Origin of the sequence: Embleya sp. NPDC020630 (assembly GCF_044334985.1) — a bacterium.
Classification (GTDB): Bacteria; Actinomycetota; Actinomycetes; order Streptomycetales; family Streptomycetaceae; genus Embleya.
In genome coordinates, this window is sequence record NZ_JBIRUB010000027.1 from 1 (window position 1) to 57,671 (window position 57,671).

38 protein-coding genes (1 of these 38 running past the window's edge) are annotated in these 57,671 nt (G+C 71.3%); 24 read left to right on the forward strand and 14 right to left on the reverse strand.

The window, feature by feature from the left end; all coding sequences use genetic code 11:
• A partial coding sequence (locus ACH4XV_RS42780; RefSeq protein WP_395799021.1) for an IS5 family transposase occupies nt 1–648 on the forward strand: 648 nt, incomplete at its 5' end.
• A 19-nt stretch (nt 649–667) separates the two neighbouring features.
• Here ACH4XV_RS42780 and ACH4XV_RS42785 read toward each other — a convergent pair.
• Both ACH4XV_RS42785 and ACH4XV_RS42790 read right to left on the reverse strand, forming a co-directional pair.
• Entirely contained in the window at nt 668–1,723 is a 1,056-nt protein-coding gene (locus tag ACH4XV_RS42785; protein WP_395799023.1) for a cupin, read from the reverse strand.
• The gene (locus ACH4XV_RS42790) at nt 1,707–2,483 is read right to left on the reverse strand and encodes a TetR/AcrR family transcriptional regulator (RefSeq protein WP_395799025.1); all 777 of its coding nucleotides are present in this window, start codon (nt 2,481–2,483) and stop codon (nt 1,707–1,709) included. Before ACH4XV_RS42790 ends, ACH4XV_RS42785 begins: the two co-directional genes overlap by 17 nt.
• A 78-nt stretch (nt 2,484–2,561) precedes the next feature.
• Here ACH4XV_RS42790 and ACH4XV_RS42795 point away from each other — a divergent pair, with 78 nt between their 5' ends.
• The 5 genes from ACH4XV_RS42795 to ACH4XV_RS42815 all read left to right on the forward strand — a co-directional run bounded on the left by ACH4XV_RS42795 (nt 2,562) and on the right by ACH4XV_RS42815 (nt 7,708).
• On the forward strand, nt 2,562–4,094 hold the full coding sequence (locus ACH4XV_RS42795; protein ID WP_395799026.1) for an MFS transporter: 1,533 nt from the start codon (nt 2,562–2,564) through the stop codon (nt 4,092–4,094).
• A gap of 113 nt (nt 4,095–4,207) precedes the next feature.
• A complete protein-coding gene (locus tag ACH4XV_RS42800; RefSeq protein WP_395799028.1) occupies nt 4,208–5,092 on the forward strand; it encodes an ABC transporter ATP-binding protein in 885 nt (294 codons plus the stop codon).
• Between the two features lie 5 nt (nt 5,093–5,097).
• Entirely contained in the window at nt 5,098–5,886 is a 789-nt protein-coding gene (locus tag ACH4XV_RS42805) for an ABC transporter permease (protein ID WP_395799030.1), read from the forward strand.
• Nucleotides 5,865–7,079 carry a sensor histidine kinase gene (locus ACH4XV_RS42810; RefSeq protein ID WP_395799032.1) on the forward strand — a complete coding sequence of 405 codons (1,215 nt, stop codon included), beginning with the start codon at nt 5,865–5,867 and terminating at the stop codon, nt 7,077–7,079. The genes ACH4XV_RS42805 and ACH4XV_RS42810 overlap by 22 nt, the downstream gene beginning before the upstream one ends.
• On the forward strand, nt 7,076–7,708 hold the full coding sequence (locus tag ACH4XV_RS42815) for a response regulator (RefSeq protein ID WP_380034574.1): 633 nt from the start codon (nt 7,076–7,078) through the stop codon (nt 7,706–7,708). Before ACH4XV_RS42810 ends, ACH4XV_RS42815 begins: the two co-directional genes overlap by 4 nt.
• 22 nt (nt 7,709–7,730) lie before the next feature.
• Here ACH4XV_RS42815 and ACH4XV_RS42820 read toward each other — a convergent pair whose 3' ends face one another.
• Nucleotides 7,731–8,231, reverse strand: coding sequence for a flavin reductase family protein (locus tag ACH4XV_RS42820; RefSeq protein ID WP_395799034.1), 501 nt, complete (start codon nt 8,229–8,231; stop codon nt 7,731–7,733).
• 252 nt (nt 8,232–8,483) lie between these two features.
• Here ACH4XV_RS42820 and ACH4XV_RS42825 point away from each other — a divergent pair, with 252 nt between their 5' ends.
• The gene (locus ACH4XV_RS42825; protein ID WP_395799036.1) at nt 8,484–9,059 is read left to right on the forward strand and encodes a TerD family protein; all 576 of its coding nucleotides are present in this window, start codon (nt 8,484–8,486) and stop codon (nt 9,057–9,059) included.
• Between the two features lie 131 nt (nt 9,060–9,190).
• Here the strand turns inward: ACH4XV_RS42825 and ACH4XV_RS42830 are convergent, their stop codons facing one another.
• On the reverse strand, nt 9,191–9,385 hold the full coding sequence (locus ACH4XV_RS42830) for a DUF397 domain-containing protein (protein WP_395799038.1): 195 nt from the start codon (nt 9,383–9,385) through the stop codon (nt 9,191–9,193).
• A complete protein-coding gene (locus ACH4XV_RS42835) occupies nt 9,370–10,215 on the reverse strand; it encodes a helix-turn-helix domain-containing protein (protein WP_395799040.1) in 846 nt (281 codons plus the stop codon). Before ACH4XV_RS42835 ends, ACH4XV_RS42830 begins: the two co-directional genes overlap by 16 nt.
• A gap of 739 nt (nt 10,216–10,954) precedes the next feature.
• Here ACH4XV_RS42835 and ACH4XV_RS42840 point away from each other — a divergent pair.
• The 3 genes from ACH4XV_RS42840 (at nt 10,955) to ACH4XV_RS42850 (ending at nt 13,069) form a co-directional block, all read left to right on the forward strand.
• Complete coding sequence (locus tag ACH4XV_RS42840; protein WP_395799042.1) at nt 10,955–11,584, forward strand: phosphotransferase; 630 nt, start codon at nt 10,955–10,957, stop codon at nt 11,582–11,584.
• Nucleotides 11,585–11,796: 212 nt separating this feature from the next.
• The gene (locus ACH4XV_RS42845) at nt 11,797–12,561 is read left to right on the forward strand and encodes an SDR family oxidoreductase (protein ID WP_395799044.1); all 765 of its coding nucleotides are present in this window, start codon (nt 11,797–11,799) and stop codon (nt 12,559–12,561) included.
• A gap of 115 nt (nt 12,562–12,676) precedes the next feature.
• A complete protein-coding gene (locus ACH4XV_RS42850; protein ID WP_380009036.1) occupies nt 12,677–13,069 on the forward strand; it encodes a helix-turn-helix domain-containing protein in 393 nt (130 codons plus the stop codon).
• Nucleotides 13,070–13,114: 45 nt separating this feature from the next.
• On the opposite strand, the gene ACH4XV_RS42855 is transcribed toward ACH4XV_RS42850, so the two are convergent.
• Nucleotides 13,115–13,525, reverse strand: coding sequence for a VOC family protein (locus ACH4XV_RS42855; RefSeq protein WP_395799046.1), 411 nt, complete (start codon nt 13,523–13,525; stop codon nt 13,115–13,117).
• Nucleotides 13,526–13,702: 177 nt separating this feature from the next.
• Between ACH4XV_RS42855 and ACH4XV_RS42860 the strand changes: the two genes are divergently transcribed.
• The 4 genes from ACH4XV_RS42860 (at nt 13,703) to ACH4XV_RS42875 (ending at nt 18,247) form a co-directional block, all read left to right on the forward strand.
• A complete protein-coding gene (locus ACH4XV_RS42860; protein WP_395799048.1) occupies nt 13,703–14,698 on the forward strand; it encodes a Zn-ribbon domain-containing OB-fold protein in 996 nt (331 codons plus the stop codon).
• 88 nt (nt 14,699–14,786) lie between these two features.
• Complete coding sequence (locus ACH4XV_RS42865) at nt 14,787–15,854, forward strand: lipid-transfer protein (RefSeq protein WP_395799050.1); 1,068 nt, start codon at nt 14,787–14,789, stop codon at nt 15,852–15,854.
• On the forward strand, nt 15,851–17,008 hold the full coding sequence (locus ACH4XV_RS42870; RefSeq protein WP_395799052.1) for a thiolase domain-containing protein: 1,158 nt from the start codon (nt 15,851–15,853) through the stop codon (nt 17,006–17,008). Before ACH4XV_RS42865 ends, ACH4XV_RS42870 begins: the two co-directional genes overlap by 4 nt.
• Before the next feature lie 114 nt (nt 17,009–17,122).
• Nucleotides 17,123–18,247, forward strand: coding sequence for an NAD(P)H-dependent flavin oxidoreductase (locus ACH4XV_RS42875; protein ID WP_395799054.1), 1,125 nt, complete (start codon nt 17,123–17,125; stop codon nt 18,245–18,247).
• 217 nt (nt 18,248–18,464) lie between these two features.
• Here the strand turns inward: ACH4XV_RS42875 and ACH4XV_RS42880 are convergent, their stop codons facing one another.
• The 4 genes from ACH4XV_RS42880 to ACH4XV_RS42895 all read right to left on the reverse strand — a co-directional run bounded on the left by ACH4XV_RS42880 (nt 18,465) and on the right by ACH4XV_RS42895 (nt 22,675).
• The gene (locus tag ACH4XV_RS42880; protein WP_395799056.1) at nt 18,465–19,595 is read right to left on the reverse strand and encodes a hypothetical protein; all 1,131 of its coding nucleotides are present in this window, start codon (nt 19,593–19,595) and stop codon (nt 18,465–18,467) included.
• A 152-nt stretch (nt 19,596–19,747) separates the two neighbouring features.
• On the reverse strand, nt 19,748–20,617 hold the full coding sequence (locus ACH4XV_RS42885) for an MHYT domain-containing protein (protein ID WP_395799058.1): 870 nt from the start codon (nt 20,615–20,617) through the stop codon (nt 19,748–19,750).
• Nucleotides 20,618–20,748: 131 nt separating this feature from the next.
• On the reverse strand, nt 20,749–21,846 hold the full coding sequence (locus ACH4XV_RS42890) for a P1 family peptidase (RefSeq protein WP_395799060.1): 1,098 nt from the start codon (nt 21,844–21,846) through the stop codon (nt 20,749–20,751).
• 106 nt (nt 21,847–21,952) lie between these two features.
• Nucleotides 21,953–22,675: a TetR/AcrR family transcriptional regulator gene (locus ACH4XV_RS42895; RefSeq protein WP_395799062.1), complete on the reverse strand. Its 723-nt coding sequence runs from the start codon at nt 22,673–22,675 to the stop codon at nt 21,953–21,955.
• 166 nt (nt 22,676–22,841) lie between these two features.
• Here ACH4XV_RS42895 and ACH4XV_RS42900 point away from each other — a divergent pair, with 166 nt between their 5' ends.
• Nucleotides 22,842–24,359 carry an MFS transporter gene (locus ACH4XV_RS42900; RefSeq protein WP_395799064.1) on the forward strand — a complete coding sequence of 506 codons (1,518 nt, stop codon included), beginning with the start codon at nt 22,842–22,844 and terminating at the stop codon, nt 24,357–24,359.
• An 86-nt stretch (nt 24,360–24,445) separates the two neighbouring features.
• Here the strand turns inward: ACH4XV_RS42900 and ACH4XV_RS42905 are convergent, their stop codons facing one another.
• The 3 genes from ACH4XV_RS42905 to ACH4XV_RS42915 all read right to left on the reverse strand — a co-directional run bounded on the left by ACH4XV_RS42905 (nt 24,446) and on the right by ACH4XV_RS42915 (nt 27,063).
• Complete coding sequence (locus ACH4XV_RS42905) at nt 24,446–25,021, reverse strand: DUF4383 domain-containing protein (protein ID WP_395799066.1); 576 nt, start codon at nt 25,019–25,021, stop codon at nt 24,446–24,448.
• A gap of 124 nt (nt 25,022–25,145) precedes the next feature.
• Nucleotides 25,146–25,619, reverse strand: coding sequence for a Rieske (2Fe-2S) protein (locus tag ACH4XV_RS42910; RefSeq protein ID WP_395799068.1), 474 nt, complete (start codon nt 25,617–25,619; stop codon nt 25,146–25,148).
• On the reverse strand, nt 25,552–27,063 hold the full coding sequence (locus ACH4XV_RS42915; protein ID WP_395799070.1) for an ATP-binding protein: 1,512 nt from the start codon (nt 27,061–27,063) through the stop codon (nt 25,552–25,554). The genes ACH4XV_RS42910 and ACH4XV_RS42915 overlap by 68 nt, the downstream gene beginning before the upstream one ends.
• Nucleotides 27,064–27,583: 520 nt before the next feature.
• Between ACH4XV_RS42915 and ACH4XV_RS42920 the strand changes: the two genes are divergently transcribed.
• The 5 genes from ACH4XV_RS42920 (at nt 27,584) to ACH4XV_RS42940 (ending at nt 33,515) form a co-directional block, all read left to right on the forward strand.
• Nucleotides 27,584–28,492, forward strand: a complete 909-nt coding sequence (locus ACH4XV_RS42920; protein ID WP_395799072.1) for a trypsin-like serine peptidase — start codon at nt 27,584–27,586, stop codon at nt 28,490–28,492.
• Nucleotides 28,493–28,912: 420 nt separating this feature from the next.
• Nucleotides 28,913–29,707, forward strand: a complete 795-nt coding sequence (locus tag ACH4XV_RS42925) for a 4'-phosphopantetheinyl transferase family protein (RefSeq protein ID WP_395799074.1) — start codon at nt 28,913–28,915, stop codon at nt 29,705–29,707.
• A gap of 161 nt (nt 29,708–29,868) precedes the next feature.
• Complete coding sequence (locus ACH4XV_RS42930) at nt 29,869–32,064, forward strand: MMPL family transporter (RefSeq protein ID WP_395799076.1); 2,196 nt, start codon at nt 29,869–29,871, stop codon at nt 32,062–32,064.
• 266 nt (nt 32,065–32,330) lie between these two features.
• On the forward strand, nt 32,331–32,621 hold the full coding sequence (locus tag ACH4XV_RS42935; RefSeq protein WP_078975919.1) for a helix-turn-helix transcriptional regulator: 291 nt from the start codon (nt 32,331–32,333) through the stop codon (nt 32,619–32,621).
• Nucleotides 32,622–32,756: 135 nt separating this feature from the next.
• Nucleotides 32,757–33,515 carry a BTAD domain-containing putative transcriptional regulator gene (locus ACH4XV_RS42940; protein ID WP_395799078.1) on the forward strand — a complete coding sequence of 253 codons (759 nt, stop codon included), beginning with the start codon at nt 32,757–32,759 and terminating at the stop codon, nt 33,513–33,515.
• Nucleotides 33,516–33,606: 91 nt separating this feature from the next.
• On the opposite strand, the gene ACH4XV_RS42945 is transcribed toward ACH4XV_RS42940, so the two are convergent.
• A complete protein-coding gene (locus ACH4XV_RS42945; RefSeq protein ID WP_395799080.1) occupies nt 33,607–40,833 on the reverse strand; it encodes an amino acid adenylation domain-containing protein in 7,227 nt (2,408 codons plus the stop codon).
• A gap of 221 nt (nt 40,834–41,054) precedes the next feature.
• On the opposite strand from ACH4XV_RS42945, the gene sbnA reads away from it, so the two are divergent.
• The 4 genes from sbnA to ACH4XV_RS42965 all read left to right on the forward strand — a co-directional run.
• Nucleotides 41,055–42,089: a 2,3-diaminopropionate biosynthesis protein SbnA gene (gene sbnA, locus ACH4XV_RS42950; RefSeq protein ID WP_395799082.1), complete on the forward strand. Its 1,035-nt coding sequence runs from the start codon at nt 41,055–41,057 to the stop codon at nt 42,087–42,089.
• Nucleotides 42,090–42,161: 72 nt separating this feature from the next.
• The gene (locus ACH4XV_RS42955; RefSeq protein WP_395799084.1) at nt 42,162–50,159 is read left to right on the forward strand and encodes an amino acid adenylation domain-containing protein; all 7,998 of its coding nucleotides are present in this window, start codon (nt 42,162–42,164) and stop codon (nt 50,157–50,159) included.
• Entirely contained in the window at nt 50,156–57,484 is a 7,329-nt protein-coding gene (locus ACH4XV_RS42960; RefSeq protein WP_395799085.1) for an amino acid adenylation domain-containing protein, read from the forward strand. The genes ACH4XV_RS42955 and ACH4XV_RS42960 overlap by 4 nt, the downstream gene beginning before the upstream one ends.
• Nucleotides 57,485–57,552: 68 nt before the next feature.
• Nucleotides 57,553–57,671 carry the 5' portion of an MbtH family protein gene (locus tag ACH4XV_RS42965; protein WP_395799087.1) on the forward strand. It continues 88 nt past the right edge of the window, so 119 of the gene's 207 nt are visible here — the first part of the coding sequence; the start codon lies at nt 57,553–57,555; the stop codon falls past the right edge of the window.

Sequence of the window (57,671 nt, forward strand, 5' to 3'; positions counted from 1 at the left end):
GGACGACCTGGCGAAAGCCGTGACCGAGGAAAGGGGGATCCGCGAAAGGGACGAAACGACGCCGCGCCCGAGCCGCCCGAGGAACCGGCCGACCCCGAGCGGGAACGGCGGCGGGCGGAACGCCGGCGCCGCAAAGCCCGCCTGAAAGCAGCCGGCCTGGGCCGGTCCCGTGGCGGGCTGACCAGCAAGGTCCACCTCGCCGCCGACCGGCGGTGCCGCCCGCTGTCCATCGTGCTGACGCCCGGGCAGGCCGCCGACAGCCCGCAGTTCGTCCCGGTCATGGACAAGATCAAGGTCCGAGGGCCCGTCGGGCGCCCGCGCACCCGGCCGGACGCGGCGGCCGGCGACAAGGCGTACTCCTCTCGCGCCAACCGCGCCTACCTGCGCCGGCGCGGCATCAAGGCGGTGATCCCGGAGAAGGCCGACCAGGCCGCCAACCGCAAGCGCAAAGGCCGCCGCGGCGGCCGCCCGGTCAGCCACGACCCCGAGCTCTACAAGCAGCGCAACACCGCCGAACGCTGCATCAACCGGATGAAGGACTGGCGTGGCATCGCCTTCCGGACCGACAAGACCCCGGACAGCTACCTCGCCGGACTCCACCTACGCGGCGCCATCCTCTGGCTCCGCAGCCTCCCCACACGACCGTGATCCGAACTCAGAACAGGCCCTAGCGCCGGTCGCTGAAGCGGATGTCCAGGCTGCGCAGATACGTCTGGAGTCCCGCGTCCTGAATCGGGATCAGGTGCGCCGGGCTGCCCGACTCGTTGTGGTGGGCGTGCCACTTCCCGGGCGGGGTGACGAACGCGCCGCCCGGCTCCCAGTCCACCCGCAGGGGGTCGACGATGTCGCCGCGCTCGTCCAGCCGGTCGCCGAGCAGCGTGTAGCAGCCCGGTTCGCAGTCCAGGATCAGATCGAGCGCGACCGACTGGTGGCGGTGCGGGCGCTGGATCTGATCCACCGGCAGCAGGCCGAACATCGCCCACAGGGTGTGGGTGACGGTCAGCGTCCGGTCCTGGTCGACGGTGTTGAGCAGCACGCTGACCCGGTTCTTGGCGTTGGCGCCGGGCGCCTCGGCGATCCGGGTCAGCTCCTCGACCGCACGATGCCGGGCGAACTTGGTCGGCCGGAACCGGGCCTTGCTCGGCACCACCCCGAGGTAGCGCAACAAGGGTTCGTCGTGCACCCAATAGAGCACGGCGTCCTGGGTCGCGTGGTGGGTGATCTCGCCCAGGTCGGGCAGGACCAGGAAGTCGCCCTTCTCCCACTCCACGGCCTGGCCGCCGACCAGCGACAGGCCCCGCCCGTACAGCACGTAGTACAGCTGCGAGGTGGCGTTGGGCCGCACCGCGAGCCGGTCGCCCGCGTTGATCCGGACGAAGTTGGCCAGCAGCGCCGGACTGGTCGCCGGGCCGCCCTCGATCCGCAGCGGCTCGGCGAGGTCGAGCGGGACCACCCGGGTGTTGCCGCCGGTGTGCAGTTCGGCCGGAAAACGCCGCACCGGGACGGGCGTGGTGTGGCCCGAGCCGATCGGGTTGGCCGCCTTCGTGTATTCCCAGTACACCGCGTCCTCGGCCCACGCGGCGGCGCTCGCCGCCAGCGGGCCCTCGAACCCCAGGCGCGCCACGTCGACCAGGGGCGGCGCCGCGACGGTCGGATCGAAGAGCGTGGATTCCCTTGCTCCGGACGGGTTCCGATCGGCCGTCACCTCAGCCTGCGCAGTCATCCGAGATCCCTTCGCGAACGATTCCCCCCGACCCGGCCATGCTCCCACCGAACCGGTTGCGGCAAACTGCGGAATCGGTCACATTCCGCGCGGTTCGCCCCCGGTCGCCCGGCACACCGTCGCGCGGACAGAAACCGCCGAGCCCGTCGGCGAGTTGCGTGAACGCCTCCTCGGCCTCGGCGACCGCCACCGGGTACACCTCGTCGGCACTTGCCCCGGCGGCCAGCCGTTCGATGGTCCGGGCGATCAGGATCTGCCGCACATTGAGGATCTGGTTCGCGGCCAGGCGGCAGGCCAGGTCCCCCGGGCGGGCGAGCTCCCGCTCGAACTCCGCGGCCAGCAAGTGCTCGTTGCGTTCGCGTACGGCCATCGCGCCGTGCCGCAGCGACGGCGTGTCGAGGATCAACCGGTGCACGCCGAGGATCTGCGGGTCGTCGTTCAGCCCGGCCACCGGGTTCCGCTCGCGCAGCGCGTCCAGGAAGTGCCGACGCAGCGCGTCGACCGGGGTCTCGCCCGCGCCCCGCTCCCGAACCACCTCGGCGGGCTCCCCGACGTGCGCCGTCATCGGGCCCAGAACCAGTTCTTCCTTCGCCTGGAAGTAGTTGAAGACGGTCATCTTGGACACATTCGCGCCCGCCGCGATCTCGGCCACGGACACATTGTCGAACCCGCGTTCGAGGAACAGTCGCATGGCCGTGCGCCACAGCGCGATCCGCGTCTCCATCTTCTTGCGCTCGCGAAGGCCGAGTTCCTGGGTCATGGCATGACTGTACCAGGATGAAAAATTGGTCGGGATTAAAGATTGACCGGATATAAAAATCGCCTCTATGGTCCTGCCATGACGACGACACGGGCATCGGCGCCGAACCCGCCGAAGAAGCCGCCGCAAGCCCTGCCGACGAACCCGCCCGCCTCTGCCATGACCGAGTTCCAACGCCGCGCCGGCACCGTGCTGTGCCTGTTGACGATGGTGTTGGCGATCCTCGACCAGAACATCGTTTCCGCCGCGATCGTCCCGATCGTCCGGGATCTCGACCCGGTGCACGGCGTGGACCATGTCGCCTGGCTGGTCGCGGCGTTCTCGCTGGCCGCGAGCGTGGTGCTGCCGCTGTACGGGCGGTTGTGCGACGCGTTCGGCGCCAAGCGGGTCTACTTCGCCGCGATCGTGTTCTTCCTGGTCGGCTCGGTCCTGTGCGGCATGGCGCGGACGATGACCCAGCTGATCGCCTTCCGCGCGGTCCAGGGCATCGGCGCCGGCGGGCTGATGAGCGTGACCATGGTGGTCATGGCGCACCTGCGCAAGCCGGGCGACAAGGCCGGGCCGAGCGCGCTCGCGGGCATCCTGGGCGGCAGCGGGATGGCGCTCGGGCCGTTCGTCGGCGGGCTGTTCGCCGACCACGGCAACTGGCGGATGATCTTCTTCGTCAACGTCCCGCTCGGCGTGCTGATCATCGCCGGCGCGTTGTGGGCACTGCGGCTGCCCCGCGTCACCGCCGCCGAGACCCGGATCGACTTCGTCGGCGCGGCGCTGGTCGCGGTGTTCGCGAGCGCGCTCCTGCTGGCCTGCCAGTGGGGCGGCACCGAATACGCCTGGGACTCGGCCACCATCCTCGGCCTGCTGGTCGCGGCGGCCGTGGGGCTCGCGCTGTTCGTGTACCGCCAGGCGACCGTCGCGGTGCCGATCCTGCCGCTGTCGCTGTTCCGCGACACCTACATCCGCAACGGGTTCCTGCTCCAGGGGCTGACCGGTGCGGGGATGCTGGGCACGATGGTCTACCTGATGATGTACCTCCAACTGGCGCGCGGCGTGGACGCCACCCACGCGGGCTCCTACCTGGCCTTCATGGCCATCGGGATGATGGTCGCGGGCATCGTCGGGACCAGGCTCCCGTGGCGGACCCGGACCGGCCTGATGGTCGGCACCGCGCTCACCGCCGTCGCGTTCGCCGGACTGGCGCTGCTCGGCACGGACACCTCGTGGTGGGTGCTGCGCGGCGAACTCCTGGTGCTCGGGCTGGGGTTCGGGCAGCTGGTGGGGCGGGCGATCGCGGCCGTACAGCAGGCCGCGCCGCCGGAGCACCTGGGTGTCGCGACCACCGGCATCCGGTTCTTCCAGTCGCTCACCGGCACGCTGAGCGTGGCGCTGTTCGGCACGCTCCTGGGCCGCGCGTTCGCGGCGAAGAGCGACGTCGGCGACATCTCCGCGATCCCGCGCCTGGAGCCGGGCCGTCACGCCGACGCGGTCGCGGCGTTCGTCGACAGTGTCGACCTGGTGTTCGCGGGCGCGGCCGGGCTGATGGTGGTCGCGGTGGTGTGCGCGTGGCGGATGCGCGACCGGGAGCCGGCGGCCGAGCCGGCACCGGTCGGCTGACCGGGCCTTCGTCCGTCGAGCCGCTCCCGCACCGCTGTCCGTCGTTCGGTGGACACCCGGCGTCCGTCGTTCGTACGTCCCGGCGCCCGAGCCCGCTGCGCCATCGTCGAGGCATGACAGCGGAACGGACACTCGCCCCGGCGGGCGAGGCGGGCGGCGCCGAAACGGCGATCAGGGTACGCGGGTTGCGGCGCGCGTACGGCGGACATCGAGCGGTGGACGGACTGGACCTGGACGTGCGCCGGGGTGAGATCTTCGCACTGCTCGGCCCGAACGGGGCGGGCAAGACCACCACGACCGAGATCCTGGAGGGCTACCGCTCGCGCGACGCGGGCGAGGTCGCCGTCCTGGGCGTGGATCCGGCGCGCGCCGGGTCGCGGTGGCGGGCCCGGATCGGCATCGTGCTCCAGGAGTCGGCGGACGTGTCCGGGCTCACCGTGCGCGAGAGTGTGCGGCACTTCGCGCACTATTACCCCAGGCCCCGCGATCCCGACGAGGTGATCGAGGCGGTCGGGCTGACCGACAGGCGGGACACGCGCGCCGGCGCCCTCTCCGGTGGGCAGCGGCGCCGCCTCGACGTCGCGCTCGGCATCCTGGGCGGCCCGGAACTGCTCTTCCTGGACGAGCCGACCACCGGGTTCGACCCCGAGGTGCGCCGCCGGTTCTGGGCCTTGATCGCGGGCCTGCGGGCGGCCGGGACGACGATCCTGCTCACCACGCACTACCTGGACGAGGCCGAACACCTCGCGGACCGGGTCGGGGTGATCCGGGCCGGGCGGGTCGTGGACGTGGACACCCCCGAGCGGCTCGGCGGCCGGCACCTGGCCCGATCGGTACTGCGCTGGCGCGACGCCGAGGGCACGCACGAACTCGACACCGCCGAACCGACCGTTGACGTGGCCCGGCTCGCGGCCAGGTTCGGCGGCGAGGTACCCGAACTGACCGTCACCCGACCGTCCCTGGAAGACGTCTATCTCGACCTGATCGGAGCCCGGTGATGTCGATGTCGATGGGAACCGTCGTGGCGGCACGGACCCGCCTCGAACTGAAGATGTTCGCCCGACACCGCGAGCAGATGGCGGTGACCTTCGCGATGCCGGTGCTGCTCCTGGTACTGCTCGCGCTGATCAGCGGCGGCACGGTGGACGGCACCGGTGTGGCCCAGAGCCAGGTGCACGCGGCGGGCATGATCGCGGTCGGCATCGTCTCCGCCGGATTCCAGGGCCTGGCGCTCGCGGTGGCCGCCGAACGCCAGGACGGCACGCTCAAGCGGTTGCGCGGCACGCCGATGCCGCCGGCGGCGTACCTCCTGGGCAAGATCGCCCAGGTGATCGTGGTCAGCCTGGCCCAGGTCGCGCTGCTGCTCGTGGTCGGGGTGGTGGGCCTGGACCTGACCCTTCCGCACGACCCGACGCGGTGGCTGACCTTCGCCTGGGTGTTCGTCCTGGGCGTGACCGTGGCCACACTGCTGGGCCTGGCCGCAAGCGGGCTGATGCGCAAGGGCGCCAACGGGGCGCTGATCATCCTGCCCTTCACGGTGCTTCAGTTCGTCTCGGGAGTGTTCGTCGAGCCGAGCCAACTGCCGCGGGGTGTCCAACAGTTCGCGGCGCTGTTTCCGCTGAAGTGGCTGACCCAGGGGATGCGCTCGGTCTTCCTGCCGGACACATTCCAGGCGGTGGAGCCGGCGGGCTCGTGGGAGCTCGGTCGGGTGGCGCTGGTGCTCGCCGCGTGGGGTGTGGTCGCCTTGGTCGTGTGGATCAGGACATTCAGGTGGATCGAGAACGAGCGGTGACCATGGCGACCGCCGACGCGCAGGACGCGGAGGAGTTGGCCTTCGGGGCCAAACTGGCCACCGTCTACCGCGGCGCCTACTTCCTGCTCGCGGCGATCACCGCGGTCGAGTTCGCCGGACGTGACGCGCCGCCGTGGTGCTACGTCGTGCTGCTCGTCATGCCCGTGTCGTTTTGGGTGATGGTGCCGCCGGGCGTGGACCCGACCCAGTGGGACCGGCGCGGCCGGGCCCACCTCGCGATCGCCTACGCCGCGGTGACCGCGCTCAGCCTCCACGATCCCGAGGGAATCGTGCTGATGTACGTGCTGATGCCGCTGACCTTCACCTTCGTCGAGGCGACGATCCCCGCGATGTTGCTGAGCACCTACGTCTTCGGGATGAACGGCGCGCTGCGCGCCCGCAAGGCGCACTGGGAGCACGGTGCGGTGGCGGGCATCGTGGTGGAAGTCGTCGTCGTGCTCGGCTTCAGCTTCCTGATGGCCCGGCTGGTCCAGTGGCTGGCCGACCGGGTGGAGGAGCGCGGCCGGCTGCTGCGCGAGTTGGAGGCCACCCGGGCGGAGCTGGCCGAGACACACCACCAGGCGGGGGTACGGGTCGAGCGCGAGCGTATGGCGCGCGAGATCCACGACACCCTGGCCCAGGGCTTCACCAGCATCCTGATGCTGATCCAGGCGGCCGGGATCACCGTGGACTCCGACTCCGAGGCCACCCGCAAACGGCTGGACCTGGCCGAGCGGGTGGCCCGGGACAACCTCGCCGAGGCCCGTGCGCTGGTCGCCGCCCAGGGCCCGGCCGAGGGGGCCGAGCCGGCCGAACCGCTCGCCGAGGTGCTCGGCCGCACCGTCGCCGCGCTCGGCGAGGAGTTGGAGGTGGCCGCCTCCTTCGCGGTCGCCGGCACCGAGTACGAGCTGTCCTCGTCCGTGCAGGTGGTGCTGGTTCGGGTGCTCCAGGAGTCGCTGGCCAACATCCGCAAGCACGCCGAGGCGAAGTCCGTGGCGGTGGAACTGGCCTATCGGCCGTTCGCCACCAGGCTGACCGTGGTGGACGACGGACGGGGCTTCGAACCGGGGCCGGGGAAGGGGGGATACGGTCTTCCCGGTATGCGAGCCCGCCTCGCACAGGTCGGCGGAGAGGCCGAGGTGGTCTCGGCTCCCGGCCGGGGCACGACCGTACGCGTGGAGGTACCGCAGTGATTCGGCTGCTCATCGCCGACGACCATCCCGTGGTGCGGGAGGGTCTCGCGGGCATGCTCGCGGCCGAGCCCGATTTCGAGGTGGTCGCCTCGGTCGAGGACGGCGCACAGGCCGTGGACGGGGCCGCCGAACTGCGGCCCGACGTGGTGTTGATGGACCTGCGGATGCCCGGCACCGACGGTGTCGCCGCGACCCGGCGGATCGTGCGCGAGCTGCCCGGGGTCCATGTGCTGATCCTGACCACGTACGACACCGACGCCGACATCGTGCGCGCGGTCGAGGCGGGCGCGACCGGCTACCTGCTCAAGGACACCCCGAGGGTGGAACTGGCCGCCGCGATCCGCGCGGCGGCGCGCGGCGAGACGGTGCTGGCGCCGCCGGTGGCGGCCAAGCTGGTCACCCGGATGAAGGCACCGGTGCGCGACGCGCTGAGCCCGCGCGAGACGCAGGTGCTCGGTCTGGTCGCGCGCGGGATGACCAACGCCGAGATCGGCCGCGAGTTGTACATCAGCGAGGCCACGGTCAAGACGCACCTGCTGCGCACGTTCAACAAGCTCGGCGTCGACGACCGCACCGCCGCGGTCACGGTGGCGATGGCGGACGGGTTGTTGCCGGGCGCCGGCGGCTGAGGCCGAGGTCGCGTCCGGCGGGCTATGCGGCCAGGCGGGCGTAGCGGCCCTTGTGGAACATCAGCGGGGCGGTGTCCCGGGGCAGGTCCAGGGCGGTCACCGCGCCGATCACGATCACGTGGTCGCCGCCGGGCAACTCGTGCGCGATGTCGCACTCGATCCAGGCCACCGCGCCGGCCAGCCGCGGCGCGCCGTTGCCGGCGGGCGACCAGTCGACGCCGGCGAACTTGTCGCCGCCGCTGCGGCCCATCGCCCGGCACACGTCCTGCTGGTCCTCGGCCAGGATGTTGACCACGAAGCGGCCGGCGGTGCGCACCTTCGGGTAGGTCGTCGAGGTGAGCGCCGGGGCGATGGAGATGTAGGCCGGCTCCAGCGAGAGCGACGTGAACGACTGGCAGGCCATGCCCACCGGCGCGCCGTCGTGGACCGCCGTGACCACGGTGACACCGGTCGCGAAGTGCCCCATGACCTGGCGCATCCGCGCCTGATCGATCCCGGCCGACGGCGTCGTTGCGCTGGACATGGCTGCCCCCAGGGGTGCGAAGCTGGATGTGAGCCGGATATGACTAATAGTCGTATCCCTTTTTGGTCCAGCCATTGAACGGCTGATCTGACGAACCGTCAATAACCTGGCGCCGGGTCGCACCCCGTGATCACCGCCACCTTGACGGCCCCTTTCGGGGTGTTCGGGAACTTACGCGTGCCTGCTGCACGTCCGGATCAGTAGCAGTAGCGTCGTCCGCGACGTCAGACATCCTCTGGAAGGACACCATCCATGGCCGTGAGCCTGAGCAAGGGCGGAAACGTCTCCCTCACCAAGGAGGCCCCTGGCCTGACCGCCGTCGTCGTCGGCCTCGGCTGGGACCTGCGCACGACCACGGGCGAGGACTTCGACCTCGACGCGAGCGCGATCGTCGTGAACGCCACCGGCAAGGTCTACTCCGACCAGCACTTCGTGTTCTTCAACAACATGAAGACCCCGGACGGCTCCGTCGAGCACACCGGCGACAACCGCACCGGTGAGGGCGAGGGCGACGACGAGCAGATCAAGGTCAACCTCGCCGGCCTGCCCGCCGACGTGGACAAGGTCGTCTTCCCGGTCTCGGTCTACGACGCGGAGAACCGCAAGCAGTCGTTCGGCCAGGTTCGCAACGCGTTCATCCGCGTGCTGAACGCCGCGGACAACGTCGAGCTGGCCCGCTACGACCTCTCCGAGGACGCCTCCACCGAGACCGCGATGCTGTTCGGCGAGCTGTACCGCGCCGGCACCGACTGGAAGTTCCGTGCCCTCGGCCAGGGCTACGCCTCCGGCCTCGCGGGCATCGCCAAGGACTTCGGCGTCAGCGTCTGACCCGAAAGCACCCCTCGAACGCCGGCCGGGCAGCCGATCACCCCGGCCGGCGTTCGCCGTTTCACCCCGGCCCCCGTCGATGACACCGGGTCGGCCTTCAGCGCCCGACGCCTGGGCACCTTTGGCGTAGGTCAGCGCTTGAGCGCCCGCAACAGGTCGAGCCATGCGGTGGGGCCGACTTCGAGGTGGCCTCGGGCTCGGGCCTTTGTATCCCGGACTGCGGTGGTTGTTGGAAGTGGGGCTATCTCGACGCAATCCTGGTTGTGTTGCGACCACGACGACGTGCGCCACGAGTAGGTCGGCTCTGTGCTCATAGCTCTTCCCATCTACTTGTGATCATTGCCCTTGACGCGACCTCATCCTGCGCGGTCGCACGGTAGTAGTCGAGATCTCGTCGGTAGCGTTTGACCAGTCGTGCGTCTCTCAGGAGTTGCGATCCGGCTTCGTACGCAACGTGCACCACCGCGTCAGGCGCGTCGGGTAGTTCGAGAATGGTGACCGAGCCGAGGAAGGCTGCGGTCGGCGTGTCGAAGGGCACGATTCTCAGCTGAACGTTTCCCATTTCGCTCAGCTTCAACAGGTGCGCGAGCTGCTGTCGCAGCGCCTCGCGTCCACAGAATGCACTGGCCAGCGCGGATTGGGACAGCGTGGCGACGAGCTTCACCTGTCCCGATGTGACCACGTGTTGCCTACGCTGCCGCACCTTCAACAAAGCTTCGGCGTCGTCGGGGTCGGGAACGAAAGGCGATTGCAGGAGAGTTGCGCGAGCGTATAGCGGTGCCTGAAGCAGCCCCGGCACCATCGTGGATGCGGTGTCGATCACGCGCGCATGGGTCTCGAGAAAGATGAGATCTTCATACTCCGGGGTGAGTGCGGATTCGTAGCCGGCCCACCATGGAGCGGCCTTCCCGTCTTCCAGGCCAAGGAGACGCATCACTCGACGCTTGTCTGCCGGTGAGAGGGAGAGCACGTTCGCGAACGCGTCGACGTGATGTCCGTCGATGATCATCCTGCCGGTCTCCAGCCGCGACACCTTGCTTTTGTCCCAGCCCACCAGCTCGGCAACTGACGTGAGGGTCATCTGCCTTGCGATGCGCAGGCGACGAATCTCTTCGCCGGCTTGGCGTTGTGCAGTACCGGATCGTGACGAAGGCATCGAGACCCCACCTCATCGCGCGTCGATGACGAAATGCTGCGAATGACCGTTGAAACGGTTGCGGCAACGAGTGTTGCATGTCACGTTGAGGCAAGCAACGCTCACATCGCGTGATGAGGGTGTCGTAAATCGTGCTTCTCGCAGGCGAGTTGGGCTTCGGGGCGCCCCGGTTGCACATGAACCGGACGGGCGGTGGCACGACGTCGCCGCTTTTTCAAGCGACAGCGGTCGGGCGTCTCGATTCGAGGCGGGCGCCCGGCCGCTGTCTTCCATCTATCCACCGTGAGGCAGGGATGGAGATTCAAGAGTATCGATCCGAGAGTGGGCTGCCGGTTGTTGTCGGGGCTCGGGTGCGACATGCCGAGTTGCCGGAGGGGACCGTCGTTGCGCTGCCCGCCGCTTCCGAGCGGGTGGCTGTCGTGCAGCCGTGCGAGGGTGGGCGGTCGCCGTATCTGTGTCCGGTCGAGCACCTGGTGGTGCTCGATCTCGGGCATGAATTGGCGCGCGCTGTGAGGGAGTTGTGGCGTCTGGATGCGCTTGGACGGCAGGTCGGGGTGGTTGCTCTGCCCCTCCTCGCGGAGCGGAGGGCATCGTGAGTGCGGGGGTGGGATGGGGCCAACTTCCCTGGGGCGTATGCGATTTCGTGGAGAAGGCGGTTGGGGCTGTTGGCACGGTGCAAGCCGTGGCCGGGCCGCATAGCAGTTCCTTTGCGGCTGTTGTCGGCACTGCCGATGGGGCCGTGTTCGTCAAGGCTGCCGAGGAGGCCACCGCGCCGCTTTCGGCTCGGGCGCAGACGAGTGAGATTGCGGCGAGTGCGGTGACGGGGGTGTTGTCGCCTCGGCTGCTGCATTACGGGGCCGTCGATGGGTGGCGGGTGTTGGTGTTCGAGTACGTGGAGGGTCGGGCCGTTCGGTTGTGTCTCGATTCGCCGGATCTGGTGCAGGTGGTCGGTGCGATGGATCGAATCGGGCGGATCCGGCCCGGGCGTAGCGCCGGATTGCCGACCCTGGTCGGGCGGTTGCGGCAGCATCTGCCGCCGGGGCGGTCGGGGCCGCTGTGTGGGGATCGGCTTCTGCATACCGATCTGACCTCGGCCAACATGATCATTCGGCCCGACGGTCGGTTGTCCGTCGTCGATTGGGGCCAGGTGGCGCTCGGGCCGCGGTGGGCGGAGGTTGCCTTCGTCGGGTCGCACCTGGTGGACGAGGGGCACAACCTCGGCGAGGTACGGCGTTGGATGTGGCGCTTTCCCGAGTGGCGCCGTACCCCGCACACGACGCGACGCCTCCTCGCCGAGGCGATGGTCGGTCACACCAACGGCCGGTCGACGTGGTGGCTCAGCATGATCGAGGCCCCGATCGCGGGCTGACGGGTGGCTCCCTGCACCTATCGGAGTCGGGCCGGAGCCGGGCCGGGCGGTCATCCGTGGGATGGCCGCCCCCTCGGTCCGGCCGCTTGTCGCGCGCCCCCGAGCCGGTGTCGAGACCCGTTCGAAAATTCGTAGTCACACTTTTCGCGGGGGCTCCGTCAAGGAAGCAGAGGCCCCGGAAACGAGCCGGGGCGGCTTTCGAAGGAGTCGTCATGAGCGCATCGATCCTGGTCACCGGCGGTACCGGCACCCTCGGCAGCCTGATCGTCCCGCAGCTGCGCGAGGCCGGTCGCGAGGTTCGCGTGCTCAGCCGGCGCGGCGGCACCTCGGCCGACGGTGTCGAGCAGGTGCGCGCCGATCTGCTGAAGAACGAGGGGATCGACGACGCGATGAAGGGCGTCGACACCGTGCTGCACCTGGCCGGCGGCGCCAAGGGCGACGACGAGGCGACCCGCAACCTGGTGCGCGCCGCGAAGGACGCCGATGTGCGGCACCTCGTGTACATCTCGGTGATCGGCGCGAACACCATGCCGATCGGCTACTTCCGCGCCAAGCTCGGCGCCGAGCAGGCGGTGACCGGGTCGGGGCTGCCCTGGACCACCCTGCGCGCCGCCCAGTTCAACGAACTCGTGTTGAAGATGATGGGCTCGATGACCAAGTTCCCGGTGGTGCCCAACCCGGGCGGCCTGCGCTTCCAGCCCGTCGACGGCCGCGATGTCGCGAAGCGCATGGTCGAACTCACCCTCGGCGCCCCGTCGGGCCTGGTCGCCGACCTGACCGGCCCCAAGGTCTACACGATGGGCGAACTCGCGCGCGGCTACCTCGCCGCGGCCGGCAAGCGCCGCCTCCACCTCCCGGTCCGCATCCCCGGCAAGATCGGCCGCGCCTACCGCGCGGGCGTCAACCTGTCGCTCGACAAGGCCACCGTCGGCACCCGCACCTGGGAGGACTTCCTGGCCGAGCACGTCGGCCGCTGACGCCCGACCGGCACACCGACGAGCGCGCCGCCCCGGCGGGAGCCGGAGCGGGCTCGCCGGCGGAGTGTGTCGACCACGCGGCCGGCCATCGACAAAACCGTGATGGGATGGCCCCGTGAGCCGTGCCACCGAGGACACCAACCGCCGCATGTTGCGGGCCCGCGACGCGATGGACCGCGCGTACGCGCAGCCGCTGGACGTCCCGGCCCTGGCCCGCATCGCGCACGTGTCCGAGGCGCACTTCACCCGCACCTTCCGGGCCACCTTCGGTGAGACGCCGCATCGCTATCTCCAGCGGCGCCGGGTCGAACGGGCGATGTTCCTGCTCCGAGAGAGCGACCGCAGCGTGACCGACATCTGCTTCGAGGTCGGCTTCGCCAGCCCCGGCACGTTCAGCCGTACCTTCCACGACATCGTCGGCCGATCACCGCGCGCCTATCGCAAGGAGGCGGTGGCCGCCCGGGTGCCGACCTGCTTCACGATGGCCTGGTCCCGCCCGAGCGGCTGACCGCCCGCGCCCGACCGCCCGCGGCGGAACCGGGCACCGGCGTCGTCAGGTGTTCGGCTGGGTGAACCGGATCCGGTTCCCGAACGGGTCGCGCAGCCCACAGTCGACCCCGTACGGCCGCTCGGTGGGCTCCTCGGTGAACTCGACGCCCTTGGCCAGCAGCGTCTCGTAGGTCTTGCGGCAGTCCGCGGTGATGAAGATGAGCCAGCCGCCCATCGCCCCCTTGGTCACCAGGTCGCGCACCTGCTCGGCCGTCTCGGCGGACATCGACGGCGGTCCGGGCTTTTCGAGCAGGATCTCGCGGCCGGCCTCGCCGGGGATGCCGACGGTCAGCCAGCGCATGAAGCCCATGTCGACGTCGGCCTTGACCTCCAGGCCGAGCTTGCCCACGTAGAAGTCGAGTGCCTCGTTCTGGTCGAGGACGAAGATCTGTGATTGGAAGATCGAGGTGAACATGTCCCCAACGCTAGTTCGCCGCCCGGCCGAAAACTTATCCAAAACTGCTGAGTCGGCCCGTCGCTCCCGGGCTCTCGAACAGGCCCGGAGAGAACATGTTTTCGCTATCCATTGACCTCGTCAAGGAACCTTACCTATCGTTCGGCCGGTGGCCGACCTCGTTCCAAGGCCGAGAGGATGACCGTGTCGACACAGACCGTCAGTACCATCCAGTTCCCCTACAAGCGCACACTCGGGCCGGTCATGGGCCGCTTCTTCTCCGAGTTGACCGCCCGCCGGATCGTCGGCATCCGCTCCGGCGAGCGGGTGATCGTGCCGCCGATGGAGTACGACCCGGAGACCGGGAACGAGCTCGCGCGCGACTTCGTCGAGGTGGGCCCCGCCGGCGCCGTCCGGTCCTGGACCTGGGTCGCCGAACCGATCGCGTCGCACCCGCTGGACCGCCCGTTCGCCTTCGTCCTGATCCGCCTGGACGGCGCCGACACCGACCTGGTGCACGTGCTCGACGCGGGCGCCGAGGACGCCGTGTACACCGGCATGCGGGTCGCGCCGCGCTGGCGGGACGAGCCCGTGGGCCGGATCGACGACATCGTCTGCTTCGTCCCCGGCGAGCGGGTCGAGGCCCCGGAGGGCGAGCCCGGCGAGGCGCAGGAGGTGACCACGATGGAGTACTTCTCCACGATCACCTACACCGACGTGCTCTCGCCCACCCTGGTCCGCTACGCGAGCAACCTGCGCGCGGGCAAGCTGACCGGCCAGCGCTGCCCGCAGTGCAACCGGGTGTTCCTGGGCCGGGGCTACTGCTCCGTGGACGCCATCCGGCTGGGTCCCGAACTGGACGAGGACCTGCCCGACCGGGGCGTGGTGTCCAACTACACCATCGTCACCCCCACCCCGTACCCCGGGCAGAAGGAGACCGAGCCGTTCGCGCGCGCCTCGGTCGTGCTCGAAGGCGACGAGATGGTGATCGCCCAGCAGCAGATCCTGGACCTCCCCGTGTCCGAGATCCGGGTCGGCATGCGGGTGCAAGCGGAGTGGATGCCCGAGGCCGAACGCGACGCCGCGGAGATCACCAGCAAGGGCTGGGGCACCGTCGCGGGCTTCATCAAGGGCTGGCGGCCCACCGGCGAGCCGGACGAGCCCGCCGAGCAATACATGAACCGGGTGTTCTGATGACGACACGTCACATGACGGCAGGTCACATGACGGCGGGTCAAAAATGACGACACGTCAAAAGGCGGGCGAGACAAGGGAGACGGCAGTGCGGCAGGACAGCGACATCGCGATCGTCGCGACCGCGCAGCTCCCGGCGGTACGCCGGCAGGAGCTCACCGAGACCGAGATGTTGCTCATCGTCGTCGACGAGGCGCTGGGCAAGGTCGGGCTGCGGCGCTCCGACATCGGCTTCAGCTGCCAGGGGTCGTGCGACTACATCTCCGGCGGCACGTTCTCGTTCGTGCCGAACCTGGACGCGATGGGCGCCTGGCCGCCGATCCACGAGTCGCACGTGGAGATGGACGGCGCCTGGGCGATGTACGAGGCGTGGGTGCGGCTGCGGCACGGCGACATCGACATCGCGGTGGCGATGGGCTCGGGCAAGTCCTCCACCGGCGACCCGGCCGCCATCTACCCGCTCGAACTCGACCCGTACTACCTCGCGCCGCTCGGCCTGGACCCGGTCTCGCTGGCCGCGCTCCAGGCCCGGCAGCTGATCGAGTCCGGCAAGAGCACCGAACGCGAACTCGCCGAGATCGCCGCGCGCTCGCGCCGGGACGCGGCCGGCAACCCGAACCAGCAGGTACGCACCGCCGAGCAGGACGTGGACAAGCTGCTCGCCGAGGGCTACCTGCGCAACCCGCTGCGCAGGAGCGACCTGCCGCCGATCTCGGACGGTGCCTGCGCGGTGGTCCTGGTGCGCGGCCCGCGGGCCGCCGAACTGACCGAGCGCCCAGCCTGGATCACCGGGATCGACCACCGCAGCGAGGTGCACAACCCGGCCCTGCGCGACCTGACCGACTCCGCCTCCACCCGGCTCGCCGCGGCGCGCGCCGGCGGCGTGGCCGGTGTCGAAGTGGCCGAGCTGATGGCGCCGTTCACCGCGCAGGAGGTGATCCTGCGGCAGTCGCTCGGCCTGGCCGACGACGTCCTGATCAACCCCTCCGGCGGCGCGCTCACCGGCAACCCGCTGATGGCCACCGGCCTGGTCCGGATCGCCGACGCGGCCGAGGCGATCCTCGTCGACGGACGCTCGCGCACGCTCGGGCACGCCACCTCGGGCCCGGCACTCCAGCAGAACCTCGTCTGTGTCCTGGAAGGTGACAACCGATGACCCATGAGCGCGTTGCCGTCGTCGGCATCGGCCAGACCAAGCACAAGAAGCGGCGCGACGACCTGTCGATCGCCGGGCTCGTCCGCGAGGCCGCCCAGCGTGCGCTCGACGACGCACGGATGACCTGGAGCGACATCGACGCGGTGGTGATCGGGAAGGCGCCCGACATCTTCGAGGGCGTGATGAAGCCCGAGCTCTACCTCTCGGACGCGCTCGGCGGCGCCGGCAAGCCGGTGTTCCGGGTACACACCGCCGGCAGCGTGGGCGGATCCACCGCGATCGTGGCCTCCCACCTGATCAGCAGCCGCGTCCACATGCGGGTGCTGGCGGTGGCGTGGGAGAAGCAGTCCGAGGGGAACGCGCAATTCGGCCTGGGCGGCGGCAAGTCCGGCTCGATCGGCGCGGGCGGCGCGTTCGCGCCGTGGATTCGCGCCTACATCCGCAAGTCCGGCGCGCCCGAGCACATCGGCTGGCAGGTGGCGGTCAAGGACCGGCAGAACGCGCTGCGCAACGAGTACGCGCATCTCCAGCTCAAGGACATCTCGATCGACAAGGTCCGCGAGTCGCCGATGATGTGGGACCCGCTGCACTTCCTGGAGTCGTGCCCGTCCTCCGACGGCGCCGGTGCGATCGTGCTGACCGACGAGGCGGGCGGCGACGCGGCGGCGGCCGACGGGCGGGCGCCGGCCTGGGTACTGGGCACCTCGATGCGCTCCGAGCCGTCGTCCTTCAACGGCCGCGACCCGATCCGCCCGCAGGCCGGCGTCGACTGCGCGTGGGACGTGTACCGCCAGGCCGGCATCACCGACCCGCGCCGGCAGATCGACGTGGCCGAGTTGTACGTGCCGTTCTCCTGGTACGAGCCGATGTGGCTGGAGGGCCACGACATCGCGCCGGTGGGCGAGGGCTGGAAGATGGTCGACCGGGGCGAGACCGCCTTCGACGGCGACTTCCCGGTCAACCCGTCCGGCGGCGTGTTGTCCTCGAACCCGATCGGCGCCTCCGGCATGCTCCGCTTCCTGGAGGCGGCGCTCCAGGTCCGGGGTACGGCCGGGGAGCATCAGGTGGACGGCGCGAAGGTCGCCCTCGCCCAGGCGTACGGCGCGGCGGCGCAGTACTTCGCGATGTGGGCGGTCGGCACCGACAAGCCGTAGCGGGGCGGGTGCCGCCCCGGCGCCCCGGCGCAAATGGTAAGGCTCCTTGACCTTGATTTGGTCAAGGAGCCTTCCTATTCTGGGGCCTTCACCCGGTGACCGGAGGTTGTGCCGATGAAGCCCCCCATCTGCGCGAAGCTAGGGATCGAGTTCCCGATCTTCGCGTTCTCCCACTGCCGCGACGTGGTCGCGGCGGTCAGCCGAGCCGGAGGCTTCGGGGTCCTGGGCGCGCTCGCGTTCGACCCCGAGCAGCTGGAGGTCGAGCTGGCCTGGCTCGACGAGCACACCGACGGCAAGCCGTACGGCGTCGACCTGGCGATCCCGATGGCCTACATCGGCAAGGGCGGCGGCGAGGCGGCGTTGCCCGCCAACCTGGAGAAGCTGATCCCGGAGCGGCACTGGAAGTTCGTCGACGAACTCCTGGAGACGCACAACATCCCGCCGCTGCCCCCCGAGTTGGCGGACCGACCGGTCAAGGCGGCCGGGCTGAACGTGGACCTGGAGTCGCGCGCGCAGATCGAGGTCTCGCTGAAGCACCCGCTGGTGAAGATGTTCGTCAACGCGCTCGGCCCGCCGCCGGCCGACATCATCGACGCCTGCCACGCGGCGGGGGTCCTGGTCGGCGCCCTGTGCGGCAGCCCCCGACACGCGCAGAAGCAGGTCGAGGCGGGCGTGGACGTGGTGGTCGCGCAGGGCACCGAGGCCGGCGGGCACTGCGGCGAGATCTCCACGATGGTGCTCATCCCGCAGGTGGTGGACACGGTCGGCCCCGACATCCCGGTGCTCGCCGCCGGTGGCATCGGCGGCGGCCGGCAGATGGCCGCCGCGCTGGCGCTCGGCGCGCAGGGGGTGTGGACCGGCAGCCTGTGGCTCACCGTCGCCGAGGCGGACACCCACGAGGTCTCGGTACAAAACCTCCTGGAGGCCAAGTCCACCGACACCGTGCGCTCGCGCGCGATGACCGGCAAGCCCGCTCGCCAGCTCAGGAGCGCGTGGACCGAGGCGTGGGAGGACCCGGCCAACCCCGACCCGCTGCCGATGCCGCTCCAGGGCATCATCTTCAACGCGGCGTCCCGGCGGTTCACCCGGACGAAGAACAAGGAGCTCAACGGCTGGCCGGTCGGCCAGGTGGTCGGCATGCTCGACCGGGTCCGGCCGACGCAGGAGGTCGTGATGTCGCTGGTCGAGGAGTGGATCGAGACCACGGAGCGGCTGAACGCGTTCCTGGCCGACGACTGAGCCGGACCGCTCCGGCCGAGACCTGCCGGGCCGGGCGCGCGGGAGGACTCGCGTGCACGGCCCGGCGGTCGGCGGGTCACGGGAGTGAGTGACACCGGTCCCGCGCCTATGAATACCGCGAACTGTCCCGGTATTTCAGCAATCTGTGCGTTTTGCGGGCATCAACGGCGCATGTCCGGTAAGGTGCGCCGGTTGCGCCGGAAGCGGGCCCCGGCCGCTACGACGCCACCGAGTCCCACCCCGTGAACCCCGACGGGTCGTGCCGCCCGAACGTGCCGTGCTCGAAGATGCCCAGACCCTCCGCGATCAGGGCGCCGTCCGGACCGAGCAGCCGAGCGGTGGCCACATGGTCGATCACACCGAACGGGATGCGCTTGGCCACCCCGGGATCCTTCTGCTCGTACACCGCGCCGTCGAGGTAGTCCCCGCCCCTCCACTGCCCGTGCCCCCAATCGGGGTCGCCGCCATAGCCCGCGCCGACGTTGAGCGCGATGTACCCGTGGTTCTCCAGACGCAGCGTGAGCGCGTTGCGTTTGCGGTCGGTCAGGTGGATGTCGGCGCCCTCGGGGTGCCGGGTGCCGGGCGTGTACCGCACGTCGAACTCGGGCCAGCCCAACTGCTCGGGCGCCTTCCCGGAGGCGATCGGGTACATCCGGATCGCCTCGGTCAGGAAGCGGTGCCCGTCGGCGGACTCCTGCGCGATGATCATCAGCGCCTGATCGCCCAGGTGCAGCGGGATCCAGTTCCACCAGAACCCGGCGGTCTGCGCGGGCCGTCCGGCCGGCGGCGCCTCGCCCGACGGGCGGATGCCCCACGAGCGGTCGCGCGAGCCGGACCAGGTCCGCGGGGTGACCGTGATCTCCTCGCCGTCCAGGGTCACCGTGCCGGTCCAGTCGCCGATCTGGACGAAGCGCGACGCGTCCAGCATCGGCTTGAAGTCGCTGCGCTGCACGTGTCGAGGTTCCGGCAGCGGTGCGAACGGCGAGGTGAAGGTGAGGTCGATCGTGATGCCCTGCTCCGGCGCGTCGCACACCACGCGCACGCTGGACAGCGGCTCCAACACCTCGATGCGGTACGGACCGACCTCCTGCCGCATCCGGTCCGGGCCGAGCGCGCCCGACATCCGCACCGCGTGCTGGCGACCGTCCCTGCGGACCACCACGTACGCGTCGATCACGCCCAGGTTGGGGTAGACGCCCAGGCCGGTGGCGATCTGTACGCCGCCCGTGCGGTCGTAGGCGTGCATGATGCAGCGGTCGTAGAAGTTCCGGTCGGTCGAGCCGACCTCGCTGTGGAACAGCGGGACCTGGTGGACCGGATATTCGTCCAGGGGCACGGGAGTCGGCATCGGGTTCCTCCTGACCACGCGCCGACGGTGCGCCGACGCGTCGGGCTGGTTGAGACGTCGTGCGAGTCTGCGCCAAATCATTGACGCAATCAAGCGTTATCTCGGGGCCGCCTCGGCCGCTCCGGCCCGCCCCGCCCGACCCGAAGCCCGGATCAGCGTCCGCCGCGGAAGTAATCCCGGGGATCGTTCTCGGTGCGCCGTCGATGCGATACCCGTCCGCCGCCGGCATTCCCGGCCGCGAACGGGGTGCCTGGATTGTCTTGCAACCGGGCCAGCCGGGCGCTGAGTTCGGCTTCTTCCCTGATCTCGTCGGCGGACGGCGACAGGGCCACCATGAACAACGTGATCACCGTGAAAAGACTGATTCCCGTGATCAACGGCGCGAGGAATTGTGTCGCCTCCACACCGTGTGCCAACCCGTGCGCGCCCTCGGTACGCACACTCATCGCCGACATTCCCGTGTAGTGCATTCCGCCGACCGCCAGGCCCATGATCAACGCGGCGCCCCCGGTCGCCGCGAATCCGCTCACGTGCAGCGCGGCCCACAACGCGGCGGTGGCCGCGACCACCGCGATCACGATCGACAACGTCACGCGCAGCGTGTCGTAGTGGATCCTGCCGTCCAGGCTCAGCGCGGCCATGCCCATGTAGTGCATGCTCGCCACGCCGCCGCCGGTGACCACGCCGCCCAGCACCAGACCGACCCATCCCGCGTTGCGTCGACCCGCGATGGCCATGCCGATGCCGACCACGATCACCGCGAGCACGAGCGAGGCGATCGTCTTGGACACGTCGTAGCGGATGGGCGTGCCCAGGACCGAGAAACCGAGCATGCCGATGAAATGCATGACCCAGATTCCGGTACCGCCGATCGACGCCGCGCCCAGGACCAACCAGCGTGCCCTCACCCAACCGCGCACCGCGCGGGCCCGCGTCGTGCACAACAACCCCAGCGCCGAGCCGAGACACGACATCAGGTAGGCGATGACCGGGGTCAACGCTCCGTACTGGAAATGATCCACGTGACCCACGTCGGCGACCGCTCCGTCAGTTTTCGAGCCCCTTCGGAAACGGGAAAACTCGTCCTCGAATCGAAGATGATAGGCCGGCGCCGACGCCGGGCCGCGACCGGGTTTGGGAATTCGCCGAAACGTCACCCGTCGTATCGACAGGTGGAATTCGGATAAAGATCGCGGTACGCCGGCACCGACCCGCCGCGCTTCGCCGCGAGCACCCCGTGCAGGACGGCCCGGCCGAACACGTCCGCCGCCGCGGCGTGCAGCAGGGTCAGCGCGGCGGCCTCCTCGTTGACCCCGTACGGCGTGGTCGGGTCGAGCGCGGGCAGCGGGACGCGGGCCGTGGACACCGCGAAGATCGTGTCGCCGTCGTAGAGGGTGTGTACGGGACGGATCGCCCGGGCCAGCCCGTCGTGCGCGACGCCCGCCACCTTCTGCGCCTGGGACCTGGTCAGCGTCGCGTCGGTGGCGACGATCCCGATCGTGGTGTTGAGCGAGGGCGGGGTCTGCGCCGCGGCCGCCGCGCGGGTCAACGCGGCGGCGTGCTCGGCGTGTTCGGGCGGGGTGAGCGGGAACTCGCCGGGCAGGCCGAGGCCGACCGCGTAGGGCAGCCCGCCGATCGGGTCGACCGGCGACCCGGCAGCGTTGACCACCGCGAGCGCGGCGACCGTGACGCCGCCGGGCAGCACCACGCTCGCGGTACCCACCCCGCCGCGCAGCCCGCCGACCATCGCCCCCGTGCCCGCGCCCACGCTGCCCGTCGGCACCGGCGCGTGCTCCGGTTCGGCGTCCGCCGCCGCGATCGCCGCCCGCCCGAGCGCCGCGTCGGGCCGGCGCTGCCAGTCGCCGCCGCGCCCGAGGTCGAACAGCGAGGCCGCGGGCACCACCGGCACCACCTGGTGCGGCTCGGCGCCGACCGGGAACCCCCGCCCGCGCTCGGCCAGCCACGCCACCGCCCCGCCGGCCGCGTCCAGCCCGAACGCACTGCCCCCGCTGAGCACGATCGCCTCGATCCGCGGCACCAGGTTGCGCGGATCGAGCGCGTCCAACTCGCGTGTGCCCGGTGCGCCGCCGCGCACGTCCACCCCCGCCACGAAGCCGCCGACCGGGCCGAGCAGGACGGTGGTCCCGGTCATCGCTCCCGCGTCGGTGTACGCCGCGTGCCCGACCCGCAGCCCGGCCACGTCGGTGATCGCGTTGCGCGGTCCGGCCTTGAATTCCCCGATGTCGAACATGCAGCCTCCCGAGAACGTCGGACCGTGCCGTGGTCCCTGTTCCCCATGCTGCTCCACACCTACCGACGGGGAGCCGGCGCGACGGGGTGTCGACGCCGGGTCCGGGTCAGGACTCCCGTTCGGAGTACGCGATCAGGCCGAGCAGCAGTACGTCGATCCCGAACGCGAAGCGCTCGTCGCCGTCGCCGCTGGTCAACTCGGCGCCCAGCGAGGCGAGCGTGGGGAAGCGGGACGCGGGCAGGGACAGGAAGTACTCCTGGATCCGCGCGTAGTAGGCGCCGCGCTCGGCGTCGGTCGAGCCGTGCCCGGCCTCCGGTCCGCCCAGTTCGAGGCCGGACATCACGGTGTACATGGACAACACGTCGGCGGCGAACGCGCAGACCCGCTTGGACAGTCCGCCCGCGCGCAGGATGGCCAGCAGCCGCTCCGACGACTGGAGCGAGTTGGGACCGATCGGCACCGAGCCGATCGTGGCCCGGCCCAGGTCGCGGTGTGCCGCGTAGACGTCGCGGATCGCGAACATCGTCTCGCGCAACTGCTCGCGCCAGCGCTCGGGATCGGCGACCGGGACGTGCACCTCACCGTTGACCCGGTCCACCACGAGTTCGACGAGTTCCTCCTTGTTGGCGACATAGGCGTACAGCGACGCCGCCCCCGTCTCGAAGCGCTGGGCCACCCGGCGCATGCTCAGCGCGTCCATGCCCTCCGCGTCGATGATCTCCAGCGCGGCGGTGACGATCGCCTCCTGCGACAGCGCCGGTTTGCGCGGCCCCCGAGCCTTGGGCGTCGTGCGCCACGGCGGCAGGGGTACTTCGGGAGCCTCGGACACGGCGCCACCTCCTCGACCAATCCCACGAATCCTGCGACTTTACGAACACTGTACTTGACTCGAACAGTGTTCGCACCTAAAACAGTGTTCGAGATGGGAACGCTGTTCGGAGCACGAACAGTGTTCGAAAACCGGAGTGGAACCAGAAGGGGAGACGGGGGAGACGATGGACACCGACGTCACCAACGCCGCGCCGGCCGCGGCCGAGACGGGAAAACGCACGCCCTACCGATTGCGCTGGATCGGCCTCGCGGTGGTCATGGGCGCCGACATCATGGACCTGCTCGACGCGACGATCGTCAACGTCGCCGGTCCCGGCATCCGGAACGCGCTCGGCGGCAATTCCACCCACCTCCAGTGGTTCTCCGCCGCGTACACGCTCGCGTTCGCGATGTTCCTGATCACCGGCGCCCGTCTGGGCGACATCCTGGGCCGGCGGCGGATGTTCCTGATGGGGGTGACCGCGTTCACCGTCACCTCCGCGCTGTGCGGGCTGGCCCAGTCGCCGGAGATGCTGATCGGGGCCCGCGGCCTGCAGGGGTTCGCCGCGGCGATGATGGTGCCGCAGGCGCTCGGTCTGATCCGGGACATGTTCCACGAGAGCGAGGTCGGCGCCGCGTTCGCGGTGTTCGGCCCCTCGATGGGGCTGGCCGCGGTGCTCGGCCCGATCCTGGGCGGCGTGGTCATGGACGCCGACGTGTTCGGCCTCGGCTGGCGCGCGGTGTTCATGGTGAACGTGCCGCTGGGCCTGTTCGCCCTGGTCGCCGGCGCCCGCGTGGTGCCCCGGCCCGAGCCGAGTACGACCGCCCGCCGCCCCGGTCTCGACCTCGTCGGCGTCGTGCTGGTCACCGCGGCGATGATGCTGCTCGTCTACCCGCTCGTCCAGGGTCGTGAAGAGGGCTGGCCCGCCTGGACGTTCGGCTGCCTGGCGGCCTCGCTGCCGGTGCTCGGGCTGTTCGCCTGGTACGAGGTGCGCACCACCCGCGCGGGTCGCGACGCGCTGGTCGAGGTCAGCCTGTTCGCCAATCGTGCGTTCACCGGCGCCCTGGCGGTCGGCCTGATGATGTTCGCCTCGATGATCGGCCTGATGCTCGTGCTCGGCGTCTACCTCCAGATCGGCCTGGACTGGTCCGCGACGCACGCGGCGCTCGCGCTGATCCCGTGGTCGCTGGGCTCGACCGTCGGCGCGGGTCTGGCGGGGGCCGTGCTCGCCGCGAAGTACGGCCGTCGGGTGCTGCACGCGGGCCTGGTGGTCGGCCTGCTCGGGGTACTCGGGACCGCGGCCACCATCACGATGCACGACGGCCCGGTGAACACCTGGATCCTGCTGCCGGCGACCGCCGTCGCGGGCTTCGGGTTCGGGTTGCTGATGGCGCCGTTCTTCGGGATCGCGCTGGCCGGGGTGGCCGATCACGAGGTCGGTTCGGCCTCCGGGGTGCTCAACGCGGTCCAGCAGCTCGCGGGGGCGCTGGGGGTGGCGCTGTTCGGAACGCTGTTCTTCACCCACGTGGAGGACAACGCGCCCGCCGCGCACAGCCTGGACGCGGTGCGCGGGGTGTTCGACGACGCGTTCACGGTCGGCGCCCTCGGCAGCGCCGCCGCCCTGGCCGTGGCGTGGGGCCTGGCATTCCTGATGCCGCGCTTCGAGCGACCGCCCGGTGCGGAGGGCGTGGCCGGGCACTGAGCGTGCGGGGGCGAGCACGCGGGAAGGCGCCGCAACGGGATGGTCTCCGTTGCGGCGCCTTCGCTTACGGTGATCGCCCGCCGGGCTCAGCGGCTGCCGGCGATGCCCGCTCGGGACGAACTCGTCCCCAGCGCCGACGCGCCGTCGCGGGCCAGGACCGAGGCCCGGCTGCGGAAGGCGTCCTCGCGGGCCGCCTGGTCCGGGTGGCGCGAGCGCCAGTACGGGTTGTCGTGCGGCAGATGGCCGCTGACCCGCCCGTACAGGCCGAACGTCATCACCAGCAGACCGACCACGAAGCTGAAGATGATGTTCGGCATCTTGAAGGACAGGTAGTTGATGTCGGGGGTACCGATCAGACCCAGGTTCACGAAGCCGCTGATCACGAACAGCGCGCCGACCACGATGTTCACCGTCGAGGCGGTGTTGCCGCCGATGATCGCGCCGATGATCAGGATCGCGCCGACCACGACCGAGATCAGGCTGAGCGCGCCGTTGGTCGACATGCCCGCGACTTCGCGTCCGGTGGTGGAGAAGAAGCCGACGTTGTGCGTGAAGCCCAGGATGCCGAACACGATCAGCGCGAGGCCCATGAAGCCGCCGCCGTACCGGTAGACCTGCCCGAGTCGATGGTCGACCGGCAGCGCCTCGTCCAAGCCCGTCATGGCCGCCTCCCAACATCCGATGTGCGTGAAAACTCCTCTTTGATCCTTTTCCCGGATTTGCCGGGAAGTACCGATTCGAGATCGTCGACAGGGCACGCGCACGGGCTGGGGCGGGGTCGGTCGGTTACGCGGGTTTGAGGACGACCTGACCGTTCGTGACCACGATCGACTTGGCCGCGAGCGGGCGCGGGGCGGGGCCGCCGAGTACGGCGCCGGTGTTCGCGTCGAAGCTGCTGCCGTGGCAGGGGCAGTGGATCTGCCCGCCGGAGACGCTGCCGACCAGGCACTGCTGGTGGGTGCACACGGCGGTGAACGCCTTGAAGTCGCCGGCGGCGGGCTGGGTGACCACCACCTTGGCGTCGTCGTAGACCTTGCCGCCGCCGACCGGTACCTCGCCGACCGGGCCCAGCACCTTGTCGGCGGCCGGGGCCTTGTCCTTGCCGTCGTCGCCGCTGCCGCAGGCCACCAGCGTGACGCCGCCGGCCGCGACGAGGGCGCCGCAGAGCAGGATCCGTCGAGTGGGTTCGGCGCTACTCGTCGACGGGGTGCCCGTCGGGTCGACGGTCGTCGGGTCGGTGCTCGGGTCCGTCGCTCGCATGGGCTGCCTCCGTCGTGGTTCCCGGCGCCGGTCGTTCACGCGGCGCCGACGCAACGGAAACGTACGCGAGGGGTTCGTGGTTCGACGGATCGGTGAAGCGAACGGGTTCAATCGGCTCGGGTTGTCCGTACTCCGGCTCCGCGTTGTCCGGCTCGGTGCCCTCCGGCGCCGGGTTTTCCGGTTCCGTGCCCTCGGGCGCCGCGTCCTTTGGCTCCGTGTGTTCCGGTGCCGCGTCCTTCGGCTCCGCGTCCTCCGCGGAGTGTTCCGGCAGCGTGAACACGATCCGCGTGCCCGCCGTGTACTCGGTGTCCACCGCGATCCGGCCGCCGTGTTGTTCGACGATGCGCTTGGCCATCGCCAGGCCGATCCCGCTGCCCGTGTACGTCTCGCGCGGGTGCAGTCGGCGGAAGGCCGCGAACACCCGTTCCGCCGACTCTGCCGGGATGCCGATCCCGTTGTCGGTGACGGTGATCCGCCATCCCTCCGCGGTCGGTTCGGCGTCGACCCGTACCAGCGGGCGCTCGTACGGGCGGGCGAACTTGACCGCGTTGCCGAGCAGATGCCGGATCAGGGTGGCCAGCAACACCGGGTCGGCGTCCACCACCGGCAGTTCGGCGTGCGCCAACTCGGCGCCGGTGTCCTCGACCCGATCCGCCATGTCCAGCCACGTCTGCCGGACCACCTCGTCCAGGTCCACCGCGACGCTCTCCGCGCGTGAGCGGCCCACCTCGGTCAGGGTGACCATCTCGTCGATCAGCACCTGGAGTCGGCGCGCGTTGTCGATGGTGAAGTCGATGTACTGCCGGCCGCGCCGGTCCAACACGTCCTCGTAGCGCTCCTGGAGCATGCGGCCGAAGGACACGATCCGCCGCAGCGGATCCTGCATGTCGTGTGTCGCGGCGTGGGCGAACTGGTCGAGGTCGGCCTGGGCGAGTCGGGCCCGCCGGTCCTGTTCGTCGAGCCGGGCGCGCAGTTCGTCCCGCTCGCGCGCCGACTCCCGGGCCCGCTCGCGCTCGGCGGCCAATTCCCGGTCCCGCTCGGCGACCACGGCGGTCAGCGCGGCGACGTGCTCGCGTTCCCGGCGGGCCCGGTCCTCCCCGGCGCGGGCCCGGGTGCGCAGGCTCGCCATCACACCGGCGATTGCGCCGAACTCGCGGCTGTCGTAGCGCGCGGCCCGGCTCGGCGGCTCGCTCGGATCGGCCAGCCGGGTCAGCGGCCGCTCCACCGTGCGCCGCAACGCGGCCTCGATCAGCACGGTCAGCCCGACCACGAGCAGCAGGTCACCGCCGAGCACCAGGAGCAGCCCCCGCGAGCGCGCGTCGCCGTCCAGGGTCAGCCCGACCACCAGCGCCACGACCGTGGCCGCCATCACCGCCGCGCACGGCGCCCAGACCAGCCGCAGCCGGGCGCGGACCGTCCACCACGAGTCGTCGGAACCCGCCATCGGTACCCCGCCCTCTCCGGCCCGCCGTCGCCCCGCCGACACCCCGCCGACAACCCCTGCGGAACAAGGAAAGTGTGGCAGCGCCGGCCCCCTCGGCACGAGGGCATGATCGGGCCGCCCGTTGCCGATGGCCACCGGCCCGAGCCCCGGAGGTTCCTTAAGCCAGTCATAAATCACCCATACCGGGGTGCCGTCGGCGACGGGCCCCGGGATACGGTCGCAGGGCCGGTCGGGCGGTTTGGAGAGACGGCGTCGAGCCGGCGTGCGATAACGGGGGTTTCCTGCGACCGTCGCCCCCCTCCCACCTGTTGGGGCGACGGTCGCAAGAACACTTCGTCACGAGCGTGTGACCGTGCGACCGGCGGTCTGATTCGTCCTCACCCGGGTAGCGATCCACCCGGTAGCGTCCGAGGGCCGAGGCCGAATTTACGCCGAGATTGGTGATCGAGTGTCGCGACGAACCGCGGATTCCGAAGCGACCCGAGGAAGGCGCCGACTGCTGGTCGGTACCGCCTTCTGTGTGGCCGCCGTGCTGGTGGTGGCGGGTCTGGCCTCGATGGGCCGGATCTCTGGGCATCCAAGGTCGCGGGCGGGCGGCGACGCGGCCCGGGGCTATCACCTGCCGGATCCGGCCGAGGGCGATCGCATCGCGGCGAGCCTGCTGGGCGGGGCGCCCGCGACCTCGTCGGGGACACCCGTGCCGACGATCAGCTCGGAGGCGGTCGAGCCGCTGCCGGTGTCCGAGCCGCTGCGGGCCGGCGCCATCGCGCCGACGCCGGCGATCGGCGCGCTTTTGCACGTGGGCGACGGCGCGGAGCCGGAGCACTTCTGCACGGCGACGGTGGTGCACTCGCCGAACCGGAACCTGGTGATCACCGCCGCGCACTGCGTCTACGGCGAGGCGTTCGCGTCCGACATCGCCTTCGCCCCCGGCTATCACGACGGGTTCATGCCGTACGGGGTGTGGGTCCCGTCCCGGATCGACGTGGACCCGCGCTGGATCTCGGACCGGGATCCGGCCTACGACGTCGCGTTCCTCCAGGTGCGGCGCCCCGGCACCGGGGACCGGATCGAGGAGGTCACCGGCGCCGAACAGGTTTCCTTCGACTCCCCGGTCGACCGCGCCGCCCGACTGATCGGCTACCCGGACGACGAGGAGCAGCCGATCGGCTGCCAGAACACCACCACGGCCCTGTCCGACACCCAGGTGCGCTTCGACTGCGCGGATTTCCCCGACGGCACCAGCGGTGGCCCGATGCTCACCGACATCGACCCCGCGAACGGCCGGGGCACGGTGATCGGCGTCATCGGCGGCTACCAGGAAGGCGGCGACGACCTCACCTCCTACAGCAGCCGCTTCGGCCCCGACATCGCCGCCCTCTACAACCGAGCCGGCACGGCGGACCCCACGCAGACCCCGACGACCTGACGGCGACGGAGAGGCCGCCGCGCCGGGCGAAATCGGGTGCCGATACCGCCGAATGTCGGCGGGTGTCGGAACGACCGCGCGCGCCGTGTACGCGCCGTGCGCGCAATTGCGCGCGCCTGTGCGGATGTTTAGACGACGCGCCTCGGGGCCTCTCGGGGCGCGCTCTCTCGGGAAAGCGGCGACACCCCGGGACTGAAGTCAGTCCACCGTCAGTTGGGCGTCAGCGCTCTCCGCCAATGTGGTTGGCATGACGTCGCTCTCGGCGGTTTCCGGCTGTCTTCCCGACACTATGTCGATTTCCTTTTTCCGGAAGGGACTTCAGCCGACGGTTGTCCGGCCGAGGCGGTACCGGCGCATCGTCTCGCACCACGCCCGCGCCTTCGGGCCACCGGCCGTGGACATGCCACGATCGCCCTCCCGGTGAGCGCGGACCGCGGCGACATCGGCCGCACGCTCGGCCGGCCGGGTGTCGAGGACGAGAACGGTCGGGAGCGGGTGGAGGTCTGGCGGATATCGCTCGGCGACGAGGACGACCCGGAGCACTGTCCGGCTTCCCTCGAAGGTCTCCTCGAAGATCTCCTCGACGAGGACGAGAAGGCCCGCGCCGAGCGCGGCCTCGTGCCGGGAATGCGGCGCCGTTTCGTGATCGCGCACGCCGCGACCCGGATCGTCGTCGGCGCGCGTCTGGGCCGCCCGCCGGCTGCCCTGCGCTTCGCCCGCGGCCGGTGGGGAAAGCCGGTCGTCGAGGGGGCGGGCCTGCACTTCAGCCTGTCGCACTCGGGCGACATCGCCCTGCTCGCCCTGGCCTCGCGACCGGTCGGGGTGGACGTGGAACTGGCTCGCCCGAACCTGGACACCGAGCGGTTGGCTCGACGCTTCTTCGGTGACGAGGAGCGGGAGTCGGTGGCGCGCGACGGGATCGGCGCCTTCACCCGGCTGTGGACGAGGAAGGAGGCGTGTGTGAAGGCGGTGGGCGGCAGGCTCACCGAGGGCATGGCGATTCCCGTCGCCCACACCGCGCGGCAGGCCACGGTGTACTCGCGCTCGGGTCCGTTCGCGGGACCGTGGAGAGTTGCCGACCTGTTGCTTCCCGAAGGATATGCGGGGTCCGTCGCGCTGCTCGGTGACGGGCCCTTTTACGTTTCACCGAGGATGTGGTACCCAATGTCGCCGACGGAAACCGAGGGCATGCGACAGAGGCCGGGTGTCAAGTAGAAGAAACTCCCCTCAAAAAGGCGTAATCGTACCCGTGGTCGCGTGCCGGAGCGTCGCTAGATTTAAGGGCGCGAGAGCACGATGGTAAAGCACCGGCCGGATTCTTGAGCCAGGACCGTGTTTTGGTGCCGGGTATTCCTTTCGAGGAGGGGGAGGTAATCGTGGAAGGCAGGAACGTGATCACCAAGGCCGCGCGGTGGAGCGCTGTCCACCCCTGGTGGGCACTCGCGCTCTGGCTCGGGGTCGTCCTCGGGGCCCTGGCGGTCGGCGCCGCCACGGGTACCCGGCAGGCCACCAGCTCGGATCTGTCCATAGGTCAGTCCGGCCGGGCGGCCGTCATCGCCAAGAGCGGCGGTCTGCAGGTTCGCGCGGTGGAGAACATCCTGGTCACGCCGTACGTCGGCAAGCTCGATGTGGCCAAGGCCCGGGCCGCGGCCGACGAGACGGTGTCCGGCCTGAAGGGCGACAAGGGCATCGCCTCGATCGGCGAGCCGATCCTCGCCTCGGACGGCTCGGCCCTGCTGGTCCCGGTGACGCTCAACGGAGACCCCGAGACCGCCGACAGCCGGGTGCGACCGCTGCTCGACAGCGTGCAGAGGACCCAGGAGGCGCACTCCGACGTACATGTGGAGCTGGTCGGCGAGGGTTCCATCCGGGCCGGGCTCAACGACCTGCTGGACGACGGCCGCCGCAGGGCGACCGTGCTGAGCCTGCCGGTGACGTTACTCGTCATGGTCTTCGTCTTCGGCGCGATGGTCGCCGCGAGCGTCCCCGTCGTCCTGGGCCTGTCCTCGGTGCTGACCGGACTCGGCCTGTGGGGAGCGGCCTCCCAACTCGTGCCGGATCCGGGCCCGGTGACCCACATCATCGTCCTGGTGGGCATGGCCATCGGCGTCGACTACTCGCTCTTCTATCTCAAGCGCCAGCGCGAGGAACGCGCGCTCGGCGCCAACGAGGTCGACGCCATCGAGGTTGCCGCGGCCACGTCCGGCCACGCCGTGCTGGTCTCCGGCCTGGTGGTGATGGTCTCCATGTGCGCGCTCTACTTCGCCGGGCACATCGCCTTCCAGGCGATGGCCACGGGCGCGATTTTGGTCGTCGCCATCGCGATGGGCGCCTCGCTGACCGTCCTGCCGGCCATGCTGTCCAAGTTCGGGCGTTATCTGGACAAGCCGCGCGTCCCCCTGGTGTGGCGGCTCACGCAGAAGGGCGGCGTCAAGCCTCGCCTGTGGTCGGCGATGCTCAAGCCGTCTTTGCGCCACCCGGTTCTCGCGCTCGTGCTCTCCGTCGGCGTGCTCCTCGTCCTCGCGTTGCCCGCCCTCGGTCTGCGGCTCAAGGCCACCGGCATCGACGACCTGCCCAAGTCGATCCCCGCGATGCAGGCCAACGAGCGTCTGACGAAGTCGTTCCCCAGCCCGGCCGACACGCACATGATCGCCGTGAAGGTCTCCGCCGACCGGGCCGCGGACCTGCGCACGGCGGTGGCCGCGCTGGTCGACCGCACGCGGCACGACGACCTCTTCGTACAGATCCCGCAGCCCCTGGTGCGTACGTCGGCGGACGGCACGGTCAGCACCATTTCCGTCGGCACCCGCTTCAAGAGCAGCTCCGGCAAGGCACGCGAGTCGCTGACGAAGCTGCGCGAGGACATCGCCCCGAACACCCTCGGCGGTGTCGAGGGTGCGGAGTTCGCGGTCGGCGGCAGCGATGTGGCGTACGACGTGGATTACCGGGCGAACGTCGTCGCCAAGATGCCCTGGGTACTCGGGGCGGCGCTGGCCATGACCTTCCTGGTCATGGCCGTCGCCTTCCGATCCCTGGTGCTCGCGCTGATCACGGTGGTCCTCAACGTCCTGTCCGCTGTGGCATCTTTCGGTCTGCTTGCGCTGATCTTCCAGCGGACCTGGGCGGAAGGCATGCTGCGCTTCCAGTCCACAGGTCGGGTGGTGGCATGGCTGCCACTGATGCTCTTCGTGATCCTGCTCGGCCTGTCGATGGATTACCACGTCTTCGTCGTCAGCCGGATCAGAGAGGCCGCGCGCGGCGGGCTCGGCATTCGGGACGCCGTCGAACAGGGCATCACGCGGACGGCGGGCGTCGTGACGGGCGCCGCGATGGTGATGGTCTCCGTGTTCGCCCTGCTCGCGTCGCTGAACTTCATCGAGTTCAAGCAGTTGGGCGTGGGTATGGCGGGTGCGGTGCTGCTCGACGCCACGCTCATCCGAATCGTCGCCCTGCCGGCCGTGGTCATGCTGGTCGGTTGGAAAACCTGGTGGCCCTCGCGGCTCGCGTATCAGCACAGCCCCCGGGGGCCGCGGATGCCGGCCGTGGTCGCGGAGGGGACGTCGGCTCCCTGACCGCTCTTCGCGCACCGGGCTCCGGGTGGTCGGTGGATGGGCTTCGGCCCGCCCCCGGCCACCTTTTTCGTGCGTTCGCGCGCGGAAAATTCGCCGGCCCACGTTGAACCGCCGAGCCGGGGGTTCCGTAAACCGTGTGGGGATTCCGACGGGAAACATAGAATCGCATGCGTGTTCGGCGGCGCATGATCAACTGCCTCGTGGCGGAGGTCTGCGCCTTCCGACGTGCGCACAACCGGGAAGCGGGGCGATCACGGGGGTGACTCATGCACAGCGACAGCGGCCCTGCTTCGGTGCGCTGGCAGACCGAACTTGCCCGAGTCGGGGCGCTCTCCGGGCGCGAGAAACAGGTTTTCGCGCTCCTCGGGGCGGGGCATTCCAACCGCGGCATTGCCACCCGACTGGACGTCACGGAACGAACCGTAAAGGCTCATGTGGCAAACATCCTGGTCAAGCTGCAAGTGGAATCCCGCCTTCAGGCGGGCCTGGTTGCGCAAGTCTACGAAAGCATGTACGAAGGTACAGTATCGGAGCCGTCTAGCGTATCCGATAATTGACCATCGTGAATACCACCTGGATTCTTACCCTCCTTCGGGTCGCCCGGAACGAGTCGACCGTTGTTCCATGTGGCAGGCCCGGCGTTGCAAGCGAACAACTTGTGACTGGAATTCAACGGTAGACGGGGGATTTTGGTGTACATCTCCATATTGGGTCCGCTGCTGTTAGGGGACGGTCAGAAAACCGTCGGTATACGCGCGAAGAAGAACCGGGTGATGCTCACCATGCTGGCGCTCAACATCGGTCAGGTGGTCACCTTCGACGAGCTGATCGACGAGCTGTGGGGCGAGGCGCCGCTCAAGAACACGCGCAACGCGTTACAGGCGAACGTCAAGCGGGTGCGCAGGTCACTGGCCGAGTTAGGGCTCGGCGGGCCCGGTCACGAGCTGATTCGTACGGTGGACAACGGCTACACGCTGAACATCCCCGCCGACGCCGTGGACGCGTACCGCTTTCTGCAAACGGCGGGCAAGGGCGCGAGCCTGGTCGTCAACCGGCCGCACGAAGCCATGGATCTGCTGCGCGAGGCGCTCGGCATGTGGCGCGGGCCGGCCCTGCTCGACACGAGTGACGGCCCCTGGTGCCGGGCCGTGGCGCTGCGTCTCGACGAACAGCGCAAGACCGCGCGCGAAGACCTCATCGCGGCCCAGCTCCAGCTCGGCGAGGCGGGGACGGTTGTCGCCGAACTCAAGCAGTTGCTCGCGCAGTACCCCGAACGCGAGCGGTTCAGCGAGCAGTTGATGATCGCCCTGTACCGCTGCGGACGGCAGTCCGAGGCCGTCGACGTCTTCCACCGCACGCGCAAGTGGCTCGACCAGGAGTTGGGGCTCAAGCCGAACAGTCGCCTTCACCACCTTTACCAGGCGATCCTGATGCAGGATCCCTCGTTGTGAGCGCCGAGACGGCGACTCGTCACTGATACCGGCAGCTCCCCGCGGAGCTGCCGTCGTGCGTTCAGGCCCGGTCAGGCCCGGTCAGGCCCGGTCAGGCCCGGTTCAGGGCCGCGTCGGTGACCGCGCCGATCCGCCGGGCGGCCTCTGGGGAGAGCATCCGCTCGTGATCGCAAGGCACTTCGTGCACCGTGAGTGGTCCGTCCAGGTGCGGGTGCCAGCGAGCCACGAGTTCGGCGACCGGAGTCTCCCGCTGCTCGCCGGTGGCGACGAACAGGGTCAGCGCTCCGGTGAAGCGGCCCGGCGTGAACACCCTTGCCAGATCGATGTGCCGGCGCATGATCGTGGTCAGCCGGCGCAGCTCCTCCTCGGTGATCGCGGTTCCCGCGGCGTGGTGTTCGACGAAGGCGGCGCGGACCTCTTCGTCGGAGGGGTTCGGGTCGTGCGGGGACACGGGGTAGATGTCCAACGCCGCGAGGAAGGCGACGCGTTCACCCGCGGCCTGGAGCTGGACGGCCATCTCGTGCGCGACCAGACCGCCGAAGGACCAGCCCAGGAGGTGGTAGGGACCCCGCGGCTGCACCTGCCGGACGCGCGCCAGATATGTGGCCGCGAGCGCCGGTACGTCCCGGGGTTGCTCCCTCTCGTCCCCGTGCGGCGCGATGCCGTCGGACTGCAGCGCGTACACGGGTCGGGCCGCGTCGATGTGCGGGGCCAACTCCGCGTACGGCAGCCCGAAGCCGACGCCGCCGTGCACGCAGAAGAGGGGCTCCGCGGTGCCGGCCGGTCGGATGGGCAGGACGGGCGCGGTCATGGCGGACGGGAGTGTGGCGGGTGCCCGCGGGGTGGTGGGCCGGGCCGCCGCGGCGAGGGCCGCCACCGTCTTGTGGGTGAAGACATCGGCCAGCGAGAGGGTGAGCCCGGCCTTCGCGGCGCGGCTGACCACCTGCACGGAGCGCAGGCTGTCGCCGCCCAGCGCGAAGAAGTCCCCGTCGACGTCCACCTGTGCGAGGCCGAGGATCTCGCCGAAGACCCCGGCGACGACCTGCTCGGCTGCCGTGCCCGGTGCGCGCACCGGGACGGGGGCGGCGGCGCCGGTTCCGGCCGCCGCCAGGGCGCGGGTGTCGAGCTTGCCGTTCGCCGTCAACGGCAGCGCGGGCAACGTGACCAGGGATACGGGCACCATGTGCGCGGGCAGGGTCTCGGCTGCGAACGCGCGCAGCACCGGCACATCCACGGCCGCGACGCCGGGCACGGGCACGACGTATCCGATCAGTTGGGGTTCCCCGGTGGGCGTGGGCACGACGGCGACGGCGGCCTGGGTGATCACCGGATGGCGGACGAGGGTGGCCTCGATCTCCCCCAACTCGATGCGGAAGCCGCGCAGCTTGACCTGGTGGTCGGAGCGGCCGACGTAGTCCAGGGCGCCGTCGGGTCGCCACCGCACGAGGTCGCCGGTGCGGTACATGCGGGTGCCCGCCGGCCCGAACGGGTCCGCGACGAAACGCTCGGCGGTGGTGGCGGCGCGGCCCAGGTACCCGTGGGCGAGGCCGGCCCCGGCGAGGTACAGCTCGCCGGTGACGCCGATGGGCGACAGGGACAGGCCGGCATCCAGGACGTACACCCGGAAGTTGTCCAGGGGTCGCCCGATCGGCGGCCTGCCCTCCGGAGTCAGCGGGTCGCTCCAGGTGGCGCAGACCGAAGCCTCGGTCGGGCCATAGGCGTTGCGCAGTTCGACGTGCCGGCAGAAACGATTGCTTACGGCGGGCGGGCAGGCCTCGCCGCCGACCAGCAGAGTCATGTCCTCGGGCAACACCGCGGCGTCCGGGATGCCGGCGACGACGGTGGGCGGCAGGATCGTGTGGTTGACGCCGTGCTCCGCGATCAGGTCGGCGAGCAGTTCGCCGGACAGCCGGCTGTCGTCGGTGGCGAAGACGAGGGCGCCGCCGGAGAACAGCGAGGCACACAGCTCCCACACGGTGGCGTCGAAGCTGAACGAGGCGAACTGCAGGACCCGCGTGTCGGGTCCCGCGCCCAGGCCCGAACGCAGGTTGGCGGCCAGGTTCGCGGCCCCCGAGTGCGGCACGGCGACGCCCTTGGGGCGACCGGTCGAGCCGGAGGTGTAGATGACGTACGCGGTGTCCTGCGGGGTCAGTGCCCGGGTGCGGTCCCGGTCGGTGGGGGCGGTGCCGGGGCGCTCGGCCGACTCGGCCAGGACGGCGGGGGCATCCAGGACGAGCGGGACCGCGCCTCCGGGCAGGTCGGGGAGCCGGTCGGCGACCGCCGCGTCCGTCAACACCGCGGCCGGCGCCGCGTCCCGGAGCATGTACGCGATGCGCTCGGCGGGATACGCGGGGTCGACGGGCAGATAGGCCGCGCCCGTTTTGAGGACGGCGAGCAGCGCGACGACCATCCGCGCGGACCGGGGCAGGGCCAGCGCGACCACGTCCTCGGGGCCGATCCCGCGGGCCAGGAGGAGGTGGGCGAGCCGGTTCGCCCGGGTGTCGAGTTCCGCGTAGGTGAGCCGGACGGAGCCGGGGCCGGCGGGTACGCCGTCGGGGGTGATCAGCGCCGGGTGGTCCGGGGCCTGGGCCGCGTACGCCTCGAAGAGGGCCGGCAGCGTGACCGGGGGCCGCGGGACGAGGCGTCCGCTCCGGTCCGACAGGAGCGTGCGGCGCTCTTCGGCGGTGAGCAGGTCGAGGGCACTGAGGGGGGAGTGGGGGGCGCGCGCGGCGGAGCCGAGGAGGGTGGCGAGGGCCCGCGCGAGGCGATCCGCCGTCGCCTCGGTGAACAGGTCCTCGCGGTAGTGCAGGCGAAGGTCGAGGCCGTTCGGCGCGCCGTCCGCGGTGGTTTGCTCCAGCACGTGGAAGGAGAGGTCGAATTTCGCCGTCACCGTGCCGACCGGCTCGACCGCGGCCGAGATCCCCGACAGTCCGGGCAGCGGGTCCGCGTTGTCGAACGCCAGCATCACCTGGAAGAGCGGCTGCCGGGCCATCGAACGCACCGGGTTGAGCTCCTCGACAAGATGCTCGAAGGGCAGCTCGGCGTGCGCGTACGCGGTCAGATCGCTTTCGCGTACGCGCGAGAGCAGGGCGTCGAAGGTGGGATCACCCCCGGTGTCGGTGCGCAGTACGAGCGTGTTGACGAAGAAGCCGACGAGGTCGCGGAGCGCGTCGTCGCTGCGCCCCGCGACCGCGCTGCCCAGCGGGATGTCGGTGCCCGCGCCCAGCCGGGTGAGCAGGGCGGCGAGTCCGGCCTGGACCGCCATGAACAGGCTGGCGCCGCTGCGGTGCGCCAGCTCCGCGAGGCGCACGTGGACGTCGGCGGGCACCGTACACGCGACCTCCGCGCCGCGGTGACCGGCCCGCGCCGGGCGCGGGAAGTCGGTGGGCAGGTCCAGTTCCTCCGGGATGCCCGCCAACGCCTGGCGCCAGTGAGCCAGTTCGGAGGCGACCAGGCTGTCCGCGTCGGCCTTGGCACCGAGCAGCTCCCGTTGCCACAGGGCATAGTCGGCGTACTGCGCGGGCAGCGGCGCCCACAGCGGCGCGCCGCCCGCGAGCCGTGCCGCGTAGGCGTCGGCGAGATCGCGGGTGAGCGGGCCGAGCGACCAGCCGTCGGCCGCGATGTGATGCACCGTCAGCGCGAGCACATGGCAGTCGGGCCCGATAGTGAACAGCCGGACCCGCAGGGGCACTTGGGCGGACAGCTCGAAGGGGTGGACGGCCTCGGCGGCGAGCGCGTCGGCGAGCGCGGCTTCGGTGGCCGCGGTCGGGCCGGCCGGTGCCGAGCCCGGCAGGGTGACCTGTACCAGCCGCGCACCCGCCCGGTCCGCCTCGTCGGGGGAGAGGATCAACTGCGAGGGCAGCCCGTCGGCCTCGGCGAACACGGTGCGCAGGCTCTCGTGTCGGGCCACCACGTCGCGTACGGCGGCCGTCAGCGCCCCGGCGTCGAGCGGGCCGGTCAGGCGCACGGCCAGCGGGATGTTGTACGCGCCCGAAGGGCCGTCCATCTTGTCCAGGAACCACAGGCGCTCCTGGGCGTAGGACAGGAGCACCGACGACGGGCGACCCGGCACGGCGCGCAACACGGGGCGTCGATGACGGGACACCGTCGCGGAGCGCGCGTCGCCGGAGGCCGGCCCTGCGCCGGCCCCGGCGAGGGCCGGGGACAGCGTGCGGGCCAGCGCCTCGGCCGTGCGGGCGTCGAACAGGGAGCGCACCGGGACGTCCACGCCCAGGGCCGCGCGCAGCCGGTTGGTGACCGTGGTCGCGGACAGCGAGTGGCCGCCCAGGGCGAAGAAGTCGTCGTCGGCGCCGACACGTTCGAGCCCGAGCGCCTGCGCGAAGACCGCGCACAGCAGTTCCTCGTGCTCGCCCACGGGAGCTCGCCCGGTGCCCGCGCGCTCGTCGGGCGGCGCGGGCAGGGCCTTGCGGTCGGTCTTGCCGTTCGGGGTCAGCGGCAGCGCGTCCAGGGGAACGTACACGGCGGGGACCATGTGCATGGGCAGCACCGAAGCGACCCGCTCCCGCAGCCGGTCGGTATCGGTCCCCGCCGGTACGACATAGGCGACCAGGCGGGTGTGCCCCGCCCGGTCGGCGGCGGCCGTGACGGCGGCCTGGCGGATGCCGGGTTGCGCGGCGAGCACGGACTCGATCTCGCCGAGTTCGACGCGGTGGCCGCGGATCTTGACCTGGTGGTCGCTGCGCCCCGAGTACTCCAGAGCGCTGCCGGTGCCGTCCCAGCGGACCACGTCCCCGGTGCGGTACATGCGCGCGCCGCGCGGCCCGAACGGGTCGGCGACGAACCGCTCCGCGGTCAGGCCCGGCCGGTCGAGGTAGCCGCGGGCGAGCCCGGATCCGGCGATGTACAGCTCACCGAAGGTGCCGTCGGGCACCGGGCGCAGGGCGCCGTCGAGCACGTACACGCGCGTGTTGGCGAGGGGGCCGCCGATCGGCGGCGGGCCGGGCGCGGTCGGGGTGTCCGCCGTGAGGGGCGCGGCCGTCGACCAGATCGTCGTCTCCGTCGGGCCGTACACATTGGTCACGGACGCGCAGTGCGCGGTGAGCGTGCGCGCCAGCGGCTCGGGCAGCGCCTCGCCGCCCACCAGGGCCCGCAGGCCCGCCAACCGGGGGGCGTGGTCGGCGGCGAGGGACTCCCACAGGCTGGGGGTGGCCTGCATCAGGGTGGCGCCGAGGTCGGTGACGGCGGCGGCAAGGACGGCCGGGTCGCGCACGGTCTCGCGCGCGGCGACGAGCAGTTCGGCGCCGGCCGCGAGCGGTACGAACAACTCCAGGTTGGCGATGTCGAAGCCGAAGGTGGTGACCGCGAGGAACCGGTCCCGGGCGGTCACCGCGAAGCGCCCGACCATGTCGTGGACCAGGTTGGTCAGCGCGCCGTGCGGCACGACGACGCCCTTGGGTCGGCCGGTCGAGCCCGAGGTGTAGATCACGTACGCCGGATGGTCGGCGTGCGGGGCCGGAACAGGCCCCTCCCCGGGGACCACGGGCGCGGTGGGTACGGACCCCGGCTCGTCGAGGGCCCACCACTGCCCCGTGCTCGTCTCGTCGTCGCCCATGAGGAGTTCGCGCACCCGTCGGTCGGTGAGGGTGACCACGGGGGCGGCGTCCGCCAGCATGTAGCGCAGCCGGTCGGCGGGGTAGTCGGGGTCGAGCGGCAGGTAGGCCGCGCCGGACTTGAGCACGGCCAGGGCGGCCACGACAAGGGCGCAGGACCGGTCGAGCGCGATGGCCACCGTGCGCTCCGGGCCCGCGCCCGCCGCGCGCAGCGCACGAGCCAACTCGTCCGCTCTGGAAAGTAGTTCGTGATAGTCGAGCCGCTCGTCGCCGCAGCTGACGGCGGGTGCGTGCGGGGTGTGCTCGGCCCGGGCGTCGAGCAGCGGCGCCAGCCAGTGGCCGGGGAGCGGTACCCCGGTGTCGTTGCGCCCGTCGACGATGCGCGCCCGCTCCGCCCGGTCCAGGATGTCGAGTCGGCCGCAGGGCACGTCGGGCCGGGCGACGGCGGACTCCAGGAGCCGCGCGAAGCGCCGCCCGATCCGGTGGGCCTCGGCGCGTGTGACCACCCCGGGCCGATGATTGACCGCGAGGCCGAGCGGGGTGCCCGGAAAGACCGTGAGGGTGATCGGGTAGTGGGTGGCGGAGCGGATGTCGACGCCGGTCACCAGGGAGCTCGCGGCCGCGGTGTGCGGCATCGGCCCCATCGGATAGTTCTGGAACATCAGCGCCGTGTCGAAGAGTTCGCCGCGTACGGAGGTGAGCTGCTGCACCTCCGCCAAAGGCAGGTGCTCGTGCGGCAGAAGGTCGGCCTGGGTCCGCTGCACCGCGGCGAACAACTCGGCCGGGGTACGGGATGGGTCGACGTCGACGCGGACCGGCAGCGTGTTGGCGAACAGGCCCACCATGTGCTCGACATCGGGGATCTGGGCCGGCCTGCCCGACGTCACGGCGCCGAACAACACCGTGTCCTGGCCGGTCGACCTGGACAGGAGCAGCGCCCAGCAGCCCTGCACCACCGCGTTGACGGTCAGGCCGCGCGAGCGGGCGAACCGGACGAGGTCGGCGGAGACTTCGGGGGAGAGGTCGAGCGGTACCGACTCGGGCAGCGCGCTCCGGTCCTCGGCGTGGGCGTGGCCCACCGGGACGAGCCGGGTCGGCTCGGTGACACCGGCCAGCGCCCGCGCCCAGGCCCGCCGGGCGGCCGGCTTGTCCTGCGCGCCGAGCCAGGCCAGGTAGGCGTGGTAGGAGGCCGAGGCGGCCCCCGTCGGCGAGGGGTGGGCGGACCCCGACTTCGACTCCTCGACCAGCGCGCTCAGTTCGCCGATCAGCGAGACCATCGACCAGCCGTCCACCAGGATGTGGTGCACCGTCCACACCAGGCGGCAACGCCCGTCGTCCGCCCGGATCAGGGTGAACCGGTGCAGCGGCGGCCGGGCCAGGTCGAAGCGGCGCAGCCGGTCCTCCTCGGCCACCCGGTCGAACTCGGCCTCCACCGAGGCGGCCCGTCCGCTCCCGGCACCGACCTCCACCTCGCGCCACGGCAGCGACACCGACTTGGGGATCATCTGGATCGCCTCGCCGTTCTTGCGGTGCCGGAAGCATGCCCTCAAATTCGAGTGCCGCTCCAGCAGCGCGGTCGCCGCGGCGCGCAACGCGGCGGTGTCGGCGTCGGTCGTTTCCCGGAAATCGAGCACCAGCTGGATGGTGTAGACATCCGTTCCCTCGCGGTCGTACTCCGAAAGAAAGAGCAGTCCCTGTTGCAGCGGCGAGAGCGAGAGGACTTCGCTGATCGCGGACGGCCGATTCAAACCGGACTCCTCGCGGAAGAGCTGGACAGGCGGAATGACAAACATAGGCCGATCGCGCTGACACTCAAGTGACCGATAACTGACGAGCCACTGACGCATCTTGCGAGGTGGGCGGGGCGCTCGTGACGCCGCCCTCGTCAGCAGTCCGTCAGCACCTCGTCAGTGCACGGCGAGAGGCTGGCCGTCCAGGCTAATTGGTTGCCGAGGGCCAGGAGTCGCCAGTGCCGGTTATTTCCGCGTCGCATGAATTCGAGGTAAGCGACCTCTTCGTGAATTTACAGCCGCTCTTCGGGCGTCGTCTCTTTCTGAAGGTCGAGGGATTCAACTTCGCCGGATCCATCAAGCTGAAGGCGGCCCGTGAGATCGTCGCGCAGGCGGAGGCCGCGGGTGTGCTCGGCCCCGGCTCGACCCTGGTGGAGTCCTCGTCCGGGAACATGGGCGTCGCCCTGAGCGTGCTCGCCGCGAACCGGGGCTTCAGGTTCCTGTGCGTGACCGACTCCCGGTGCAACGAGGTGACCCGGCGCACGATGGAGTCCTTCGGCGCCGAGGTCCACGTCGTCACCGAGCCGCACGAGACCGAGGGTTTCCTCGGCGCGCGGATCCGGCACGTGAAGGCGCTGCTCGCCGCCGACGACAAGAAGGTCTGGCTCAACCAGTACCTGAGCCCGGGCAACTGGATGGCCCACTACCGGACCACCGCGCCGGCCATCGCCCGCCAGTTCCCCGACCTGAACGTGCTGTTCATCGGCGCCGGCACCACCGGCACCCTGATGGGCTGCGCGCGCTACTTCCGGGAGCGGCGCCCGTCGGTGCGCGTGATCGCCGTCGACAGCGTCGGCTCCGTCACCTTCGGGCGCCCCGCGGCCACCCGGCACATCCCGGGCCTGGGCACCAGCGTGCGCCCGCCGCTCCTGGACGAGTCGCTGGTGGACGCCGCGATCCATGTCGAGGAGGCGGACACCGTCCGTACCTGCCGTGAGTTGATGCGCCACGGGTTCCTCTTCGGCGGCTCCACCGGAACCGCCGTCAGCGGAGCGCTCCACTGGCTCGACGAGCACTACGGCAACGGCACCGGCGCACCCGACCAGGTGACCGCCGTGACCATTTCGCCCGACCTGGGCGAGCGCTATATGGAGACCGTCTACCGCGACGATTGGGTGCGCGATTCGATCGGCCCGGAAGGTCTCACGGCAGGCGTCGAATACGCGGACATCGGGTCCGCATTCACCGCCGGACTCGAAACGATTTCCGGCTGACCGCGGACCGGGCGGTACCAAAGGATCGAGAGTCGATTCGAGGCTGAGCTGAGGATGACGGAGAGCAAAGCGATGGCAAAAAACCGGGGTACTGTCCTTCCGCTCACCGCGGCGCAGGCCGAGATCTGGTTCGACGAGCGGTTCGCCACCGGGCCGCTGGCCTACAACATGGCGGACTACATCGAACTGCGCGGGCCACTCGACGTGGGGTTGCTCGTACAGGCGATGCACCGCCTCGCCGACGAGGCCGAGGGAGTGCGCGCGCAGTTCCTCGAAGAGGACGGCGTACCTGGGCAGATCATCCGTCCACTCGCCCAACTCCCGCTCAAGATCTTCGATTTCAGCGAAAAGGCCGAGCCGTTGGCCGCCGCCGAGCGGTGGATGCGCGCCGACCACGCCGAGCCCCTGAAGGTCACCGACTTTCCGCTGTATCGCGGCGCGCTGATCAAGCTGGGACCCGAGCACCACCTGCTCTACCTGTGCATGCACCACATCCTCATCGACGGCTACAGTCGCGTGCTCCTCTACCCGAGGCTCGCCGAGCTGTACACCCGGCTCGTCGCCGGCATCGCCGATTCGGCAGCGGACCCCGGCGCCATCCCGGCGTTCCACCGCCTCCTGGACGCCGAGCGCGAATACCGCGACTCGCCGCTGGTCGAGCGGGACCGTACCTACTGGACGCAGCGCCTCACCTCCGGCGCGCACGGGCCGGCGCCCGAGCTGGTCTCCCTCTCCGAGGAGGAGCCCGCCCCCGGCCGCGGTGCGTTGCGCCACACCTCCCGCCTCTCCCCCGAGGCCACCGACGCGCTGCGCGCCCTCGCCCAGGACGGCAAGGTCACCATGCCCGTCCTGATGGTCGCCGCGATGGCCGCCTACACCCAGCGGGTCACCGGTGTCGCCGGACCGCTGCTCACCCTGCCGGTGACCGGCCGGGTCGGCGCCATCAGCCGGCAGATCCCCGGCATGCTCGCCAACTACCTGCCGCTCGCCGTGCGGGTGAGCCCGGAGATGACCCGCACCCAGCTGCTGCGCCGGGCCTGGGTGGAGGTGGCGAGCGCGCTCAAACACCAGCGCTACCGCGGCGACCGCATCCGCCGCGACATCGGCCTGCGCACCGACGACCAGCGCGCCTTCGGGCCGTTCATCAACGTGCTCAACCAGGACCCGGAGCTGGCCTTCTCCCACGACTGCCGCGGTTTGGTGGTCAACCTGTCCACCGGCATCGTCAAGGACCTCATCATGACGGTCCTGAACACGGCCGACGGCACGATGGAGATCCACCTCGACGGCAACCCCGAGCTGTACGGCTCCGCGGAACTCGCCACCCACCTGGCCCGTTTCGAGACCTTCCTGGCCGCGCTCGCCGCCATGCCCGCCGACCAGCCGCTCGGCCGGGTCGGCCTGGGCGCGACGGGTGAGCTGCTCGGGCTGCTCGGCGAGTGGGACCCCGCCGCCGAAGGGGAGGCGGACGAAGGGCTCGTCGAACGAATACGTGCCGTGGCGACGGAAACGCCCGATGCGGTGGCCGTGTCCGACGGCGCCGAGAACGTCACCTATCGCGAGCTGGTTACGCGCGTCGCAGGCGTCTGCGTCCGGCTGGCGGAGGCCGGGGTGTCGGCGGGTTCGGTGGTGGCGATGTTCGCCGATCCCGGGGTGCCGTTCGTGGTGGGTGTGTTGGGTGTGTTGGGGGCGGGTGGCGCGTATCTGCCGCTCGATCCGGCCGCGCCGACCGCCCGCAACGGTGCGCTGCTGCGGGACAGCGGCGCGGGCCACCTGCTGGTGGGCGCGGGATACGAGGCATCGGCCGGCGAACTCGCCCGCTCGGTCACCACCGCCCCGGTCACGGTCGTGGGCCTGGCGGACACACCTGCCTGCCGCGAGCTGCCGGCTTGTGTCGGTTCCGGGGCCGACCTGGCGTATGTGATGTTCACGTCGGGGTCCACCGGTCGTCCCAAGGGCGCCATGGTGCAGCGGTCCGGGATGCTCAACCACCTGTGGGCCAAGGTCGCCGATCTCGACCTCGCGGCCGGTGAGTCGGTCGTGCAGAACGCGCCGCTGACGTTCGACGTGTCGGTGTGGCAGATGTTCGCGCCGCTGGTCGTCGGCGGTCGGGTGCGGGTGTGCGGCACCGACATGGCGGCCGACCCCACCGCGCTGTTCGCCCTGGTGCGCGACGAACGGGTCGCGGTCCTGGAGGTTGTTCCCTCGCTTTTGCGGGCGGCCCTGGATGCCTGGGACATCGAGGGCATCGCCCCCGAACTGCCGGATCTGCGGTGGCTGATGACCACAGGTGAGGCGCTGCCGGTCGATCTGTGCCGGCGTTGGCACGCGCGTCATCCGAAGATCCCGCTGATGAACGCGTACGGGCCCACGGAGTGCTCGGACGATGTGACGCATGCCGTGATCACCGCCTCCGACACCCTCGACCTACGGGTGCCGATCGGTACGGCGGTGCGGAACACCCGCCTGTACGTGCTGGGTGACGAGCTGCGGCCGGTTCCGGCCGGTGTGCCGGGGGAGTTGTATGTCGGCGGTGCCGGTGTCGGACGCGGCTACCTGCACGATCCCGCGCGTACCGCGGCCACGTTCGTCGTCGATCCCTTCGCGGGTGGCGGTGCCCGGATGTACCGCACCGGCGACCGGGTCGTGCAACGCGCCGATGGGCAGCTGGAGTTCATCGAGCGTCGCGACCACCAGATCAAGATCCGCGGACGGCGTGTGGAGACCGGCGAGATCGAGGCCGTCATCCGCTCGCTGGACACGGTCGCCGACGCCGCCGTCGCGGTGTTGCCCGACGCGTCCGGGAACCCCCGCCTGGTCGGCTACCTCACCGGGCCCGGCGTGGACGCCGGCAGGGTACGCGCCGAACTGGCCCAACTCCTGCCCGCGTACATGATCCCCGCCTCCTGGGTGGTCCTGGACGCGATGCCGCTGACCTCGAACGGCAAGCTCGACCGCAAGGCGCTGCCGTCGCCCACCACCGCCGATCGGGACACCGCGCGCGGGCCGCGCAACGAGAACGAGCGGCTGCTGTGCGGCATTTTCAACGAGGTCCTGGGCCTCACCGATGTCGGCATCGACGACGACTTCTTCACCCTCGGCGGGGACAGCATCCGCTCGATCCAACTCGTCAGCCGCGCCCGCAAAGCCGGCCTCGCCCTCACCACCCGCGACATCTTCACCCACAAGACGGCCGCCGCCCTCGCACAGGCGGCGGGCAGGGTCGACGCCGAGGCCGCGAGCGGCGCCGGCGCGGGCGCGGACGACGAGGGCAGCGGCCCGTACGAACTCACGCCGATCATGGCCCAGTTGCACGACGACAGCGGCAGCCTCACCGGGCCGGTCGTCAAGTACAGCCAGCACGTCGTGGTGCGCGTTCCCGCCGCGCTCGACGCCGACCGGCTCGACGCGGCCCTGCACGCCCTGGTCGACCACCACGACGCGCTGCGCACCCGGGCCACCGAACCGGCCCCGGGGCTTTGGCACGCGGAGGTCCTGGAGCCGGGCGCGCTTTCCGGCGAGCGCCTGGTCATCGCCGTTCAGGGCCTCGACGGCGGTGCGGACGCCGAGGACGTCCTCGGATACACCGAGCGGCAGGCGGCGGCGGCCCGCGCCCGACTCGACCCCGCCGGCGCCGTCATGGTTCAGGCGGTGCTGATCGGCGCGGGACCCGACGCCGACACCGCCTGGCTGGTGCTCTGCGCCCACCACCTCGTCATCGACGGCGTGTCGTGGCGCATCCTGCTGCCCGACCTGGCGGCCGCCTACGAGGCGCTCGCCGCCGGCCGCGCCCCGGCCCTCGACCCCGTAGGCACCTCGTACCGCAGCTGGTCGAAACTGCTCGCCGAGCAGGCCCGCACCCAGGTGCGTGGGCCCGAACTCGCCCTGTGGCAGGGCATCCTGGCCGGACCCGACCCGCTGGTCGGCACCCACCGGCTCGACCCCGCCACGGACGTGTACGGCACCCGGCGCACCCTCCGCCTCGAACTGGGCCCCGACGTCACCGGGCCGCTGCTCACGGAGGTCCCCGCGGCCTTCCACGCGGAGGTCAACGACGTCCTGCTGACCGGTCTCGCGCTCGCCGTCGCCGACTGGCGCCGGCGGCACGGCCACGCCCGGTACGCGCAGACCCTCATCGAGCTGGAGGGCCACGGCCGCGAGCAGCTCGGCGACGACCTCGACCTGTCCCGCACCGTCGGCTGGTTCACCAGCGCCTTCCCGGTGCGCCTCGACCCCGGCACGCTCGACTGGGACGAGGTGTGGGCGGGCGGCCCCGCCCTGTCCACAGCCCTCAAGCGGATCAAGGAACAGCTGCGCGCGCTGCCCGACCGCGGCGTCGGCTACGGCCTGCTGCGCTACCTCAACCCGCACGCCGCCCGCGCCCTCGCCGGCCTCAACCGGCCGCAGATCGGCTTCAACTACATGGGCCGCTTCGACGCCCGGGACACCCGGCTGTGGGAACCCGTCGCCGGCAACGGCGTCGTCGGCACCGGCGCGCACCCGGGCATGCCGCTGCCGCACCTGCTCGACGTCACCCCCGCGACCGAGGACCGCCACGACGGACCGCACCTGATCGCCAACTGGGCGTGGGCGGGCCGGACCGTGGCCGAGGAGGACGCCCAGGACATCGCGCAGACGTGGTTCCGCGTCCTGGAACTGCTCGCCCGGCTCGCCGGCGCGCCGGGTGCGGGCGGCCTCACCCCGTCCGACCTGCCGCTGGTGGAGCCGGCGCAGGGCGAGATCGAGGAGTACGAGGCCGAGTTCGCGCGGGCCGGCACGGTCCTCGTGGACGTCCTGCCGCTCACCCCGCTGCAGCAGGGCATGCTCTTCCACGCCGACTACGACACCGCGGGCGCGGCCGAGGCCGAAGACGACGCGGACGCGGTGGACGCCGTGGACGTGTACACCCTGCAGATCGTCGCGGACATCGAGGGCTACCTCGACCCCGCCATGCTGCGTGCGGCAGGCCAGGCGCTGCTCGATCGGCATCCGAATCTGCGCGCCTCGTTCCGGGCCCGCGCCACCGGCGCACCCGTTCAGCTCATCCCGCGGCACGCCGAACTGCCCTGGCGGGAAATCGACCTGACGGATCTTCCGGAGTCCGCGAGGGCCGCCGAACTGGACCGGATCGCCGACGCCGAGCGGGCCCGTCGCTTCGACCTCGCGGCCCCGCCGCTGCTGCGCTTCACGCTGGTCACCCACGGCGAGGACCGGCACCGCTTCATCTGGACCAGCCACCACATCCTGGTCGACGGGTGGTCGATGCCGCTGCTCGTACGGGAGTTGTTCACGCTGTGCGCGACCGGCGCGGACGTCGCGCTGTCGGCCGACCCGGCCCCGTACCGCTCCTATCTCGCCTGGCTGACCGCGCAGGACCGGGAGGCGGCCAAGGCGGCCTGGCACGCGGTGCTCGCCGATGTGGCCGAACCCACGCTGCTCGTCCCGGACGATCGCGACCACGCCCCGATGTTGCCCGACTCGGTACAGGCCGAGGTGCCCCGTGAGCTGACGGCCGCCCTGTCCGGGTGGGCCCGCGCACAGGGGCTGACCCTCAACATCGTGGTGCAGGGCTGCTGGGCGCTGCTGCTCGGCCGGCTCACCGGCCGCCGGGACGTCGTCTTCGGCGCCGTCACCTCCGGCCGCCCCGCCGAGGTCCCGGACGTCGAGTCGATGATCGGCATGTTCCTCACCACCGTGCCGGTGCGCGCGCGGCTGCACCCCGGCGCCACCCTCACCGAACTGCTGCACGCCCTCCAGGATCAGCAGACCGCGCTGCTCCCGCACGAACACCTCGGCCTCGCCGAGATCCACAAGGCCGCCGGGCTCTCCGGCGAAGTCTTCGACACCGTGGTGCTCTTCGAGAACTTCCCGCTGGACGAGAACGGCCTCGACACCGGCGCCGACGGCCCGCGTGTGGTGCGCGCCGAGGCCAGGGACGCCCGCCACCATCCGCTGAGCATGGTGGTCTTCCCCGGCGACGCCCTGACCCTGCGCCTGGACTACGCGCCGGACCGGTTCACCCGGGACGACGTCGAGCGGACCGCGGTGATCTTCCAGCACCTGCTGCGCACGGTCGCGGAGCGGCCCGAACTGCCGCTCGCCCACGTCGATGTGACCGCCCCGGCGACCGCGGCCGGCCCCGGTAGGACCGGTGAGCTGGGCGGGCTGCTCGGCACATGGGACCCGTCGATCCCCGAGGAGAGCCTCGGCGTCGTCGAGCGGGTGCGCGCGGTGGCCGCCCGCATCCCCGACGAGACCGCCGTGTCGGACGGCACCACATCGCTCACCTATGGGGAGCTGGTCGCCGCGGCCGGTGGACTGTCCGTCCGGCTGGCGGAGGCCGGGGTGTCGACCGGCTCGGTGGTGGCGATGTTCGCCGATCCCGGGGTGTCGTTCGTGGTGGGTGTGTTGGGTGTGTTGGGGGCGGGCGGCGCGTATCTGCCGCTCGATCCGGACGCGCCGACCGCCCGCAACACGTCTCTGCTCGGGGACAGCGGCGCCGGCCATCTGCTGGTGGGCGCGGGATACGAGGCATCGGCGGCCGAGCTTGCCGCCTCGACGAACACCGTCCCCGTCACGGTCGTCGACCTGGAGGGCGCGCCGATCCCCGACGAGCTGCCGGGTTGCGTCGGCGGTGGGGCGGACCTGGCGTATGTGATGTTCACGTCGGGGTCCACCGGTCGTCCCAAGGGGGCGATGGTGCAGCGGTCGGGCATGCTCAACCACCTGTGGGCCAAGGTCGCCGATCTCGACCTCGCGGCCGGTGAGACGGTCGTGCAGAACGCGCCTCTCACCTTCGATGTGTCGGTGTGGCAGATGCTCGCGCCGCTGGTCGTCGGTGGTCGGGTGCGGGTGTGCGGCACCGACATGGCGGCCGACCCCGCTGCCCTGTTCGCCGTGGCCCGCGATGAACGGGTCGCCGTGCTTGAGGTCGTTCCCTCGCTGCTGCGGGCGGCCCTGGACGCGTGGGACCTCGAAGACGCCGCTCCGGAACTGCCGGATCTGCGGTGGCTGATGACCACAGGTGAGGCGCTGCCGGTCGATCTGTGCCGGCGTTGGCACGCGCGTCATCCGAAGATCCCGCTGATGAACGCGTACGGGCCCACGGAGTGCTCGGACGATGTGACGCATGCCGTGATCACCGCCTCCGACATCCTCGGGTCTCGGGTGCCGATCGGTACGGCGGTGCGGAACACCCGCCTGTACGTGCTGGGTGACGAGCTGCGGCCGGTTCCGGCCGGTGTGCCGGGGGAGTTGTATGTCGGCGGTGCCGGTGTCGGACGCGGCTACCTGCACGATCCCGCGCGTACCGCGGCCACGTTCGTCGTCGATCCCTTCGCGGGTGGCGGTGCCCGGATGTACCGCACCGGCGACCGGGTCGTGCAACGCGCCGATGGGCAGCTGGAGTTCATCGAGCGTCGCGACCACCAGATCAAGATCCGCGGACGGCGTGTGGAGACCGGCGAGATCGAGGCCGTCATCCGCTCGCTGGACACGGTGACCGACGCCGCCGTCGCGGTGTTGCCCGACGCCTCGGGCAATCCCCGTCTGGTGGGCTATCTCACCGGACCCGGCGTGGACGCGGCGGGGGTACGCGGGGAACTCGCGCAACGGTTGCCCGCGTACATGATCCCCGCGTCCTGGGTCGTGCTGGACGCGATGCCGCTGACCTCGAACGGCAAGCTCGACCGCAAGGCGCTGCCGTCGCCCACCACCGCCGATCGGGACACCGCGCGCGGGCCGCGCAACGAGAACGAGCGGCTGCTGTGCGGCATTTTCAACGAGGTCCTGGGCCTCACCGATGTCGGCATCGACGACGACTTCTTCACCCTCGGCGGAGACAGCATCCGCTCGATCCAACTCGTCAGCCGCGCCCGCAAAGCCGGCCTCGCCCTCACCACCCGCGACATCTTCACCCACAAGACGGCCGCCGCCCTGGCACAGATCGCCGCCGAACACGAGCAGGACGGTCCCGAACGCGCCGCCGTGGAGCCCGAGGGCAGCCTGATCTCCCTCTCCGACGAGGAACTGGCCGATCTCGAATTCGAGTTGAATGAGGAATTGTCGTGACCACCGCTCCCGGAGCCGGGTCGAAGATCAGCGAAGTACTGCCGCTCTCACCGCTGCAACAGGGGCTGCTGTTCCTGTCCTCGTACGACCCGGCGGCACCCGACCTCTACACGCTCCAGTTCGTCGCGGACATCGACGACCGGGACACGGACGACGGGCCCCGGCTCGCCGACCGGCTGCGCGCGGCCTCGGCGACGCTGCTGAGTCGACACTCGAACCTCAGAGCATGCTTCCGTAATCGCAAAAGTGGTGAACCCGTCCAGATCGTGCTCAAGGAGAGCGAGGTCGAGCCGGACTGGCACTTCCGGGACCTGACGGGACTGCCCGAGGCCGAGCGGGAGGCCGCGGCGCGGCGGCTCGCGCACGAGGACCGGCTGCGCCGCTTCGACCTGGCGCGTCCGCCGCTGATGCGGTTCACGCTGATCCGGCTCGGTGAGCGGCGGCACCGGTTGTTGTGGTCGGTGCACCACATCCTCATGGACGGCTGGTCCTTTCCGCTCGCCGTCCACGAGTTGTTGCTCCTCGGCGCGCGGCGCGAGCGGGCGGCACCGGCCGCGCCCGCGCCGTACCGGTCCTTCCTGACCTGGCTGAACGACCGCGACCGGGACGCCGCGCGGGCGGCCTGGGCCACGCTGCTCGCCGGGCTGGAGGGGCCCGTGCGGGTGCTTCCCGACGCGGGCCGGGCACTCGAACCGCCCTCGTTCGTCGAGCACGTACTGTCACCGCAGAGCACGGCCGCGCTCACCGGGTGGGCCCGCAGGCAGGGCCTGACCCTCAACAGCGTGGTGCAGGGCTGCTGGGCGCTGCTGGTCGGCCGGCTCACCGGCCGCCAGGACGTCGTCTTCGGCGTCGTCACTTCCGGCCGGCCCGCCGAGGTGCCGGACGTCGAGTCGATGATCGGGCTCTTCGCCAACACCCTGCCCGTGCGGGCCGAGCTGCGCCCGGACCTGAGGGCGAGCGAGCTGTTCCGGGCGCTGGCCCGACAGCAGGTCGAGATGATGCCGCACGAGCACCTGCCGCTCGCCGAGGCGCAGGCCGCCTCCGGCATCCAGGGCGAACTCTTCGACACCGTGCTCGCGTTCCAGAACTACCCGCTGGACGGGGAGACCCTGCGCCGCGAGTTCGGCGGTGAGGTGAGCGCGGCCGAGATGCACTCGGCCACCCACTACCCGCTGAGCCTGACGGTGTTCCCCGGCGAGCGCCTCGATCTGCGACTCGCCTACAGGGACTCGACGCCGGCGCAGAGCGAGGCGACGGCCCGGGCCGCCGCGACACGTGTCCTCCATCGGTTCGTCCGCATCCTCGAGGAGGTCGCGGACGAGCCGGACACGCTCCTCGCCCGCCTCGGCGCGCCGGACCCCGCCGAGCGGGCGCGCCTTCTCACCGAGTGGAGCGGCGCGTCGGCCGCTCCGCGTGAGCCCGCCCGCCGCACCACCATCCCGGCGCTGTTCGCCGCGCAGGCCGCACGCACCCCCGACGCCGTCGCGGTCACCGTGCCCGGGACCGAGGGGCCCGGCGGCACCCTCACCTACCGGGAGCTGGATGCCCGCGCGAACCGGCTCGCCCACCTCATCGCCGCGCGGGGCGCGGGGCCCGAGACGTTCGTGGCCCTCGCGCTCCCGCGCGGCGCGGAGCTGATCGTCGCGGTCCTCGCCGTTCTCAAGGCCGGCGCGGCCTATCTACCCCTGGAACCGGGCCACCCGGCGGACCGGATCACCTACGTGCTGCGTGACGCGGGCCCCGCGCTCCTGCTGACGTGCGCCGACGCCGGACTGCCGGAGTTGCCCGACGCACCGGCCGTGGAGCGTGTCGACCTCGGGGCCGAGGAGACCTCGGTCGCGCTCGCCGCCTGCCCGGACACGGACCCGGGTCTCGACGCGGATCCGGAGCATCCCGCGTACGTCATCTACACCTCCGGTTCCACCGGCCGTCCCAAGGGCGTGGTGGTACCGCACCACAACGTGGTGCGACTGCTGGACTCCACCGACGACCGGTTCGGCTTCGGACCCGACGACGTGTGGACCCTTTTCCACTCCATCGCCTTCGACTTCACGGTGTGGGAGTTGTGGGGCGCGCTGTTGCGCGGCGGGCGCCTGGTCGTCGTGCCGTACGACGTGTCGCGTTCCCCCGGCGCGTTCTTGGACCTGCTCGCCGGGGAGGGGGTCACCGTCCTCAATCAGACGCCGTCCGCGTTCTATCAGCTGATCCGCGCCGACTCCGAGCGTCCGCGCGAACTCGCGCTGCGTCGCGTGGTGTTCGGCGGGGAGGCGCTCGATGTCGGCAAGCTCGCCGACTGGTACGCCCGGCATGCCCCCGACCGGCCGCTCCTGGTCAACATGTACGGGATCACCGAGACGACGGTGCACGTCAGCTACCAGGAGTTGGACGCCGCGGCGGCGGCCGGCAACGGCGGCAGCGTGATCGGGCGCGGCATCGCGGACCTGCGGGTGTACGTGCTCGACGGCGCCCTCCAGCCCGTATCGGCGGGCGTGCCCGGCGAGCTGTACGTCGCCGGTCCCGGCCTCGCGCGCGGCTATCTGGGGCGTCCCGACCTGACGGCGGCGCGTTTCGTGGCCTGCCCGTTCGAGCCCTCGGGTGCCCGCATGTACCGAAGCGGCGACCTGGGCCGGTGGCGATCCGACGGCACGCTCGAATACCTGGGGCGCGCCGACGAGCAGGTGCAACTGCGCGGGTTCCGGATCGAGCCGGGCGAGATCGCCACCGTGCTCGGCCGGCATCCGCGCGTCGCCGAGGCGGCCGTGGTCGCCCGCGAGGACCGGCCGGGCGACCAGCGCCTGGTCGCGTACGTGGTGCTGCGCGACGACGCGGGCGACGGCCCGGAGGCGACGGCCGAACCGGGCGCGGAACTGCGGGCGTTCGTCGGTGAGCGGCTGCCCGACTACATGGTCCCGGCGGCCGTGGTGCGGCTGGCCGCGCTGCCGCTGACCGCCAACGGCAAGCTGGACCGCCGTGCGCTGCCCGCACCCGCGTACGCCACGTCGGCGAGCGCCCCGCGCACCCGCGAGGAGGAGCTGCTCTGCGGCGTCTTCGCCGAGGTGCTCGGACTCGAACGCGTCGGCGTGGAGGACGACTTCTTCGCACTCGGCGGCCACTCGCTGCTCGCGACGCGCATCGTCAACCGGGTCCGCGCCGAACTCGGCGCCGAACTGCGGATACGAGACCTGTTCGAGGCATCGACGCCGGCGCGCCTCGCACAGCGGCTGCCCGGTGCGGAGCGCGGCAGGGCCCCGCTCGTCGCGGGCCCGCGTCCGGCGTCCCTGCCCCTTTCGTACGCGCAGCAGCGGCTGTGGTTCATCGAGCGCCTCGGCGCGCCCGACGGGCTCTACAACATCCCGCTGGCGGTCCGGCTCTCGGGGCCCCTGGACGTCGCGGCGCTCCAGGGGGCGCTGCGGGACGTCGTCGCGCGCCACGAGGCGCTGCGCACCGTCTTTCCGCCGCGCGCCACGGCCGGGGACGACGGTGCGGGTCCGGCCGAGCAGCGGGTGCTCGCGCCGGCCGACGCCCTCGTCCCGATGCCGGTGAGCGAGACGACCGAGGAGCGCCTGCCCGCCGCGCTCGCCGCCGAGGCGGCGCGCGGCTTCGATCTGGAGACCCGGATCCCGGTGCGGGCCGGCCTGTTCGCGCTCGGCCCCGAAGAGCACGTACTGCTGCTCGTGGTACACCACATCGCGGCCGACTGGTGGTCCCTCGCCCCGCTCACCCGTGACCTGACCGAGTGCTACCGGGCCCGACGCACCGGCCGTGCGCCCGAACTGCCGCCGCTGCCGGTGCAGTACGCGGACTATGCCCTGTGGCAGCGGGAACTGCTCGGCGACGCGGCCGATCCGCGCAGCGAACTGGCTCGCCAACTCGCCTACTGGACCGAGGCGTTGGCCGGTCTCCCGGAGGAGCCGGCGCTGCCCTTCGACTTCGCGCGCGGCGCCCGGGCGGGCTTTCGCGGCGGCCACGTCCGCACCGCGGTGCCGCAGGAGCTCGGCGACGACCTGTACCGGCTCGCGGCCGAGTGGGGCGTCAGCGTGTTCATGGTGCTGCACGCCGGGCTCGCGGCGCTGCTCACCCGGTTGGGCGCGGGCACCGACATCGCGCTCGGCAGCCCCGTCGCGGGCCGCACCGACGAGCGCCTCGACGACGTGGTCGGCATGTTCGTCAACACGCTGGTGCTGCGCACCGACACCTCGGGCGACCCGAGCCTGCGGGAGTTGGTCGAGCGGGTCAAGGAGTGCGACCTGGCCGCCTATCGGCACCAGGACGTGCCCTTCGAGAAGCTGGTGGAGGTGCTCAACCCCGAGCGGTCGATGTCGCGGCACCCGCTGGTCCAGGTGATGCTCGGCTTCCAGCAGGCGGCACCGGGCCCGGACGCGAAGACCCCCGCGGACACCGACACCGGGGTCTCGGTGACGCAGGAGCCCGTGCCGGGGGAGACCGCCAAGTGGGACCTGCTCTTCCAGCTCACCGAGGAGGCGGGGGACGCGGCCGGGCCGGGGTTGTCGCTGGCCGTCGAGTACGCCGCCGACCTCTTCGAGCCCGCGACGGCGCGCCGTATCACCGACGCCTACCTGCGGCTGCTGGCCGCCGGGCTCGCCAAGCCCGGTCGGCCGTTGTCCCGCCTGGACATCGTCGACCCCCGGGAGCACGCCGAACTGCTCGCCCTCGGCACCCATCGCATCGGCACCCCGCACACCACGGTCACCGAGCTGGTGGCGGCCCGGGTCGCGGCCGCGCCGGACGCCGTGGCCCTGATCCACGCCGAGCCGGGTTCCCCGGAGCGGTTGGTCGAGATCACGTACGCCGAACTGGACGCGGCCGCGAACCGTCTGGCCCACCTGCTGACCGCCCGCGGTACCCGCCGAGGCGACCTGGTGGCCCTGCTCCTGGAGCGCGGACCGGCCACCGTGATCACGGTGCTGGCGATCGCCAGGACGGGCGCGGCCTATCTGCCCCTCGACCCGTCGTATCCCGCCGAGCGGGTCCACGACATGCTGACCGACAGCGGTGCCCGCCTGCTGCTGACCCAGGAGTCCCTGGCGAGCCGGGCCGCCCTCGGCGCCGAGCGTGCCGGGGTCGAGGTCGTGGTCCTCGACGCCCCCGACACCGTGGCCGCGTCGGCCGCGCTGCCCGCCGCCCCGGGGCCCGCCGTGGTCGTCGAACCCGACGACCTGCTCTACGTCATCTACACCTCCGGCTCCACCGGAAAGCCCAAGGGCGTCGCCGTCTCGCACCGGGCCGCCGTGCGTCTGGTCGGGGGGCTGCCGGAGTTGGCGCCGACCCCGGACGACACCTTCCTGTGCTTCGCGGCGGTCGCCTTCGACGCGTCCACCTTCGAGATCTGGGCGCCGCTCACCCACGGCGCGCGGCTGGCGATCTGCCCGCCGGGGCCCGCCGACCCCGAGACGTTGGAGGCGTTCGTCGGCCGGGCGGGGGTGACGATCGCCTTCCTCACCACCCAACTCGTCAACACCCTCGCCGACACCCGGCCCCGCGCCATGGCCCCCGTGCGGGCCCTGTTCACCGGCGGCGAGGCGCTGTCCGCGGACCACATCGAACGCCTGCGGGCCGCGCTGCCGGACACCGCCGTATTCAACGTGTACGGCCCGACGGAGGCCACCACCTTCGCCACCTGCCAGAACACCGCCCTGGTCGGCGGCGGGGCCACCGTCCCCATCGGGCTGCCGATCGGGGACACCTGCGCCTACGTCCTGGACGAGACGCTGGGACTGGTGCCGCGCGGTGTGGTCGGCGAGCTGTACCTGGCGGGTGAGGGCCTCGCCCGCGGGTACCTCGACCGGCCCGGTGCGACGGCCGACCGCTTCGTGGCCTGCCCGTTCGGGGCGCCGGGCGAGCGGATGTACCGGACGGGCGACCTGGTGCGCTGGGACCGGCACGACCGGATCGACTACGTCGGCCGCGCCGACCAGCAGGTGAAGATCCGCGGCTACCGCGTCGAACTCGGCGAGATCGAGCGCCATTTGAGCGCCCATCAGGCAATCGCGCGGGCCGCCGTGCTGGCTCCCGCCGAGCGCACGGGCCAGCGTCGCCTGGTCGCCTACGTGGTGCCGGCCCCCGGCTGCCCGAACCCGGAACCGGAGGAGCTGAAAAGGCACTTGGCGCGTTCCCTGCCCGGTTACATGGTGCCGGACAGCTATCTCCCGCTGCCCGCGCTGCCGCTGAACGCCAACGGAAAGCTCGACGTCAAGTCCCTGCCCACCCCCGACCGCCCCCGGGCCGGCGCCGATCGCGCGCCGCAGCGGCCCCGCACCGAGCGGGAAAGGTTGTTGTGCGCGGCGATCGAGGAGGTGCTCGGTGTCGACGACGTGGGCCCGGACGACGGATTCTTCGCACTGGGCGGGGACAGTCTGAAAGTGATCAGGCTGGTCGACGGCGCCGCCCGCATCGGTCTGCGGATCAGCCTCGGCGCGGTCTTCGAGCATCGCACCGTCGAGGCCCTCGCCGCGAGCGCGGTCACCGAGGGCGAGGCCGGCGACCCGCTGGGGCCCGTGTTGCCGATCCGCCCGACCGGCGGCAGGCCGCCGCTGTTCTGCGTACACGGCGGCCTGGGCTTCGCCATCCCGTTCGCCGCGCTCGCCGAGCACCTGGACCCGGAGCAGCCCGTCTACGGCCTCCAGGCGCGCGGCATCGCCGAGCCCGGCCCGCTGCCCGAGCACATCGGGGACGTCGCCGACGACTACCTGGCCCGGATCAGGGCCATCCAGCCGACCGGCCCGTACCACCTGCTCGGCTGGTCCTACGGCGGTGTCGTCGCCCACGAGATGGCCGTGCGACTGCGGGCGGCGGGCGAGGAAGTGGCCTACCTGGCGAACCTGGACGCCTACCCCGACGACGCGCACGGCGCCTCGCCGAGCGACGAGGAGTTCCTCGCCGACTTCCTGACGGAGGCCGGTGTCGACCCTGCGGGGTTCGACCGGCTCACCCCGCAGGGTGTCGCCGCGCACCTCGCCCGTTCCGGCGGCCCGCTCGCCGCGTTCGAACAGGGCACCCTGGAACGCCTGTTGGGCATCATGCGCAACAACCTGGAGCTGTTCCGGCGCTTCACCCCCGGCCGCTTCGACGGTTGCCCCTTGACGCTCTTCGTGGCGACCGGGGGCAGCGATCGGGGCACGCGGGACGAGCGCGCGCTCAAGCTCAAGAGCTGGGAGCCGCACGTCGGCCGGGCCATCGACGCGTACGACGTGGACTGCACGCACCAACAGATGATGCGACCCGCCCCGGCGGCGGCCATCGGCCGGGCCGTCGAGCACGCGCTCTCCGCTCTGGCGGCGGCCCGGGCCGCGGCCGAGCCCGCCTGACCCCCGACCACCCGATCACCCGACGCATTCGACGCATTCGAGCACCATCCGAGATCTGGAGAACATCCATGGCCAACCCCTTTGACCGCGAAGACGGCCGGTTCCTCGTCCTCGTCAACGACGAGGGGCAGTACTCCCTGTGGCCGTCCTTCGCCGCCGTGCCCGACGGCTGGCGGGTGGCGCTCGC

Excerpts from the sequence above, each read along its gene's own strand:
- ACH4XV_RS42900 (WP_395799064.1), top strand. The coding sequence starts at position 22,842 with ATGGACACCGACGTCACCAACGCCGCGCCGGCCGCGGCCGAGACGGGA.
- ACH4XV_RS42825 (WP_395799036.1), top strand. The coding sequence starts at position 8,484 with ATGGCCGTGAGCCTGAGCAAGGGCGGAAACGTCTCCCTCACCAAGGAG.
- ACH4XV_RS42915 (WP_395799070.1), bottom strand. The coding sequence starts at position 27,063 with ATGGCGGGTTCCGACGACTCGTGGTGGACGGTCCGCGCCCGGCTGCGG.
- ACH4XV_RS42955 (WP_395799084.1), top strand. The coding sequence starts at position 42,162 with ATGGCAAAAAACCGGGGTACTGTCCTTCCGCTCACCGCGGCGCAGGCC.
- ACH4XV_RS42805 (WP_395799030.1), top strand. The coding sequence starts at position 5,098 with ATGTCGATGGGAACCGTCGTGGCGGCACGGACCCGCCTCGAACTGAAG.
- ACH4XV_RS42890 (WP_395799060.1), bottom strand. The coding sequence starts at position 21,846 with ATGTTCGACATCGGGGAATTCAAGGCCGGACCGCGCAACGCGATCACC.
- ACH4XV_RS42785 (WP_395799023.1), bottom strand. The coding sequence starts at position 1,723 with ATGACTGCGCAGGCTGAGGTGACGGCCGATCGGAACCCGTCCGGAGCA.
- ACH4XV_RS42910 (WP_395799068.1), bottom strand. The coding sequence starts at position 25,619 with ATGCGAGCGACGGACCCGAGCACCGACCCGACGACCGTCGACCCGACG.
- ACH4XV_RS42835 (WP_395799040.1), bottom strand. The coding sequence starts at position 10,215 with ATGCCTTCGTCACGATCCGGTACTGCACAACGCCAAGCCGGCGAAGAG.
- ACH4XV_RS42860 (WP_395799048.1), top strand. The coding sequence starts at position 13,703 with ATGACCGTGTCGACACAGACCGTCAGTACCATCCAGTTCCCCTACAAG.
- ACH4XV_RS42855 (WP_395799046.1), bottom strand. The coding sequence starts at position 13,525 with ATGTTCACCTCGATCTTCCAATCACAGATCTTCGTCCTCGACCAGAAC.
- ACH4XV_RS42820 (WP_395799034.1), bottom strand. The coding sequence starts at position 8,231 with ATGTCCAGCGCAACGACGCCGTCGGCCGGGATCGATCAGGCGCGGATG.
- ACH4XV_RS42800 (WP_395799028.1), top strand. The coding sequence starts at position 4,208 with ATGACAGCGGAACGGACACTCGCCCCGGCGGGCGAGGCGGGCGGCGCC.
- ACH4XV_RS42905 (WP_395799066.1), bottom strand. The coding sequence starts at position 25,021 with ATGACGGGCTTGGACGAGGCGCTGCCGGTCGACCATCGACTCGGGCAG.
- ACH4XV_RS42795 (WP_395799026.1), top strand. The coding sequence starts at position 2,562 with ATGACGACGACACGGGCATCGGCGCCGAACCCGCCGAAGAAGCCGCCG.
- ACH4XV_RS42790 (WP_395799025.1), bottom strand. The coding sequence starts at position 2,483 with ATGACCCAGGAACTCGGCCTTCGCGAGCGCAAGAAGATGGAGACGCGG.
- ACH4XV_RS42845 (WP_395799044.1), top strand. The coding sequence starts at position 11,797 with ATGAGCGCATCGATCCTGGTCACCGGCGGTACCGGCACCCTCGGCAGC.
- ACH4XV_RS42830 (WP_395799038.1), bottom strand. The coding sequence starts at position 9,385 with ATGGGAAGAGCTATGAGCACAGAGCCGACCTACTCGTGGCGCACGTCG.
- ACH4XV_RS42935 (WP_078975919.1), top strand. The coding sequence starts at position 32,331 with ATGCACAGCGACAGCGGCCCTGCTTCGGTGCGCTGGCAGACCGAACTT.
- ACH4XV_RS42880 (WP_395799056.1), bottom strand. The coding sequence starts at position 19,595 with ATGCCGACTCCCGTGCCCCTGGACGAATATCCGGTCCACCAGGTCCCG.
- ACH4XV_RS42870 (WP_395799052.1), top strand. The coding sequence starts at position 15,851 with ATGACCCATGAGCGCGTTGCCGTCGTCGGCATCGGCCAGACCAAGCAC.
- ACH4XV_RS42875 (WP_395799054.1), top strand. The coding sequence starts at position 17,123 with ATGAAGCCCCCCATCTGCGCGAAGCTAGGGATCGAGTTCCCGATCTTC.